The 42,855-nt window shown below is 51.5% G+C and carries 40 protein-coding genes, 1 tRNA gene, 1 pseudogene and 1 other annotated feature; of the genes and pseudogenes, 10 read left to right on the top strand and 32 right to left on the bottom strand.

The window, feature by feature from the left end:
* The 4 genes from rsxC to C7A19_RS09760 form a co-directional block, all read right to left on the bottom strand.
* Window positions 1-1,895 (bottom strand): electron transport complex subunit RsxC (gene rsxC / locus C7A19_RS09775; protein WP_116644799.1); only part of this gene is annotated, 1,895 nt, incomplete at its 3' end.
* Complete coding sequence (gene rsxB / locus C7A19_RS09770) at window positions 1,895-2,470, bottom strand: electron transport complex subunit RsxB (protein ID WP_116644798.1); 576 nt, start codon at window positions 2,468-2,470, stop codon at window positions 1,895-1,897. The genes rsxC and rsxB, both read right to left, overlap by 1 nt.
* A complete protein-coding gene (gene rsxA, locus C7A19_RS09765) occupies window positions 2,467-3,051 on the bottom strand; it encodes an electron transport complex subunit RsxA (protein ID WP_046075315.1) in 585 nt (194 codons plus the stop codon). Before rsxA ends, rsxB begins: the two co-directional genes overlap by 4 nt.
* Before the next feature lie 232 nt (window positions 3,052-3,283).
* A tRNA-Asn gene (locus C7A19_RS09760) sits at window positions 3,284-3,359 on the bottom strand.
* 776 nt (window positions 3,360-4,135) lie between these two features.
* Here C7A19_RS09760 and uvrB point away from each other — a divergent pair.
* The 3 genes from uvrB to C7A19_RS09745 all read left to right on the top strand — a co-directional run bounded on the left by uvrB (window position 4,136) and on the right by C7A19_RS09745 (window position 8,293).
* The gene (gene uvrB, locus C7A19_RS09755; RefSeq protein WP_116644797.1) at window positions 4,136-6,163 is read left to right on the top strand and encodes an excinuclease ABC subunit UvrB; all 2,028 of its coding nucleotides are present in this window, start codon (window positions 4,136-4,138) and stop codon (window positions 6,161-6,163) included.
* A 308-nt stretch (window positions 6,164-6,471) separates the two neighbouring features.
* Window positions 6,472-7,920: a quorum-sensing sigma-54 dependent transcriptional regulator LuxO gene (luxO, locus tag C7A19_RS09750; protein ID WP_235607579.1), complete on the top strand. Its 1,449-nt coding sequence runs from the start codon at window positions 6,472-6,474 to the stop codon at window positions 7,918-7,920.
* 13 nt (window positions 7,921-7,933) lie between these two features.
* Window positions 7,934-8,293, top strand: a complete 360-nt coding sequence (locus C7A19_RS09745) for an Hpt domain-containing protein (protein ID WP_069361189.1) — start codon at window positions 7,934-7,936, stop codon at window positions 8,291-8,293.
* On the opposite strand, the gene yvcK is transcribed toward C7A19_RS09745, so the two are convergent.
* Together yvcK and C7A19_RS09735 are read right to left on the bottom strand one after the other, a co-directional pair.
* Window positions 8,225-9,157: a uridine diphosphate-N-acetylglucosamine-binding protein YvcK gene (yvcK, locus tag C7A19_RS09740; RefSeq protein ID WP_116644796.1), complete on the bottom strand. Its 933-nt coding sequence runs from the start codon at window positions 9,155-9,157 to the stop codon at window positions 8,225-8,227. The genes C7A19_RS09745 and yvcK overlap by 69 nt on opposite strands.
* Window positions 9,158-9,361: 204 nt before the next feature.
* Window positions 9,362-9,934, bottom strand: a complete 573-nt coding sequence (locus tag C7A19_RS09735) for an LON peptidase substrate-binding domain-containing protein (RefSeq protein WP_077521160.1) — start codon at window positions 9,932-9,934, stop codon at window positions 9,362-9,364.
* An 815-nt stretch (window positions 9,935-10,749) separates the two neighbouring features.
* Here C7A19_RS09735 and C7A19_RS15540 point away from each other — a divergent pair.
* The 5 genes from C7A19_RS15540 (at window position 10,750) to C7A19_RS09715 (ending at window position 17,498) form a co-directional block, all read left to right on the top strand.
* The gene (locus tag C7A19_RS15540; protein ID WP_155522562.1) at window positions 10,750-10,914 is read left to right on the top strand and encodes a hypothetical protein; all 165 of its coding nucleotides are present in this window, start codon (window positions 10,750-10,752) and stop codon (window positions 10,912-10,914) included.
* Between the two features lie 688 nt (window positions 10,915-11,602).
* Complete coding sequence (locus C7A19_RS09730) at window positions 11,603-13,279, top strand: ABC transporter substrate-binding protein (RefSeq protein WP_116644795.1); 1,677 nt, start codon at window positions 11,603-11,605, stop codon at window positions 13,277-13,279.
* Window positions 13,280-13,397: 118 nt separating this feature from the next.
* The gene (gene oppB, locus C7A19_RS09725; protein WP_069361193.1) at window positions 13,398-14,318 is read left to right on the top strand and encodes an oligopeptide ABC transporter permease OppB; all 921 of its coding nucleotides are present in this window, start codon (window positions 13,398-13,400) and stop codon (window positions 14,316-14,318) included.
* A 10-nt stretch (window positions 14,319-14,328) separates the two neighbouring features.
* Window positions 14,329-15,240, top strand: a complete 912-nt coding sequence (oppC, locus tag C7A19_RS09720) for an oligopeptide ABC transporter permease OppC (RefSeq protein ID WP_077673752.1) — start codon at window positions 14,329-14,331, stop codon at window positions 15,238-15,240.
* A gap of 146 nt (window positions 15,241-15,386) precedes the next feature.
* Window positions 15,387-17,498 (top strand): methyl-accepting chemotaxis protein, encoded by a 2,112-nt coding sequence (locus tag C7A19_RS09715; RefSeq protein ID WP_116644794.1) that lies wholly within the window; start codon window positions 15,387-15,389, stop codon window positions 17,496-17,498.
* 16 nt (window positions 17,499-17,514) lie between these two features.
* Here C7A19_RS09715 and C7A19_RS09710 read toward each other — a convergent pair whose 3' ends face one another.
* The 5 genes and pseudogenes from C7A19_RS09710 to C7A19_RS09690 all read right to left on the bottom strand — a co-directional run.
* Window positions 17,515-18,663, bottom strand: a complete 1,149-nt coding sequence (locus C7A19_RS09710; RefSeq protein ID WP_116644793.1) for a cupin domain-containing protein — start codon at window positions 18,661-18,663, stop codon at window positions 17,515-17,517.
* Between the two features lie 111 nt (window positions 18,664-18,774).
* Window positions 18,775-20,142 (bottom strand): adenylosuccinate lyase, encoded by a 1,368-nt coding sequence (gene purB / locus C7A19_RS09705; protein WP_116644792.1) that lies wholly within the window; start codon window positions 20,140-20,142, stop codon window positions 18,775-18,777.
* Between the two features lie 25 nt (window positions 20,143-20,167).
* The gene (gene hflD, locus C7A19_RS09700) at window positions 20,168-20,812 is read right to left on the bottom strand and encodes a high frequency lysogenization protein HflD (RefSeq protein ID WP_069361197.1); all 645 of its coding nucleotides are present in this window, start codon (window positions 20,810-20,812) and stop codon (window positions 20,168-20,170) included.
* A 13-nt stretch (window positions 20,813-20,825) separates the two neighbouring features.
* Window positions 20,826-21,935, bottom strand: coding sequence for a tRNA 2-thiouridine(34) synthase MnmA (gene mnmA, locus C7A19_RS09695; protein ID WP_116644801.1), 1,110 nt, complete (start codon window positions 21,933-21,935; stop codon window positions 20,826-20,828).
* A 469-nt stretch (window positions 21,936-22,404) separates the two neighbouring features.
* Window positions 22,405-23,034 (bottom strand): annotated as a pseudogene (locus C7A19_RS09690) (pseudouridine synthase); the annotation flags it as partial.
* A gap of 139 nt (window positions 23,035-23,173) precedes the next feature.
* Here C7A19_RS09690 and icd point away from each other — a divergent pair.
* Window positions 23,174-24,424, top strand: coding sequence for an NADP-dependent isocitrate dehydrogenase (gene icd / locus C7A19_RS09685; protein ID WP_069361198.1), 1,251 nt, complete (start codon window positions 23,174-23,176; stop codon window positions 24,422-24,424).
* Between the two features lie 66 nt (window positions 24,425-24,490).
* Here the strand turns inward: icd and pseI are convergent, their stop codons facing one another.
* The 21 genes from pseI to C7A19_RS09580 all read right to left on the bottom strand — a co-directional run bounded on the left by pseI (window position 24,491) and on the right by C7A19_RS09580 (window position 41,073).
* The gene (gene pseI, locus C7A19_RS09680; RefSeq protein WP_116644790.1) at window positions 24,491-25,543 is read right to left on the bottom strand and encodes a pseudaminic acid synthase; all 1,053 of its coding nucleotides are present in this window, start codon (window positions 25,541-25,543) and stop codon (window positions 24,491-24,493) included.
* Window positions 25,527-26,105, bottom strand: a complete 579-nt coding sequence (pseH, locus tag C7A19_RS09675; RefSeq protein ID WP_116644789.1) for a UDP-4-amino-4,6-dideoxy-N-acetyl-beta-L-altrosamine N-acetyltransferase — start codon at window positions 26,103-26,105, stop codon at window positions 25,527-25,529. Before pseH ends, pseI begins: the two co-directional genes overlap by 17 nt.
* Window positions 26,096-27,190, bottom strand: coding sequence for a UDP-2,4-diacetamido-2,4,6-trideoxy-beta-L-altropyranose hydrolase (gene pseG, locus C7A19_RS09670; protein WP_116644788.1), 1,095 nt, complete (start codon window positions 27,188-27,190; stop codon window positions 26,096-26,098). The genes pseH and pseG overlap by 10 nt, the downstream gene beginning before the upstream one ends.
* Window positions 27,187-27,891 carry a pseudaminic acid cytidylyltransferase gene (pseF, locus tag C7A19_RS09665; protein WP_096629386.1) on the bottom strand — a complete coding sequence of 235 codons (705 nt, stop codon included), beginning with the start codon at window positions 27,889-27,891 and terminating at the stop codon, window positions 27,187-27,189. The genes pseG and pseF overlap by 4 nt, the downstream gene beginning before the upstream one ends.
* 3 nt (window positions 27,892-27,894) lie before the next feature.
* Window positions 27,895-29,040, bottom strand: coding sequence for a UDP-4-amino-4,6-dideoxy-N-acetyl-beta-L-altrosamine transaminase (pseC, locus tag C7A19_RS09660; protein WP_116644800.1), 1,146 nt, complete (start codon window positions 29,038-29,040; stop codon window positions 27,895-27,897).
* A gap of 12 nt (window positions 29,041-29,052) precedes the next feature.
* Complete coding sequence (pseB, locus tag C7A19_RS09655) at window positions 29,053-30,048, bottom strand: UDP-N-acetylglucosamine 4,6-dehydratase (inverting) (RefSeq protein ID WP_116644787.1); 996 nt, start codon at window positions 30,046-30,048, stop codon at window positions 29,053-29,055.
* An 88-nt stretch (window positions 30,049-30,136) separates the two neighbouring features.
* A complete protein-coding gene (locus C7A19_RS09650) occupies window positions 30,137-30,451 on the bottom strand; it encodes a HigA family addiction module antitoxin (protein WP_116644786.1) in 315 nt (104 codons plus the stop codon).
* A gap of 13 nt (window positions 30,452-30,464) precedes the next feature.
* Window positions 30,465-30,746, bottom strand: a complete 282-nt coding sequence (locus C7A19_RS09645; RefSeq protein ID WP_116644785.1) for a type II toxin-antitoxin system RelE/ParE family toxin — start codon at window positions 30,744-30,746, stop codon at window positions 30,465-30,467.
* A 147-nt stretch (window positions 30,747-30,893) separates the two neighbouring features.
* Window positions 30,894-31,517, bottom strand: coding sequence for a bifunctional phosphoribosyl-AMP cyclohydrolase/phosphoribosyl-ATP diphosphatase HisIE (hisIE, locus tag C7A19_RS09640; RefSeq protein WP_077460403.1), 624 nt, complete (start codon window positions 31,515-31,517; stop codon window positions 30,894-30,896).
* The gene (gene hisF, locus C7A19_RS09635) at window positions 31,514-32,287 is read right to left on the bottom strand and encodes an imidazole glycerol phosphate synthase subunit HisF (protein WP_077638825.1); all 774 of its coding nucleotides are present in this window, start codon (window positions 32,285-32,287) and stop codon (window positions 31,514-31,516) included. The genes hisIE and hisF overlap by 4 nt, the downstream gene beginning before the upstream one ends.
* Window positions 32,269-33,006 (bottom strand): 1-(5-phosphoribosyl)-5-[(5-phosphoribosylamino)methylideneamino]imidazole-4-carboxamide isomerase, encoded by a 738-nt coding sequence (hisA, locus tag C7A19_RS09630; protein WP_116644784.1) that lies wholly within the window; start codon window positions 33,004-33,006, stop codon window positions 32,269-32,271. The genes hisF and hisA overlap by 19 nt, the downstream gene beginning before the upstream one ends.
* 6 nt (window positions 33,007-33,012) lie before the next feature.
* The gene (gene hisH / locus C7A19_RS09625) at window positions 33,013-33,612 is read right to left on the bottom strand and encodes an imidazole glycerol phosphate synthase subunit HisH (protein WP_077459185.1); all 600 of its coding nucleotides are present in this window, start codon (window positions 33,610-33,612) and stop codon (window positions 33,013-33,015) included.
* Entirely contained in the window at window positions 33,612-34,679 is a 1,068-nt protein-coding gene (hisB, locus tag C7A19_RS09620; protein ID WP_069361212.1) for a bifunctional histidinol-phosphatase/imidazoleglycerol-phosphate dehydratase HisB, read from the bottom strand. The genes hisH and hisB overlap by 1 nt, the downstream gene beginning before the upstream one ends.
* A gap of 11 nt (window positions 34,680-34,690) precedes the next feature.
* Window positions 34,691-35,743: a histidinol-phosphate transaminase gene (gene hisC, locus C7A19_RS09615; protein ID WP_106407285.1), complete on the bottom strand. Its 1,053-nt coding sequence runs from the start codon at window positions 35,741-35,743 to the stop codon at window positions 34,691-34,693.
* A 2-nt stretch (window positions 35,744-35,745) separates the two neighbouring features.
* Window positions 35,746-37,062: a histidinol dehydrogenase gene (gene hisD / locus C7A19_RS09610; protein ID WP_116644783.1), complete on the bottom strand. Its 1,317-nt coding sequence runs from the start codon at window positions 37,060-37,062 to the stop codon at window positions 35,746-35,748.
* 6 nt (window positions 37,063-37,068) lie between these two features.
* Window positions 37,069-37,965 (bottom strand): ATP phosphoribosyltransferase, encoded by an 897-nt coding sequence (hisG, locus tag C7A19_RS09605; protein ID WP_069361215.1) that lies wholly within the window; start codon window positions 37,963-37,965, stop codon window positions 37,069-37,071.
* Window positions 37,966-37,999: 34 nt separating this feature from the next.
* Window positions 38,000-38,138 (bottom strand) — a sequence feature (His leader region).
* 165 nt (window positions 38,139-38,303) lie between these two features.
* Window positions 38,304-38,507, bottom strand: coding sequence for a hypothetical protein (locus C7A19_RS09600; protein ID WP_077459190.1), 204 nt, complete (start codon window positions 38,505-38,507; stop codon window positions 38,304-38,306).
* 94 nt (window positions 38,508-38,601) lie between these two features.
* Window positions 38,602-39,078 carry a YchJ family metal-binding protein gene (locus tag C7A19_RS09595; protein WP_116644782.1) on the bottom strand — a complete coding sequence of 159 codons (477 nt, stop codon included), beginning with the start codon at window positions 39,076-39,078 and terminating at the stop codon, window positions 38,602-38,604.
* Between the two features lie 32 nt (window positions 39,079-39,110).
* The gene (gene lpxH, locus C7A19_RS09590; RefSeq protein WP_077521214.1) at window positions 39,111-39,842 is read right to left on the bottom strand and encodes a UDP-2,3-diacylglucosamine diphosphatase; all 732 of its coding nucleotides are present in this window, start codon (window positions 39,840-39,842) and stop codon (window positions 39,111-39,113) included.
* Window positions 39,843-39,908: 66 nt separating this feature from the next.
* Window positions 39,909-40,406 carry a peptidylprolyl isomerase gene (locus C7A19_RS09585; protein ID WP_069361219.1) on the bottom strand — a complete coding sequence of 166 codons (498 nt, stop codon included), beginning with the start codon at window positions 40,404-40,406 and terminating at the stop codon, window positions 39,909-39,911.
* A gap of 142 nt (window positions 40,407-40,548) precedes the next feature.
* Entirely contained in the window at window positions 40,549-41,073 is a 525-nt protein-coding gene (locus C7A19_RS09580; protein ID WP_077459193.1) for a MarR family transcriptional regulator, read from the bottom strand.
* Between the two features lie 286 nt (window positions 41,074-41,359).
* Between C7A19_RS09580 and cysS the strand changes: the two genes are divergently transcribed.
* The gene (cysS, locus tag C7A19_RS09575) at window positions 41,360-42,760 is read left to right on the top strand and encodes a cysteine--tRNA ligase (RefSeq protein ID WP_116644781.1); all 1,401 of its coding nucleotides are present in this window, start codon (window positions 41,360-41,362) and stop codon (window positions 42,758-42,760) included.
* The last annotated feature ends 95 nt before the right edge of the window (window positions 42,761-42,855 follow it).

Genomic DNA, 42,855 nt, shown 5'->3' with positions numbered 1-42,855 from the left:
TCTGCAGCGTCGGATGGCGTATCGGCAGCTGTCTTTGGTTGTGGCTTGGTGTCGCCTTGCTGAGCCGCTTTGCGCGCTTTGGCGCGGGCAACCGCGGCGGCGACGGCGTCCTTCTTGCCGTCTTGGCTATCGGTGTTGGGGGTTGCCTGTGAATCGGTGGCCTCTGAGGCTTTTTGCGCCTCTTTGGCCGCCTTACGTTCACGTGCTTGCCGTTTGCGCTCCTCACGCAACTTCATCATTTCACTGTTGTCTGGCTCATCACTGCCTGCTTGCGCCGCTTCGGCCTGTTTCGCTTTCGCTCGGGCGATTGCCGCCGCCACGGCAGGCTTGACATCGCTCGATGCCGACTGAGCGGCTTTTTTCGCCTTCACCCGCTCCACTGCAGCGTTAAGCGCATCATCGGAGCCCGTGTTTTGTTGCGCGGCTTTTTTGCGACGCTCCGCGGCTTTGCGATGTTTTTCTTCTCGCTCCTGCTTTTCACGTTCCATGCGCGCTTTTTTGGCTTCAAAGCGCTGACGCGCGCGCTCCGCGGCTTCTTTTTCCGCTTCAATTTCACGAATTTCCGCTTTGGCCTGGCGATAGTATTGCACCAGCGGGATTTCACTGGGACACACATAGGCACAAGCGCCGCATTCAATACAATCGAAGAGATCATAGTCTTGGCACTTGTCGTAGTCCTGATCTTTGGCATACCACTGCAATTGCTGAGGTAAAAGGTGAGCGGGACAAACATCGGCACAGGCACTGCAACGAATGCAGGCCATTTCTTGCTTGGCAGGCGCTATTTCCTTGCGCGTTGGCACCAGCACACAGTTAGTGGTTTTGGTTACCGGCACTTGTGCGTGTGGGACGGTAAAGCCCATCATCGGGCCACCAATGATCACCCGTGGCTGTTTTTTCTCTGCCTTATAGCCATGGTGTTCCAACAGCTCGCCAATTGGCGTGCCGAGAAGCGCCCACCGGTTTTGCTGGGTTTTGAGCGTTTTCCCGGTCAAGGTGACCACACGCTTAATCAGCGGCTCGCCATCTAACACGGCACGTTTGATCGCATAGATGGTCCCGATGTTTTGCATAAGCACGCCAATACTAGCGGGAAAGGCTTTGGCAGGGACTTCTTTCCCGGTAATGATTTGAATCAGTTGCTTTTCACCGCCAGATGGATACTTGGTAGGGACTACCTGGATGAGTATGTCCTCATCGACGGCTTTCACCGCAGCTTTAAGCGCCGCGATAGCCTCTGGTTTATTATCTTCAATACCAATCACGGTCAGCTTAGGCTTAACAATATGATTAAGAATCTGTATCCCTGCGACGATTTCATCGGCGCAATCTTGCATCAGCCGATCGTCGGCGGTGATATAAGGCTCACATTCTGCGGCGTTGATGATAAGGACTTCTGTTCTGGCCAAGCCACTTTGCAGCTTTCTTGCGGTTGGAAAGCCTGCGCCTCCCATTCCAGCAATGCCCATAGACCGGATATGATCGATCAATTGCTCGGGCGGCTGAGTTTGATAGGCTGGTAGGGCAGGCTTAGGTCTCCACGTATCTTTGCCATCGGGCTGAATGACCACGCAACGGTCGGACAAGCCTGAGGGATGCGCAATGGTTCTATCTTCGATAGCAATCACGGTGCCTGATGTCGGCGCATGTACCGGCACACATTGTTGAATATCTGTCTCAGTGAGGGCTTGTCCCGCGAATACCTGATCGCCCTGGCTCACGCATAGTTTGCCCTTACTGCCAATATGCTGTTTGAGCGGTATAACAAGCTCGGTAGGGAGAATCTTTTCTAAAATGGCCCCCTGATTCGATTGGGTTTTATGCTCAGGTGGGTGAATGCCACCATGGAAATCCCAGATCTGGCCATGTTTTATTTGTTCGATAAGGCTGTCCATCAGGCGCGTGCTCTCTGACTCTCAGTAACATCTACAACGGGAATTTGTTCAAGCTTCCATTTCCAGGTTTCGGGGGTGTCCTGAACGGGGATCATTTCAATACAGTCTGTCGGACAGGGGGCGACACATAAATCACACCCAGTGCAATCTTGCTCGATCACGGTATGCATCGCTTTGGTGCTGCCCACAATGGCATCGACCGGACAGGCCTGAATGCATTTAGTGCAGCCAATGCAATCTTCTTCATGAATGAAGGCAACGGTTTTGATACTTTTTTCTTCATCGTGGGCAAGTTCGGTCGCTTCGACACCCATCAAATCAGCCAAGTTTTCAATGGTTTGCTGACCACCTGGTGGACATTTGTTAATCTCGTCACCGTTGGCAATGGCTTCCGCATAGGGACGACAGCCAGGGTAACCGCACTGGCCACATTGCGTTTGCGGCAGAATGGCATCAATTTGATCGACAATCGGATCCGCCTCCACCTTGAAGCGAATTGAGGCGAAACCTAGAATTGCACCGAATATGGCGGCAAGCGCGGCAAGCACCATCACCGCTATCACTATTCCACTCATGATAAAGTCACCAGTCCTGTAAAGCCCATAAAGGCGAGCGACATTAATCCTGCAGTAATCATCGCCACGGACGCGCCTTTAAAAGGTGCCGGAACGTCAGCGGCCGCAATGCGCTCACGCATTGCAGCGAATAAAACCAGCACCAACGAGAAACCACACGCCGCACCAAAGCCATAAATAATCGACTCGATAAAACTGTGCTGTTGCTTAACGTTGAGTAGTGCGACGCCTAACACGGCGCAGTTGGAGGTGATCAAGGGCAAAAATACACCCAATAGCCGGTGCAGTGTTGGGCTGGTTTTATGCACCACCATCTCCGTGAACTGCACCACCACCGCAATCACTAAGATAAAGCTCAGTGTACGCAGGTATCCGAGATCAAGTGGGATCAGAATATAGGTTTCAACCAGATACGAGCTCACTGATGCCAAGGTCAACACAAAGGTTGTGGCAAGCCCCATCCCAATTGCTGTTTCCAGTTTTTTTGATACGCCCATGAATGGACACAAGCCCAAAAACTCCACCAGTACGAAGTTATTGACCAATACCGTGCCCACCAGTAGCAACAAATACTCAGCCATGCTGTTTAATCATTTAATGTTTTTGTGATCTGTCTATTATCGACCTTTGAAGCGGCTATAACAACCGCCATTGCGCAGGGTTTTTGCTTGGCTCGCTGTAAGCTGTTAGTGACGCTTTCCGCGCGTACCTTATTCTAAGGGTAGTGGCAGTGTAGCGTGTTCGATCACGGTAAGAGTGTATGATGAGATCACGGAAAAGTAAGATAGGTCAAAGAGAAGAGAGACATAGAATTGGCTCCCCCTGCGGGATTCGAACCTGCGACATACGGATTAACAGTCCGCCGTTCTACCAACTGAACTAAGGGGGAATTGCCTTGAGAACGGGGCGAATGTTAGCGATCGCCTCGAAAGGTGTCAACTGATGAAAAGCAATAAAATCTATCTTTTCAATCGACTGCTGAAAAGCTAGCCAGCGACGATGATAAAAACACCATAGTGGCGATTGATTAAGCATAGCGGCTAATTTTATCTTGACTTTTTATACGGCCGATTATGAAAGGGCTCTCAGCGTTTACCCACAGATTCTGTGGATAACCATGTGTGTGGATCCTGATCAACTCACGCGATGACTGATTTTCTGCCAGCTTGACGCAGCCATAGTCGGTATGAGTATAAATGTAAGGTGTTGATTTTTATTGATTGTAATTTTTTTTGACGCAATCAGTTTGAAAAAAAAAGATCATGGGTTATGCACAGGTCGCTATTTGTTCAATCCTTGAGTGTCGGGGATAAAAAAGTGATAAGAGAGGATATTCAGTAGAAATACGCGCGAAAACGCATGATTTAGAGGCTTTATCATTATTGCACTATATGCTTTAGCACTTGATTTGCTTCGTGCTCTATTCGTTTAGTGCTGTGTCTTCGCTTAGACAAGCTGGCTGCAATGACTGCATGCCAAAAGAGGAAAGACAGGTTACCTAGGAGCCATAGTGAGGTCAAGCATTCAATGAGAAAAAGATCGCAATGATTATCTTGCGAGTAATGAACCGCAGTCGTTGACTCCGTAGGGCGAGTCAGGACAATAGGCTTTTCGCGTTAGCGCCCCAATCTAGACACAGTGGTCAGCCCCTAACAGGATAGTTTCATGAGTAAAACATTTACACTGCACTCTGCTTTTAAACCATCAGGGGATCAGCCTGAGGCCATTCATCGCCTGTGTGAAGGATTAGAGGCCGGTCTTGCCCATCAAACGCTGCTGGGGGTAACAGGCTCGGGGAAAACCTTCACCATGGCCAATGTCATTGCTGAGCTTAATCGTCCGACGATGGTATTGGCCCCCAATAAAACCTTGGCGGCGCAGCTCTACGGAGAGATGCGCGAGTTTTTCCCTGATAATGCGGTGGAGTATTTCGTCTCTTACTACGATTATTATCAACCAGAGGCGTATGTCCCTTCGACGGACACCTTTATAGAGAAAGATGCATCGATTAATGATCATGTTGAGCAGATGCGCTTGTCGGCGACAAAAGCGTTGATGGAACGCCGTGATGTGGTGATTGTGGCGTCGGTCTCTGCCATTTATGGGTTGGGCGACCCCGATTCATATTTAAAAATGATGCTTCACATCCGTCGTGGTGACTTTTTAGACCAGCGCACCATCTTACAACGCCTCGCTGAATTGCAGTACACCCGCAATGATTTGGCTTTTGAGCGCGGAACGTTTCGCGTTCGCGGAGAAGTCATCGATATCTTCCCGGCCGAGTCAGACAAAGATGCCATACGGGTAGAGCTGTTTGACGACGAGGTGGAAACCATTAGTGTGTTTGATCCCTTAACCGGGCAGGTGAGTGTCAAAGATATGCCTCGTTGCACCATCTACCCTAAAACGCACTATGTGACACCGCGCGAGCGGATCCTCGAAGCGGTCGAGCAGATAAAAGTGGAGTTAGCGGACCGTAAAAAAACACTGCTTGAGCACAATAAACTGCTGGAAGAGCAGCGGATCACTCAGCGAACGCAGTTTGATATAGAGATGATGAACGAGTTGGGCTATTGCTCGGGTATCGAAAACTACTCGCGTTATTTGAGTGGCCGCGCAGAAGGAGAACCACCACCGACCTTGTTTGATTATTTACCCGCCGATGGACTGTTGATCATCGACGAGTCGCACGTCACGGTGTCGCAAATTGGTGCTATGTACAAGGGCGATCGCTCGCGTAAAGAGACCTTGGTGGACTATGGATTTCGGCTGCCTTCAGCGTTGGATAACCGACCGCTAAAATTTGATGAGTTCGAGGCACTGGCACCACAAACCGTGTATGTCTCTGCCACGCCGGGTAACTATGAAGCTGAAAAATCGGGCTCGGATATCATTGATCAAGTCGTGCGTCCAACGGGGCTTATCGACCCTGAAATAGAAGTACGTCCGGTGGCCACCCAAGTTGATGATTTGCTCTCCGAAGTACGCGCCCGTCGTGAGCGAGACGAGCGCGTACTCGTCACGACTCTGACTAAGCGCATGGCTGAAGACTTAACCGAATATATGCAAGAACATGACGTCCGCGTGCGGTATCTGCACTCCGATATTGATACGGTGGAGCGTATGGAAATCATTCGAGACTTGCGCCTCGGTGAGTTTGATGTGTTAGTTGGGATCAACTTGCTGCGAGAAGGGTTAGATATGCCCGAAGTGTCATTGGTGGCGATTTTGGACGCGGATAAAGAAGGCTTTTTACGCTCTGAACGTTCATTGATTCAAACCATTGGCCGCGCAGCACGTAACCTTCACGGCAAAGCGATTTTGTATGGCGATTCGATGACCAAATCGATGAAACGCGCGATTGATGAAACGGAGCGACGCCGGGCTAAGCAAATTGCGCATAATGAGGCGCATGGCATTACGCCTCAGAAACTGAACAAGAAAGTGATGGACGTGATGGAGATAGGTACGGGTAAACGGAGTAAACCTGCGAAACCAGCAGCCAAATCGCTGCGTGCCGTTGCCGAGCCTGATGCGGATTATGCGTTGAAGTCACCACAACAAATTGATGCTGAAATCAAAAAATTGGAAAGTCAGATGTTTGAGGCCGCGCAGAACCTTGAGTTTGAAACCGCGGCACAATTGCGAGATCAGTTACAAGCACTGCGTGAGCAGTTTATTGTTAATAGTTAATGGGGTGAACAATCACCGCTTGAAAGTAAAAAAAAAGCCAACCTAAACGACAGGTTGGCTACAGTGTTTCAGTGAGTGAAAACTCACAAACAACGTCAGTTGGCTAGGTGACCCCTGAGGGTCACTGGAATAGATGCATTTGGCGTGCCAAAAATAAAAGATAGCCATTACATCGACAAAACGTGTGGTTTTAACGGACTCGTCCCGCTACAATGGTTGCAAAATTGCATAATGCAACGCATTTCGCATACGCTCGTGCAACTGAGTGAGTTAACGCTACACGCCGCGATGCGATTCTTGGAGGATACATGCCAGCACTATCACCCAGTAAACGAATATTGATGGTGGAAGATACAGCGTCGGTGGCGGCGTTATATAAATCCTACCTTAACCCCTTAGATGTGGATGTCACCATTGTAGGGACGGGGCAGGATGCGATGGCTTTTTTCGAGCAAGAAGGCGACCAGTTAGCACTGATGATTTTAGATTTACGCCTGCCAGATATGTCGGGCATCGATGTGCTTGCCAAAGTGCGTGCGGTCGCGCCCGATTTACCCGTGATTATCATGACCGCTCACGGTTCGATTGATGCCGCTGTCGATGCGATGCGTCATGGTGCCAATGACTTTTTGATCAAGCCTTGTGAAGCCGATCAGTTGCGTGTCACGGTCAACAAGTCGCTCAAACCCAAGCCGAGTCATCCGGGGAAAGCGACTAAACAGGAAAGTGAATACCACGGGTTCATTGGCCGTAGCTTGCCGATGCAGGCGGTCTACCGTGTGATCGAATCGGCCGCACCCAGTAAAGCCACGGTGTTTATTACCGGTGAAAGCGGGACCGGTAAAGAGGTGTGCGCAGAAGCGATTCATGCTGCCAGTACACGAAGTAACAAGCCGATTATTGCACTAAATTGCGCGGCGATTCCGAAAGATTTGATTGAAAGTGAGTTATTTGGCCATGTGAAAGGAGCCTTTACGGGCGCTGCGTCCGAGCGTGAAGGGGCTGCAGAAATGGCCAATGGTGGCACCTTGTTTTTGGATGAAATTTGCGAAATGGATATGGATTTGCAATCCAAACTGCTACGTTTCATTCAAACGGGGAGTTTTCAAAAGGTTGGCTCTTCGCAAGTGAAGTCAGTGGATGTTCGATTTGTCTGTGCCACCAACCGCGATCCCTGGCTCCAAGTACAGCAGGGGAAATTCCGGGAAGATCTCTACTACCGCTTGCACGTCATTCCACTCGAGTTGCCACCTTTAAGAGAGCGTGGAGACGACGTCATCGCCATTGCCAATGCGTTGCTTGCTTTGTTTTCCGCGGAAGAAGGCAAAGATTTTTGTCGTTTTAGTGACGAAGTGACCACGCAACTCCTTCGCTACGATTGGCCAGGCAATGTTCGGCAGCTGCAAAACGTGATTCGTAACATTGTGGTGTTGCATAACGGCGAAGAAGTCAGCAAAGAAATGCTACCATCGCCAGTCGCTCGCGTTTCTGGTGTTGAAATTGCATCTACAGGGGATAACACGCGATCGGAAACGGCGAACAGCGCACTAGCGACGCACGAGCCCGTCAAACCAGCATCACCAGTGGTGATGAAAGCCGATATAGAACCACTATGGAAAACGGAAAAACGGGCGATTGAAGTCGCGATCGATGTGTGTAATGGCAATATCCCGCAAGCAGCGGGGTTACTTGAAGTTAGCCCTTCAACCTTGTATCGAAAGCTACAAGCTTGGCAAAAATCTGCGGCGCATGAATGATAGGAATGGATGTATGGCCACCACAGTAAATACTGACACATTACGTCGACTGAAATCAGAAGTAGGCGAGGATACGGTGACGGCTTTGCTCACTGTTTTTAGCGATGAGCTATCGCAATACCATTCTCAATTGTCTGGTTCTCCGTCGATCGAGCAAGTGCGTGAGATCAGCCATGCGATAAAAAGCAGTGCAGCCAGTTTTGGTGCGGATGATCTGGCCGAGATGGCGCGTGAGTGTGAATCACGGGTCAAGCAAGGCCAACAAGAGTGGATGACACACCATTTAGATGAGCTAACCGAAATGCTACGAGGAACGGCTTCTACCTACCGAGAAATGGCCGTCGAGCAGAGTTTCATCAATAGCTTGACGTAGTTTATCCCTGTCATGACGCCAATGATGATTTGAAGAGGCCAAGCTGGCCTCTTTTTGTTGGTAACGCGTGGCGAGCTGCGGCGCGTGTTGTTCTCCGATCACAACATCGATTTCTTTCCCGCCCATCGTGCGCTCGCACCAGGAAAGCATCGTCGCTAAAGGCATCTCGCCCGCTGGCCCGATTTCCTTGCCGAGGTTCCTAATAAACACCAGCTTGGCCTGAGCATGTTTTAACGCACGGCCGAGTTCAGGGACCAATAGTGGCGGCATCACACTGGTCAAAAAGCTGCCAGGGCCGAGTAAAATCAAGTCAGCGTGCTCGATAGCCTCAATCGCTTCGCGGGTCGCGGGGACGGTTGGGGACAAAAAGAGACGCGTCGGTGGCGCGCTTAGCTCATCAATGTGTGTTTCCCCCGACACTGTTTCGCCCTCTGGCGTTAACGCGGCAAGCTCAGAAGGGTGCTCAGACATCGGCAGTAAATTGGGGCGGATATCTAGCAGATCGCGAATAAGTTGGATGGCTTCCAGCGGACGGACTGAGAGGTTATCCAGCGCCGTCAGGATCAGGTTACCTAAATTATGCCCGTTCAGCTCACCTTTCCCTTTGAAGCGATATTCAAACAGCATGGAGCCGACCGAGGGCTCGGTAATTAGTTGGTTGAGGCAGTTACGAATGTCGCCCCAGGCTATCCCTCCTTGGCATGCGCGAATACGACCCGTTGACCCGCCGTTATCGGTTGTGGTGACAATGCCTGTTACCTGCTCGCCATAGTCCCCCAATGCCGATAAGACGCGTCCCAGACCATGTCCGCCCCCAATCGCGACGATACGTTGTGAATGCTGATCTGAAACTTGTTGGGTCATTGCTTGGTTTCCTGAGAAAAAATCAATGCGCCTAGTTTACCTGAAGCTCGAGCGACAAGGTATTGACCGCAGCAGTAAAGTGTGAACAAGTTAGGAAAGTAGGATGAAGGGTGAAAGCAAAAAAAGAGGTAACGCGTCGCGTTACCTCGCCCAATCAAGCAAATGAATAATTAGGGCAAATAGCAAGGCAGCAATAAAAACGGTTTAATGGGGATCTTGCATCATACTCAACAGATAATCCCGTGTGGCGACACAGGAGCTGTTCGCCATTAACTGTTGTTTTTCCCCGGTGGGGAGCGGCAGCAGCTCTAACCAGCGCTGGCATAACCACGCCAAATTGGAGAACTCGGTCTCTCGGTGCATTTGTTGTAGTTCAGGATAGCGCTCAAACATCGACTGTAAGCGCTCCACGAGAGGCTCGCTTTGTTTGTCGACGTGGCAATCAGGCCACCGAGGCAACGCGTTTACCGAGGCAAACAAGATGTGGTTGTGCTGCTGGTTAAACGCATGAATCGCAAAGCGTGCGGTTCCCCGTGCCGTGATCACTAAGCAGCCATCTTCTTGGCTTCGGGTATAGTCCTCAATTTCAATAAAGGTACCAATATCCACGTGAGAGCGCTGAGCTTGTGTTTCCGCCATACACACCCCGATAGGCAGTCCATGCTTTAACGCGAATACGAGTGTGTCTAAAGAGTCGCCTGTTGGAATGCGGAGAGGCATCCGCCCCCCTGGCAAGATGTGACGATCATTAAACAAAATTGGTGTGGATTGTCCCATGTGACACCCCCTGACAAGCAATGGCGTTGGTCTAGTAATTTAGATATTGCAAAAGGGGTGCCTACTTTTTGAAACGCCCTTATACCAGCGGTTCGGCATGGTGACGCCGCAGTTACGTAGCGTTTGAGAGAGAAAAGTCGCAATTTGCAATGCAAATCCGCTCGCGATACCGCATTACGCAAACGCTAACTTGCCCGCGTTGTGGCGGCTTGTGAGTAGGGGGCTGCTCTGACTCGTCGTCAGCATCGCGGTATAAAGACAAAAAAATAGCCTCGACGTGGAGGCTATTAAAGGGGTGTTTTAACATCAACACCGCGTTAGCGGTTAACCTGTGGTTTTTTTCCTTTATTTGGGTTGTAACCATGGCGAACGCGAGCGCATAAAGGGCGCGAGGTTGAGCTTTGTGGTCTCATAGTCTTGCTTTTTACTCTCTTGTCGGAAGAAAAATCAGGTTGATGATCGGGAACAACTCATCAACAACATAATGATGGGGGATATGGCGTCGAATAACAACATTGTTTGCTTAAAAAAGCATCAATATTGGTATTTCGTCTAAACAGCCGCTTATTATCAGCAAATGTTATTAAACTAAAGCAAGAGCGGGCCGATATACGCTCTGGTCCCGGGCTGCGACGTCAAGGTGCTGTAGGGGCGATACTGTCTGGTATGCCTTTTCGGCCATATTTTGCTTTATTGACGATGAAGGTGTAGCGTAAAAATTGCACAAGCGGTTTGTACTGGCGCAACAGCCGATCACACTCGGTCGGTGTTGTGCGAGTGACTGTGCCAAATACTGATGAGTTCAGGAGGACACAATGAAACACAAGCGCTATAGCAACAAGAAAATGAAAGAAATGCTCAACGAGGTCATGCCAGAAATGGAAAAAGCACGCGAGGACAACCGTGCTCTGCACGATGAAGCCAATGATCGCTCATCCGATAGTGGCCCCGTTTTTAGTCCCGACGATGCTAAAAAATAGTGGTTTACAGGACAAAGCCAGCCTCGAAGCTGGCTTTGTTGCGACATGATCACCGCTCGAGCCTACCGTAGCAGCCGTTTCTACCTTCTCCCTCCATTTTATATCCTCGCTCGACCCTCGTGCCTATTCGCGATGAGCGTTTGCACTGACAAGCACCATTACCGCTGATCCAAGCCAGATTTTGTGACCGTGATAGCTGTCTGACATCACGTGCATGTGTTTCTGTTGAGTTTTTCCGACAAATAACGTTTAGTAACGGCTTTACAATTAAGTAACATTTGACGCATATTGGCAGTCAAAGTCACTGAGATTGCGAAGATAGAAAGAGGCTTGTGTGTTCTTTTGACTGCAAGCTAGTTCAGCATTAGTGCCAATGCCCCCAGATTCAGTATAAATAGCAATTTGTTCCGTATTTTGTTTCTTGTGGTGAATAAAGCGCTAACGCGGCCTCGTCTTACCAGCTTAAAATTCCTTTATGTGACTTTTGAGTAGTGAAAGATGAGTTTTTAATCTCATTCTATGGCAAAATACTTCAGATTTATGGCAAAACACAGCGTTGCTTGGTAATGTTTTGCCTCTAATCGCGCAGTGAGGCGTAGCACAGCTTTTTAGATTGTGCAAAACGGATTCTCCCGCCAAGCGGCGTCGATTGTCATGGATGCAATAGCGATTGTTATGGAGTTACACGATGAAGCTAAACACGATCACCCGAACCCTCTTTATGGGCGCTGGCCTTTCTCTGGCGCTAGCAGGATGCAGCGAACCAGAGCAAAAACAGACCTCTCAATCTAACCCTGAAACCAAACAACAAGCCGAGTCCGCGACAGGCGAACCGCAACTGGCGGCAGAGCAAGAACTCGTGCGTGGCAACGGTGCCGAAGTGGCGTCGTTAGATCCGCATAAAACCCAAGGTGTGCCAGAATCGCACGTTATTCGTGACCTGTTAGAAGGCCTGGTTAACCAAGATGCAGATGGCAATGTCATTCCAGGCGTCGCTTTACGCTGGGAAAACAAAGATAACAAGGTGTTTACCTTTTATCTGCGGGAAGACGCCAAATGGTCTAACGGTGATCCTGTGACCGCGCAAGATTTTGAATACAGCTTTAAGCGTGTGGCTGATCCAATGACCGCATCACCGTATTCTTGGTATCTTGGCTACACCCACATGGAAAATGCCAAAGCCATCATTAAGGGGGAGAAAGACAAAGACACATTGGGCGTTGAAGCGCTAGATGATCATACCCTTCAGGTGACGTTAGATACCGCCGTGCCTTACCTGGTTAAAATGATGGGCCACACCACCATGAAGCCGGTGCATAAAGAAACGGTAGAAGAATATGGCGATCAGTGGACCAAGCCTGAAAACTTCGTCGGTAATGGTGCGTATGTGGTCGACGAATGGGTGATTAACGAGCGTCTTGTATTAACACGCAACGACCAATATTGGGATAATGAAAACACCACGCTCGATAAAGTGACCTATTTGCCGATTGAAAACCAAGTATCGGAAATGAACCGTTACTTGGCCGGTGAGATTGATATGACTAATGAGATCCCCAACGAGCATTTCCGTCGTCTTAAAAAGGAACATCCTGAGGATCTTTCAATCGTCGGCAACCTGTGTAGCTATTACTACATCTTCAATACCAAGCGTGAACCTTTTAATGACGTGCGTGTACGTAAGGCGCTGTCTTACGCGATTGACCGTAACGTGATCACTGATGCCTTGCTGGGTCAGGGACAAAAGCCGGCGTACTTCTTGACGCCTGAAATCACTGCTGGATTTGATCCTGAGCTGCCTGCGTACGCGAAGATGAGCCAAGAAGAGCGTGACGCGGAAGCGAAGCGTCTGCTCAAAGAAGCTGGATTCGGTGAAAATAATCCGCTTGATTTCTCACTGCTGTATAACACCAGTGAAAACCACAAAAAGCTGGCCGTCGCCATTGGTCAAATGTGGAAAGACAAGCTGGGTGTGGATGTTGCACTCAATAACCAAGAGTGGAAAACCTACCTCAACACCAAAGATGAGGGGAACTTTGATGTGGCGCGTGCCGGTTGGTGTGGCGATTACAACGAAGCCTCTACTTTCCTTAGCTTGATGCGTAGCTCTAACTCGTCAGGTGGTGTGCACTATGATAGCCAAGCCTACGATGCGATCATGGAAAACGCCATGACCACCACAGACGACGCCAAACGCACACAACTGTACTTGGATGCAGAAGCCCAAATGGCAAAAGACATGCCGATTGCGCCTATTTACCAATATGTAAAAGCGCGTCTGCTTAGTCCACAAGTCGGTGGCTTCCCTGCCAATAACGCTGAAGAAAAGATCTACTCAAAAGATCTTTACATCAAGGCGGAGTAACGCCTGATTCACAGCTGATAAGGGAGCATGCAACATGCAGCTCCCTTGGCTGGTTGTCGCTATTTAGGTATCGCCTAGGTAGCGGACGCTGTGAGGCTCAAAACGAAACGGTACAGTTATGTTGAAATTTATCGCCAAGCGCCTTTTGGAAGCTATTCCAACCTTGTTGGTCTTAATTACTATCTCTTTTTTCTTGATGCGGTTTGCACCAGGCAACCCTTTTTCAAGCGAACGTCCATTGCCCCCTGCCGTAATGGAAAACATTAATGCCAAATACGGCCTCGATAAGCCGGTGTTTGAGCAGTACACCACCTATTTGGGGAATATCCTAAAAGGCGATTTTGGTCCCTCATTCAAGTATGTGGACTACTCGGTGAACGAGTTGATCGCGGGCTCGCTCCCCGTGTCAGCGCAGATTGGTGCTGTCGCATTTATTTTTACCCTCTTATTCGGCGTGAGCATTGGCACCATTGCCGCGCTTAAGCAGAACACCTGGATTGATTACACCATTATGTCCACGGCCATGTTGGGCGTAGTGATGCCATCCTTTGTGCTCGCGCCCGTGCTGATTTATATCTTCGCCATTAATCTTGGTTGGCTCCCTGCGGGTGGCTGGCAAGGCGGGGGCTGGCAATTTATGGTGTTGCCGATGATTGGCATGTCCTTGCTGTACGTGGCCACATTTGCGCGTGTCACTCGTGGCAGCATGATTGAAACCCTAAACAGTAACTTTATCCGCACCGCGCGTGCCAAAGGGCTCAGTTACCCTAAAATTATTGTTAAACATGCGCTCAAGCCTGCGATGCTACCGGTTGTCTCCTACATGGGGCCCGCGTTTGTGGGCATTATTACTGGGTCGGTGGTAATTGAAACCATTTTCGGCTTGCCGGGTATCGGTAAGCTATTTGTGAACGCCGCGTTTAACCGTGATTATTCATTAGTGCTTGGCTGTACCATTTTGATCGGTACACTGACCATTCTTTTCAACGCGATCGTCGATATCCTGCTTGCGTATATCGATCCTAAGATTCGTTACTAGGGGTGACATGATGCTGACGAAAAAAGAAAACATTGACGCCCTCGAAAGCTTTGCTGAAGAAGTCGATGTCAAGGGGCGTAGCCTTTGGCAGGATGCAGCGATTCGTTTTAAGCGTAACCGTGCTGCGATGGCGAGCTTGGTGATTCTTGTATTGATTGGTTTGAGCGTGATCCTTGGCCCCTACATCAGTGCTTATGCCTATGACGCGACCGATTGGTATGCGATTCATGCCGCGCCTTCATTGGGCTTAGAGGGCCATTGGTTTGGTACCGATGCGTTAGGCCGAGATCTCTTTACTCGCACCATGATGGGCGGGCGTATATCGATCATGGTTGGTGTCATGGGGGCCTTTGTCGCCGTCCTGATTGGTACCTTATACGGGGCAACCTCTGGCTTTATTGGCGGCCGCACCGATGCGGTGATGATGCGTCTGGTGGAGATCCTCCAGTCGATTCCGTTTATGTTCTTTGTGATTGTACTGGTCACCTTCTTTGGCCGTAATATCGTGCTGATCTTCGTGGCCATTGGCTGTATTGCCTGGTTAGATATGGCACGTATTGTGCGCGGTCAAACCCTGAGCTTGCGGAGTAAAGAGTTTGTCGAAGCCGCTCACGTGTCAGGGGTCAGTACCCGTCATATCATTACTCGCCATATCGTGCCAAACGTACTCGGGATTGTTGCGGTTTACTCGACTTTATTGGTGCCGAACATGATCTTGTTTGAATCTTTCTTGAGTTTCTTGGGGTTAGGTGTGCAAGAGCCAATGACCAGTTGGGGCGCCTTACTACAAGAAGGCTCGCAAACGATGGAAATTGCGATTTGGCAGCTGCTGTTCCCTGCCGCCTTTATGGTGATGACATTGTTCTGTTTTAACTATGTCGGCGATGGGCTTCGTGATGCCTTGGATCCAAAAGACAGATAAGCGACGTTTTTTGCCATCGTAAAAAACGCAATAATATGAAAAGCGCAGGTTTATTTCCTGCGCTTTTTTGTTACTGTTAAATGCGTGTTTCAAGGATGAGAATCGATAGCAATGTTGGCTGTCGATAGAGTGACAAAGGAGCTGTCATGCGATCCCTCTCAATTCAATGGAAGGTCACCCTCGTGGCCAGTTTGTGCGTTGCTGTGACCGCGGTAACCTTATTAACCTTCTCGACTTACGTAAATAACCAATTTCAGCAAACGGTCGGTCAAGCGAGCACTCAAACGCTGCGCAGTGCTGCTCAACGTCTTGCGACCAGTCAAGCCCACGTTCAAGCGACCCATGTTCAGCGTTCTTTAGATGAAGCGGTGTACCGCGCGCAAATGCTGGCGCAAAGTGTGGTGTACCTACAGTATAACGCTGAGCAAAACTTTACCGACAGTGGTGAACTTCGCGGTTCAATCAATGAGCTGGTGCGGCGCTCCGTGGAGAACTTTGATACGGTGCAAGCTGCGTTCGTGGTGTTTAAGCCCAATGCGCTCGATCAAGAAGATGACTTTTATCAGCTCGATACAGAACGGGGCGCCAATGCTGCAGGGCGCTTTGCCAGCCGCTGGCAAAAGCGGGACGGCGAGCTGCAAGGTACCGTGCTCAGTGAGAAACAAATTAACAACGGCGATAAAAATGACAACGGGCAAGCAGCGAATCATTGGTACCAATGCCCATTGAGCCAAGGCGCCGCTTGTGTATCTGCACCCAAACAAGCGGGCAGCAGTATGAGTGTCACCATTTCCTCACCGCTGATGCGTGATGGACAAGTACTGGGGGTGCTAGGCATTGATATTGCGCTTGGCGGCTTACAGTCAGTGATCTCAGAGGCGGATAAAGCCCTATTTGACGGTGCTGGCAATGTCAGTGTACTAAGCCAAGGTGGGCGAGTAGTCGCGTCGGATAACTCGCAAGCAACGGGAGGGAAGGTCGATGATTTGCCGTCGGCGCCCGGTAACATGGGTGGGTGGCTGACCGAAGGTCAACCACAGACCGTGTGGCAAAAAAGCCAGTTGATGACCTATGTGCCGATTGCTTTGCCAGGCACCACGTGGGGAGCCCTTATCACCTTGCCGGAAGATGTCTTACTCTTTGAGGCAAACCAATTAAGCCAACAAATTACCGCGCAACGCAGTCAAGCCGCGTGGACAGAACGTAGCTTAGGGGTTGTGGCAACCCTGCTTGCCTTGGTGATCGCCGGATTCGCGGCGCGCCAAATCGTTAAACCCCTGAAGCTACTGGCAGAACGTTTGGCAGAGATTGCCGACGGCGATGGCGATCTCACGCAACGTATCCAGCTTAAAAATCGTGATGAAATCGGGGTACTGGCGGGGCGCTTTAACCGCTTCCTCGATAAGCTGCAGCCTATTATGGCGAATGTGATTAATAGCGTTGAAGAAGCGGAACATACGGCCAAAGAAGCTGCCCGTGTGGCCGCGCAAACTCGAGATGGTAGCCGTGAACAAGTATCAAGCTTGGATGCAGTGGCGACGGCGTCAGAAGAGATGACGCAAACCGCCTCCCAGGTTGCCAGCCATACTGAGTCAGCGCTGACTGCAGCCAACACGGTCAACACCGCCACAGAGAGCGGTGAAAAAATCGTGACTGGTTCATCGCAAGCCATGGCGCGTTTGGTGGAGACGCTGAATGGGGCGACCCATGATGCGCAAGCCTTACAAAAGAGTAGTCAGGACATTACTGAAATCTTAACCGTGATTGATACCATGTCTGAGCAAACTAATTTGCTGGCGTTAAATGCGGCGATAGAAGCGGCGCGTGCGGGTGAGCAAGGGCGCGGGTTTGCGGTAGTCGCTGACGAAGTGCGTGAACTGTCACAGCGTACTAACCAGTCAATCACCCAGATCCGTACCGTGATTGATTCGTTGCAGTCCGGCGCACAATCAGTGGTAGCGGCGATTCATGATGGAAATCAGTTAGCGGATGATACCGCTGAAAAGGTGCAAGAAACCGTCACCAGCTTGGACCAAATTCGTACTGCGATGCAGGATATGATGGGGCTTAACAGTGAAATTAGCGCGGCGGCGGAACAACAAAGCGCGGTGTCAGGCGACGTGACGCAAAACGTGACCCATATTCGTGAGCGCAGTGATGAACTCTTATCGCATGCCGAATCGGCGGCGAGTATTGCCAGTCAACTGGAAGCGCTGGCTGGCCGTCAGCGTGCGCTAACGGCCCAGTTTAAAGTCTAACCTTGGTGAGCCGCGGTTACTCTGGCGCTTCCTCTAGAGGATACCAGTAGCCGCGGTTTACCCACAGCGTGAGCACCGGCCAAAACAGACTATTGTCAGCGGCTTTACCGAGCGTTTCCCAATCGATAAAACGTTGATTGCACAGCTTAGGGGTTAGTGACTCACAGCCTTCCGGTAAGTCAAAGCTCTCACCGAGCATAAAAACCATCTCTGGCTGATCGGCGTGATAGAACGCACGCAAGCCACTGAGTTTTTCTAAGCAAAGTCCATCTTGCATGGCGGCTTTGAGACTGTCTGGTTGCCACTGAGGATCGGGGCTCAGCAAATCGAGTTCATGCCGAGCTTGAGAGAGAAACTCGCCAATCCAGCGCTTTTTACGGGTCTCGTCGTGCATTAATGCCATCATCATTTCGTCCATCTGGGCGAGATGCTGTGGATCCAATGCCGCAGGCGCGTCTGGTTGGGCTGACATGGCAGGCCAATGGAAATGATTATCGCCGGCTTCGTCAACAATCACTTGGTCGGCATAACTGCTCAGTAGCTCGCGGGCTTTTGGTGAGCGATAGCCAATTGAGTAGCTGAGTGAAGGCTCAAGGGTATCGCCTTCGTGTGGAAAGCCTGGCGGGATATAAAGAATATCGCCTGGCTCTAGCACCACATCGATGATGGCATCAAAGCCGGTGATCTGCTTGAGCCCGGTGTCTAAGTTGGCTTCTTGGTAATCACCTTTTGGCCCAACGCGCCAACGGCGGCGGCCTTGGCCTTGCACGATAAACACATCATACTGGTCAATGTGTGGCCCGACGCCGCCCTGAGGCTGGGAATAACACACCATCACATCATCAAATAGCCACTGCGGTAGCGAGGTAAATGCATCAGCCAGTTCACGGACGCCTGGGTGCCAATGGTTAGCGGCTTGTACCACCAGTTGCGCATGGGTCTCTGGGAAATCATCGAAGTGCTCGAAAGGGCCGTTTGCGACTTGCCACTTGCCATCGGCTTGAGTCACCAGGCGCGAGTCAATGTCCTCTTCCATCGCGAGTCCTGCGACTTCTTCAGGCTCAATGGGGTCGTTAAAATCGACTAACCCTTGGCGGATAACGGTTGGGCTTTGATGCCAATGTGCGGCCATAAATTCGGCGAGCGAGAACTGAAACTGATACATAACGACTTAGTTTACGAAATTTGCGGCAGTATAACGTGACGAGCAGGGTGGTGCGAGTGGGATAAAAAACGGCCTCCAATATGGAGGCCGCGAGTATTGGAAGTATTGTGCTTATAGTTTGTCCGTGAGCTTGACCGCATCGCCAATATAATTGGCGGGTGTCATTTGCTTGAGGCGCGCTTTCTCGTGCTCAGGCAAATCAAGACTATCAACAAAGGTACGCATTCCTTCGCCATCAACCCGTTTGCCACGTGTCAGCTCTTTGAGCTTCTCGTAGGGCTTTTCTATCCCATACCGACGCATCACGGTTTGAATAGGCTCGGCAAGGACTTCCCAGTTTTGATCCAATTCCGCTTCGAGTGCGGCTTGGTTCACTTCCAGCTTGCTGATCCCTTTCAGAGTCGACGCATAAGCAATTAGGGTGTAGCCCACACCCACACCGAGGTTACGTAATACGGTGGAGTCAGTCAGATCACGCTGCCAACGAGAAATCGGCAACTTTTGCCCTAGGTGAGAGAAAATGGCATTGGCTAGGCCGAGGTTACCTTCCGAGTTTTCAAAGTCAATCGGGTTCACTTTATGTGGCATGGTCGATGAACCAATTTCGCCCGCAACGGTTTTTTGCTTAAAGTGACCCAGTGCAATATAGCCCCAGATATCACGGTCAAAATCGATCAAAATGGTGTTAAAACGCGACACGGCATCAAAAAGCTCGGCAATATAGTCATGCGGCTCAATTTGGGTGGTGTACGGGTTCCAGTCAATACCTAATGAGATCACAAAGGCTTCGCTGTAGGCATGCCAATCGATCTCAGGATAGGCCGACAAGTGCGCATTGTAGTTACCCACAGCGCCGTTGATTTTACCCAGGATCTCACTGCTTTTAACCTGCTTGATTTGGCGCGCCATGCGGTACGCCACGTTTGCCATCTCTTTACCCATGGTCGATGGAGACGCAGGCTGACCATGGGTGCGTGAAAGCATGGGCACATCGCGGAACTGCTGAGACAGGTCTTTGACGGCGTCCGCCAGACGTTGCATTTCTGGCACGATCACGGTGTCACGTGCTTCTTTGAGCATCAATGCATGCGACAGGTTATTAATGTCTTCAGAGGTGCAGGCAAAGTGAATGAACTCGCTCACGGCATGAAGTTCTGCGTTATCGGCAATCTTTTCTTTTAGAAAATACTCAACCGCTTTGACATCATGATTGGTGGTGCGCTCAATCTCTTTGATACGCGCGGCATCTTGTTCGTCAAACTCAGCAGCAATGCGGTCGAGTTGGGCATTGGCGTCATCGCTAAAAACGGGCACTTCAGCAATGCTGTCTGTGGCTGCCAGTTTTTGCAGCCAACGGATTTCTACGATGGTGCGGTATTTAAGCAATCCAAATTCACTAAAAATCGATCGCAACGCAATCGTTTTCGTACCGTATCGGCCATCGACCGGTGAAACAGCAGTCAGCGCTGACAGTTCCATTTTTTGTCTCCTGAGTTCAATCTGATTAGCTTCGGGCTAGAATGAGTTTGGCCTGCTCAACCATTTGTTTGCGACCAAAGATAAGATGCCGGCGTTTGCCGCCTACTTGACGCCATAGGACAGCACTGCGGATACCGGAAAGCAAGATGGCACGCACGCGATGTTGCACGCCAGTTTGCTGTAAATGTTGTGGATCACCAGATACTTGAATGCGCGGCCCAAGTGGGCTGATCACGTCGAGATAAATGCTGGCAAGGTTGCTGATCATTTGCTCATCGAGCAAATCAAAATGGCTCACTTGGCGCTCGATCGTTTCAATGCGATCGCCCAGTTGTGCCATGGCATCACGGCGGCTGGACAGCTTGCGCTCCAACGCCAACAAATTAATCAGGTAGCGCATGGTTTCGCTACCATTGCGGCTATTATCGAGTTGGCCAATGAGGGTCTCTAAACCAAGGTGAAGGCCTGATTCACCGCCACCGGTGACATTCCCTACTTCTCCACGAAATACGTCTAGGGTAGAAGAGGGATTGGTGATGATAATGCTGCTCAGGCTCGTATTTAATGCGTCTTGGTCACAATACCCATTGCGAGATACGTCCTGCACCAATTTTGCTGCCTGACAAATGCTGGCAAACGCCAGGGTGCGATCATAAATCGTCTCTGCCACTGATCACGGCTCCTTAAATACGTTGCTCGATAATGCCACCGCCTAGGCACACATCGCCATCGTAAAAGACAGCGGATTGCCCCGGAGTTACCGCAATTTGCGGCTCGTCGAAGATAACTTTCACTGTATCATCATCAACGGGCGTGATAGTACACGATATATCGTGTTGACGGTATCGGGTTTTTACCGTGCAATGGCGGGTCTCAGTCACAATCTCGCGATCGACCCAGTGTAATTGCGCTGCGATGAGTCCTTCTGAATAGAGTCGAGGATGATCATGGCCTTGACCGACGAGCAATACATTACGCGCAACGTCCTTCTCGACCACATACCAAGGCGCTTCGCTACCGTTGCCACCTTTAAGACCGCCAATGCCTAAGCCTTTGCGCTGACCCAAAGTGTGGTACATCAACCCTTGGTGTTCACCAATCACGTCGCCCTCAGTGGTTTCGATAGGGCCGGGCTGTGCGGGTAAATACTGTGATAAAAAGTCAGTGAACTTACGCTCGCCGATAAAGCAAATGCCGGTTGAATCTTTTTTCTTCGCCGTCACCAAACCTTGCTCTTCCGCGATTTGGCGTACCTGCGGTTTTTCTAAATCGCCCACAGGGAACAGGCTGCGTGCCACTTGATCATGGCTAAGCGTGTACAAGAAATAGCTTTGATCTTTGTTATTGTCTAAGCCGCGCAGCATTTGCGCTTTTTCGCCGCTTTCAGGGAAGGTGCGACGGACATAATGTCCCATGGCAATATAATCGGCATCCAGCACTTCGTCGGCAAACTCGAGAAACGCCTTAAATTTGATTTCTTTATTGCAGAGAATATCAGGGTTGGGCGTGCGACCCGCTTTGTATTCGGTCAAAAAGTGCTCGAAGACGTTGTCCCAGTACTCAGCGGCAAAGTTAATGGTGTGTAGCTCGATGCCAAGCTTATCACACACATCTTGCGCATCGGCCAAGTCTTCTGCAGCAGAGCAATACTCCTCGTTGTCATCCTCTTCCCAGTTTTTCATAAACAGGCCTTCTACCTGATAACCCTGTTGTTTCAACAAGTAGGCAGAAACGGAGGAATCAACACCGCCGGACATTCCGACAATCACTTTTTTGCTGCTGTTATCTGACATGGTGATCACAAATGCTGCTATCAATAAACGGACGCTGAGTTTAACAGAATCAAATCGCCGGATACAGATGTGATAGGGCTCACACGTTAACCGTTATCCAAAGTGAGTAGATGGGTGGGGAGGTGGTCGCGTGGCCTGTGACCGAGGCGGCATATGTTAATACTATTAGTAGCAATGAGGGTTAATACTTGGGATTGGATGCCGCGCAAAGACTTGTGAACCCCTTAGGTTTATCGACCGATTCCCGCACGCAGACACGCCGTATACCCATCCCTGGGGGCTCCGCCGCGCCATCCTTGGCGCGGAGGGTCTGTGTGCGCAAATCGATCGATGGTGTGTTCAGGTACTCCTAGTACTCATTGCGTTTCTTCGACGGTGCGCGCTTGGACGAGCGAGTGCGTCGGCGTGGTGCTTTCCCTTTTGGTCCTTTGGGTTTAGGGGTGAACTGCTCGAAGCCTTTCGGGGGCGCAACCTCACGCCACTGGCCCGGTTGCAAATCATCCAGCTGCCATGGGCCGAGTTGGGCGCGAATCAAGCGCAATGTCGGGTGGCCGATGTGCGCGGTCATCCGGCGTACTTGCCGATTTCGCCCCTCTTGTAGCACCACCTCTAACCAAGTGGTGGGAGTGTTAGCGCGATAACGCACCGGAGGGTGACGTTCCCATACGATGGGCGGGGCGATCTTGGCGACATCGGCGGGCAGCGTCAGACCATCTTTCAGTTCGACACCGTCACAGAGCGCCTGAATCGCCTCATCGCTGGGCTCGCCTTCGACTTGTACCCAATAGGTTTTAGGAGACTTGGATGAAGGTTGGGTGAGTCTGGCTTGCAAGGCACCATTATTGGTGAGCACCAGTAAGCCCTCGCTGTCTTTGTCGAGCCGACCGGCCGGGTACACGTCTTTCACCGAGACAATGTCGGCCAATGTACTGTCACCGGGCTCGCCACTAAACTGGGTCAACATGTTATAAGGTTTGTTAACAAGTATCACTTTGGTGGCGACGGTGGCCGCTCGGGGGGCCTTTCCACCTTTGGCCGATGGAGCTTGGGTGTTTGAAACAGCCTTTGACGCTGGCTGGAGGCGGGCTTTATATGGCATGAGGGCTGTCAAATAGATTAAACGGCAAATGAGACTTCCGTATTATACACGTAATAATCTGTTTGGCGTGTTGTATGAATTCGAGTATCCTCAACTCGCATCTTACACAAAGATAACAAATGGACGCTAGGAGATTAAAATGGAAAGTAAAGTAGTTGTACCGGCGGAAGGTCAGAAGATCACACTCGACGGCACAAAACTGGTAGTCCCTAACCACCCTGTGATCCCTTACATTGAAGGGGATGGCATCGGGATGGATGTTAGCCCTGCAATGATCAAAGTTGTTGATGCAGCTGTTGCTAAAGCCTATAACGGTGAGCGTAAGATTTCATGGATGGAAATCTATACTGGTGAGAAGTCAACCAAGGTATATGGTGACGATCAGTGGCTGCCAGCTGAAACTCTCGACTTTATTCGCGAATACAAAGTGGCTATCAAAGGGCCACTGACGACCCCAGTGGGCGGTGGTATTCGCTCATTGAACGTGGCGCTTCGTCAAGAGCTCGACCTTTATATCTGTGCGCGTCCGGTACGTTACTTCACTGGCGTTCCTAGCCCACTGAAAAAGCCAGAAGACACGGACATGGTGATCTTCCGCGAAAACTCAGAAGACATCTACGCGGGTGTTGAGTTTAAGGCAGGCACGGCCGAAGCGGATAAAGTGATCAAGTTCCTGCGTGAAGAAATGGGTGCCAACAAAATCCGTTTCCCTGAGCAGTGTGGTGTAGGCATTAAGCCAATCTCAGAAGAAGGCACCAAGCGTCTGGTTCGCGCCGCTATCGAGTACACCATCGATAACGACCGTGACTCGCTGACTATCGTCCACAAAGGTAACATCATGAAGTTTACCGAAGGGGCGTTTAAAGATTGGGCATACGAAGTAGCCAATAAAGAGTTTGGTGCCGAGTTGCTTGATGGCGGTCCGTGGATGACGATGAAAAATCCAAAAACCGGTAAAGAGATCATCATCAAAGATTCCATCGCGGATGCCTTCTTGCAGCAAATTCTGCTGCGTCCTGCGGAATATGATGTGATTGCCACCATGAACTTGAATGGTGATTACGTATCTGATGCCTTGGCCGCACAGGTTGGTGGTATTGGTATCGCCCCAGGTGCCAACATTGGTGACGGCGTGGCGCTGTTTGAAGCGACCCATGGCACGGCACCAAAATACGCCGGTCAAGACAAGGTGAACCCAGGCTCACTCATTCTTTCAGCTGAAATGATGCTGCGTCATATGGGCTGGTTTGAAGCGGCTGACTTGGTGATCAAGTCAATGGAGAACACCATCGCTAACAAAACAGTGACGTATGACTTCGAGCGCCAAATGGAAGGGGCAAGCCTGCGTAAGTGCTCTGAGTTTGCTGACGAGATGGTCAAGCAGATGTAATCACTGATTCTCAGTGAGAAACGAAACCCGGCTCAGTCGCCGGGTTTTTTTATGGATATGCTCCAGCTAGTCTTCGATATCCTCCCACGACAACGCGGAGCCTTTGGTTAACGCGCGTGTTGTGCGCTTTCCGATCACAGCATCATAGTGTTTCGGTGCCAAACCAAAGCCAGGGCGAATACTGCGCACATTATCGGGCGTCAGTGGCTCACCGGGCGCGATATCCTCACAGACGTACAAAGAGCGCCTAAATTGACGGTTGCTCGACTCGGCCTCTCGTGTGGTTAGGGCGCTTTGTCCTAACGCTTGCCACGCCGCGTGGGTTTGCTCACAAAGCGCACTGAGTGCAGGTGGCGTAAGCGAGAAAGCGGCATCCGGGCCTCCCGAATCTTCAGAGAGCATCACATGTTTTTCAATCACGCACGCGCCGAGTGCGACGGCTGCGATCGCGGCGGTGTTGGTCAGCGAATGATCGGATAAGCCCGCCAAGGTTTGATAGCGTGTGGCTAAGGTTGGAATGGTTCGCAGATGGCTTTGTTCAATCGGCGCAGGGTAGGCGCTGATACAATGAAGCAACACCAGCTCACGACAGCCGTTATCAAGGGCCGTCGCCACCGCCTCGGCAATCTCTGTCTCGTCAGCCATGCCGGTTGAGATGATCATCGGTTTACCGGTTTGCGCGGCATAGCGAATCAAGGGCAAATCAATCGCCTCGAACGAGGCTATTTTATAGGCAGGAGCGTTAAGATCTTCGAGCAAATCAATCGCTGAGCAATCAAAAGGAGAGGAGAATAAGGTGATGCCTTCTTTTCTCGCGTGATCAAATAACGGCTTGTGCCACTCAAACGGGGTTTGTGCCCAGCGATATAGCTGGTGGAGACTATAACCATCCCATAGTCCGCCTTTGATCTGAAACTCATCGTGGTCGCAATCAAGGGTAATGGTATCGGCGGTATAGCTTTGCATTTTGACGGCATCGGCACCGCAGGCTTTGGCCATGGAAAGGGTTTGTTTGGCAAGCTCAAGACTACCATTATGGTTCGCCGACATTTCGGCAATGATATAGGGAGGATGCTGGGGGCCGATCAAACGGCCTGCAATCTTAATGTCGTTGTTCATAAACCGCATCGATATTCAGTTTGGTTTGAAGGACACTGGCACCTTGCTGCCACTCATCAGCGGACAAAGACAGGCACACAATCTCGACGGTTGTTCCCTCAGGCAGGGAAAAGGTGCGTTGCCGACTTTGCGGCGTTTCACGAAAGCCAAAGCGTTGATGTAGCCGAACCACTCCCTGATTATGACTGAGCACTTCACAGTTCAACTGGGTCACGCCCAAGGTCTCAAACGCTAAGCTTAATGCGCCAAACTCCATAAGCGCGCCGCTGCCACGCGGTGCATCCGGAGCAGCATAAAAAGCCCAGGTCGCACTAGTACTATTCTCGCTATCGAGGTCAAGATTGACCACGCCAAGTGGCTTGTCCGGTTGGCCGTCTACGCGCTTGTAAACGATATAAAAATAACGGTGCGTGCTGGCGAGCATATGGCTGAACCATGCCTTGTGCTCATCATGGCTAATTTCATGCTGGGTGTACATAAACTGGCGGACATTGGGACGATTGCGCCAATGCCATAAAGTGTCACTGTCCGCGTGACTCACCGCTTTAAAAATCAGTTGCATAAGTCATGCTCCAAGGCCGCGACCACGCGCTCTGCGCCTTTTCCATCAGTGATCGCTGGCAGGGTAGGAAGCTGATGCCAGTTTGCCGCAAGGTGCTGCAGTGCAGACGCGTAATCTTGCCAGCGGGTATGCTCACCACGTCCTAAGTATTGATAGCCCGGCTGTCCGGCGAGATACTCGGCCATGGCGTGTTGGTTTTCCGCCACACACACCAAGGTGCTCGGGATCCCCAAGCAGCTGCGCTCAATGGCGGTCACACCGGCCGCCCCAAACGCGTAGCGTGCCCGTGCCATCTGGGCATCAAAGTCCGACAGTGCTTCCACCACACTAACCCCATCGGGGACAGGCGCTTTACACAATGCTTCGCGGTCTGGGTTACGCCGTCCGGTGACAATTAATAGCGAGAAAGGCAGCCTCTCGAGGTTCTGCCCTTCTTCTAGGTGTTGAACGGCTTCTAGGTGTTTCACCGCGTCCACGAGCTTGACGCTTTCACCGGTCGGATCCGTGCCGGAGAAAAAGGCGATCACCTTGTTTTCTCGCGGCGGCGGAGACTGATGTAAGGCGGCAAATGCTGGACGCAATAGTGCATAGTCAGGCCCCAACAAGCATCGGATCTGTGGATTTAAAAGCTGTGACGCGTAGCGCGTAGTCAGATCAGGCCAAGGATTTTGGTCGAGCAAGAACGCGCAATCGTGGGGCCGATTGGCGAGATCATCGACCACCATCACCGGACAGCCCAATTGGGTGTGAATCGATTGTTCCCAGCGGGCATCTAAGGCGTAATGATCCACCACCATTAAATCCACCGGCTGGTTAGCCACGCATGCGCTTGTCTCGTCGGCATCTTGCCACTGGCTCACACCCAGCCAGTCGGTGTTGCTAAGCGAGTTTTTGGGAGCAGGCAACACCGCCACCGTTAAGCCTTGTTCATGGCTGACCGCTATTAAATTTCCGGGTAAATCGCGACATACCAAGGTTATCTGATGGCCAGATGCTTGTAGCATGCTAGCCAACACGTGCATGCGGCTGACGTGCCCGGTGCCTATCGCTTGGGAGGCATCGACTCGAATGGCAATATGGCTCATAGCAAGGCCTGTTGCTCCAACAGTTGATACATTAGCTCAGCGCGTAGCCAGTCGTCCGGCTCATCAATGTCTTGCACGCGGTAATGAGGGATCAACACGGCTTTCGAGTGGGGGGCAAAAACCGGCTCCCGCGCTAAAAACGCACTTGGCGTGCCCCAGTAAAACATTCCCGCATCGTGGTACGCCGGTTGTAAGTCTTGTGAACGGGTGGTGAAGTGCTCGGGCCACAACATGCTGACACTGCCATCGGCATCGACATGAATACTGCGCTGAATTGGAAAGGCGTAGCGGGTGGCGGCAAAACTGTATTTGACGGTGTCGCCGTTCAGTAACGCTAAGCCTTGGCGCAAGTCATCCGTGGTGACAAAGGGAGTGGTCGCATACAGGCAGCATACCGCGTGTAAAGGCGTGTGCTGTGGCGACTGGTTCAGCCACTGGATCGCATGTTCAAGCACATCCAAGGTCGTGGCGTGATCACCGGCAATCTCGGCGGGACGTACAAAAGGCACTTCAGCTCCGGCATCGCGTGCCACACTGGCAATGTCGTCGCAATCGGTGGAAACCAAGACGCGATCGAATAACCCACTTTGACGTGCTGTCGCAATGGCATAAGTGATAATGGGCGCACCGTTAAACAGTTTGAGGTTCTTGCCCGGAATGCGTTTGCTGCCACCTCGGGCGGGAATAATACATACATTCATCGGTCACGCGTCCTCAATGGCTTTTTGTAGCGCAGCAATCACTGTATCTTGCTGTTGCTCGGTTAAATCGGGGTAAAGCGGCAAAGTGAGCGCGCCCGCGTAATACTGTTCGGCAAGCGGGAAGTCTCCGGGCTGGAAGCCCTGTGCCAGATAGTAAGGTTGCGTATGCACGGGAATATAGTGCACGTTCACGCCAATGCCTTGCGCACGCATTGCTTCAAAAACCGCGCGGCGTGTATCGGCGTGCTCAAGCTCAATCAAATACAAATGCCATGCCGACTCAGGGTCTAAAACGGGCCGCTTGACGGGCAAATCCGCCAGCGCTTGATGGTAACGCTCGGCGAGTGCAAACCGTCTGGCGATAAAGGAACCAAGTTGGGTTAATTGTGAACGGCCAAGCGCGGCATGAATATCCGAGAGGCGATAGTTCATCCCCAATGCATGCTGCTCATAACCCCAAGGCGGTAAGCTAGCGTGGCTATCTTCTGCGTCACGGGTGATCCCGTGGCTACGCAACTGACGCAGTGCTTTCGCCAATATGACACTTTGGGTGGTGGCAACCCCAGCCTCTCCCGCGGTAACCACTTTGACAGGATGAAAACTAAACACGCTAATATCGCTGTACTGGCATGCACCCACCGCCGCTTCTTGATAGTGGGCGCCCATCGCATGTGACGCATCCTCAATAATGGCCACCTGATAACGCTTAGCGAGCGCGGCAATCTCGGCCATTGGCGCACTGGCACCGGCCATATGCACCACCACCAGCACTTTGGGCAAGGTGTGAGTAGCGGCCGCTTGCGCTAGCTTTTTCGCGAGCTGCTTGGGGCATAGGTTACGTGTGTTCGGGTCGATATCGACAAAGTCCACCTCGGCACCACAGTATCGACCACAATTGGCTGACGCGACAAAGGTAATGGGCGAGGTCCATAAACGATCGCCTGGGCCTAGTTCTAGGGCCAGACAAGCCAGATGCAGGGCAGATGTCGCGCTATTGACGGCGACCGCATGCGCCGCCCCGGTGAGTTCGGCGACGGCGGCTTCAAAAGCCGGAACTTGCGGGCCTTGCGTCAGATAATCACTTTTTAGCACCTCAAGCACAGCGGCATAGTCTTGCTCACTAAGATGCTGCTTTCCGTATGGGATCAACGCCATACTCCTTTACTGCTCGGTGTCGAGTTGCAAAATGGCCTCGACGGTTAACACATCTGGGTTAGTGCCTGATTGATACTCAAAGCCCTCTGGCACGGGCTGTCCTTTCTCACCCAACGCATTTTCTCGATAGTCATCATCGGCATCGTAGAACTTTATGGTGGGACAAATCACGTAATGATCGGCAAATTCGAGCGTCAGATGCGCATCGTCAGCCGGACACATCACTTCATGCATTTTTTCTCCGGGGCGAATGCCTATCACCTTAACGGACGTGTTCGGGGCATAGGCGCTGGCGAGATCCGTCAGGCGAACCGATGGGATCTTAGGAACAAATATTTCCCCGCCATACATGCGTGAAAAGTTTTTCAGCACAAAATCCACCCCTTGCTGCAAGGTAATCCAAAAACGGGTCATTTCAGGATGGGTAATGGGCAAATGATCCGCGCCTTCCGCTGCCTTTTTCTTAAACAAAGGCACCACAGAGCCGCGCGAGCCGACCACATTGCCATAGCGCACCACCGAAAAGCGTGTCTTTTGGCCCCCGGTCATATTGTTAGCGGCGACAAACAATTTATCTGAACACAGTTTGGTGGCGCCATAGAGATTATTGGGGCTGGCGGCTTTATCGGTCGAGAGCGCAATCACCTTTTCCACTCCGTTGGCAATCGCGGCACGAATCACATTCTCTGCACCGTGAATGTTGGTCTTGATACACTCCATCGGGTTGTATTCGGCGGCAGGTACCTGCTTGAGTGCAGCAGCATGAATCACATAGTCAATGCCTTGCATCGCTTGCATTAAACGATCGCCATCACGCACATCGCCAATAAAATAGCGCATGCAAGGGGCGTTAAAGGTTTGCTGCATTTCATATTGCTTGAGCTCATCGCGAGAGAGCACCACGAGGCGGCGTGGTTGATAGCGTTCAAGCAGGGTGCGGACGTACTTTTTACCAAAAGAACCAGTACCGCCGGTGATCAGAATGGATTTGCCGTTAAACATAGGACGCCTTGTCACTAACTGTCGGGAATACAGGCAGTTTAACTGATCTGAGCAGGATTTGGCGATCTGCTACGGCCATGACGCGCGATTAAGCGACATCAAGCGGTTTTATTTTTGCTACCTCGTGTTTAATTGATTGCGACGCCTCCCAAAGATCAACGGCCCTTTGCGCATTGAGCCAAAACTCAGGCGAGTTACCAAACAGACGAGCGAGACGAAGCGCCAGCTCCGGGCTCACGGCTTTACGCTCATCCAATACGGCAATCATCGATTGACGAGAGACACCCAAAGCATCAGCCAATTGTTCTACACTCAAGCCGTAATCGGGCAGAAAGTCTTCGCGCAACATGGCTCCAGGATGCGTCGGTTGGCGTTGCATTCCAGCTGTGTTGAAAATCGTCATCACTGTTACCTCATTAGTGGTAGTCGCAAACCTCGACGTCATACGCGTCACCGTCTTCAAAGCGAAAGCAAATGCGCCACTGTTTGTTTATCGCTATTGCATGTTGCCCTTGTCTGTTTCCTGACAAAGCGTGAAGGCGATTACCGGGTGGCACCGTGAGATCATCGAGCTGTGTGGCGAGATCGATATACTCCAACTTTCTTGCCGCACGTACCGCCAGCTCGGTAGGGAACCTCTTTGATGTTCCCTTTGAGTATAGTGCCTGCGTTCGTTTATCTGCGAATGATTTGATCATGCATCAAACGTATTTTGGCATGGGATGAGCGTCAATCAAAGGCGTGTATTATCTCTTAAATTGCGAGTGAGATAACTTGCGTCACACAAAGTGCCGCAGTTGTGCGGCGCTTTGAAGGGACCATGGTTAGGTTAACGCGCGTGGGCGTTAGCCTTGATGGCGAGAGGCGAGGACTTCGGTCACTTGATGGAGGCTAAGCTCTTGGTCTTGCAGTAATACCAACAGGTGATAAAGCAAGTCGGCGCTTTCGTTTAATAGCTCGGCTTTATCGCCTGCCGTGGCAGCGAGGGCGACTTCGACGCCTTCTTCCCCCACTTTTTGCGCGATACGCTTGGTGCCTTTGGCAAATAGACTTGCGGTGTAAGATTCATCAGGCGCGGCGTCTTTGCGGCTGGCAAGTACTTGCTCTAGGCTCGATAAAAAGCCGGGGCCGGTGTGTGGCGGTTTATTGTCACTGTCAAAGCAGGTGGTCGTGCCGAGGTGACAGGTGGGTCCATGCGGCGTCGCCGTGACCAACAAGGTGTCTTGATCGCAATCGAGTGCAATGTGCTCAAGGCTTAACACATGACCGGAGCTTTCGCCTTTTACCCAAAGGCGTGATTTACTGCGTGACCAAAAGGTGACGCGACCGGTTTCGAGCGTCGCGTTCAGTGCATCGGCATTCATGTAGCCCAGCATTAACACTTGGCCGCTATCGCTGTGTTGGATAATCGCAGGCACCAAGCCGGCGTTTTTCTCCCAATCGATACGTTCTACCCATGCTGCCGTCATACTCTTACCTCGATCCCTTGTTGTTTTAATGTTTGTTTTAATTCGCTTATCGCGATGATTTGCTTGTGAAACACCGAGGCGGCCAGCGCGCCATCGACATTCGCTTGTAAAAAGGCGTCGGCGAAATGCGAAATTTCCCCCGCACCGCCGGAGGCAATCAGAGGCACCTGACAGCGCTCTCTCACCATGTTGAGTTGGGTTAAGTCATAGCCTTGGCGCACGCCATCGCGGTTCATCATATTGAGTACGATTTCGCCCGCGCCTCGCTGTTGGACTTCCTCAACCCAGGCAGCGGTTTGCCAAGGCGTGGCCTGAGTACGGCTTTCATCGCCGGTAAACTGATAGACCTGATAGTGCCCGGTCGCCTCATCGAAGAAGGAATCAATCCCGACCACCACGCACTGCACGCCAAATTTATTGGCCAGTCGCGTGATCAGACTCGGGTCGGCCAAGGCGGGTGAATTAATGGATATCTTATCCGCGCCGAATTCCAAGATTTGCTGAGCATCGGCTTCGGATTTAATCCCACCGGCGACGCAAAACGGAATATCAATTACTTCCGCAACGCGACTGACCCAGCTTTTATCGACCACCCGGCTGTCACTGGAGGCGGTGATGTCATAAAACACCAACTCGTCAGCACCTTCTTCGGCGTAGCGTTTGGCGAGCGGGACGATATCGCCGATGATTTCGTGATTGCGAAATTGCACGCCTTTCACCACTTGTCCGTCGCGGACGTCCAAACAAGGAATTATCCGTTTTGCCAGCATGCGATCGCCTCCTCTGCGCTAAAGTTGCCTTCCAGTAGGGCGCGGCCGACGATCACGCCTGCGACGCCAGTGTTGCGTAAGGCGCGAATGTCTTCGAGACTGCCAATGCCGCCTGATGATTGAAACGCAATGCTCGGATAGCGCTGACACAAGTCGCGATAGAGCGCCACATTGCTGCCTTGCAAGGTGCCATCGCGGGAGATATCAGTGCACAGCACATGCTTGAGCCCGACGGACAAATAATCGTCGAGGAGCGCTTCAATGGTGACGCCGGAGTCTTGTTGCCAGCCGGACACCGCCACGCGTCGCGTCCCGTCGCTGTCGATATGAATGTCGAGTGCCAATACAATGCGGTCAGGGCCGTAGGTTTGCATCCAGCCTTTGACCAAATCGGGCGATTTGACCGCGGTGGAGCCGATCACTACGCGCTGCGCGCCGGTGTTCAGCAGCTCAATCACGTCCATTTCGGTGCGCACGCCACCGCCAATTTGGATGTTGGCAGGCGTTGATTGCAAAATCTCGGTGATTAAATCGACCTGACGCGCGGTGGGATCTTTAGCGCCGGTTAAATCCACGAGGTGCAACCAATCCGCGCCTGCTTGATGGTAACGCGCAAACTGCTCACGCGGGTCAAAACTGTAGTCGGTTTTTTGCTGATAATCTCCTTGATAAAGGCGCACCACTTGGCCGTCTATCAAGTCGAGTGCTGGTATAATCATCCTTGCTTACATCTCCAAAAAATTCTGAATCAAACGCGCGCCCACTTTGCCCGAGCGCTCAGGGTGAAACTGAACCCCATAGTAGTTGCCTTGATTGATGGCCGCACTGAACGCATGGCCATAATGACATTGTGCCAAGGTGTAATCACCGACCGGCATCGCGTAACTATGGACAAAGTAAAAGTGGCTACCCGCGGGAATGCCATCGAATAAGGGATGGTCATTAACGGTGGCGACCCGGTTCCACCCCATGTGAGGGAGAGGCTGCCCTGCGGTATCCATCAGCTTGGTGGGGGCGGGGATGTGACCGAGGCACTCGACCGGGCTATCGCCTTCATCGGAGTGCGTCCCCAACATTTGCATACCAAGACATATTCCCAGCAGCGGTTGCTCCACTTGCTTAACCAAATCCACCAAGCCGCGTTCGGTGAGGTTCTTCATCGCTTCACTGGCCGTGCCGACACCGGGCAAAAAGAGCTTATCCGCCCCAAGTACCACGTCCGGATCGCGGCTTAGTGTGGCTTGATACCCCAAACGCTCGACAGCAAAGCGCACCGAGGACACATTGGCGCAGCCGGTATCGATAATGACAGTCTGTTTGCGCATTACAGCACTCCTTTACTGCTTGGCAGGGCGTCGCCTTCGACCTTGATGGCTTGACGCAAGGTGCGGCCAAAGGCTTTAAATAAGCTTTCCACCAAGTGGTGGGTATTTTCGCCTGACACGGTTAGGTGCAGGGTACAGGCCAAGGTGTCGGTCAATGAGCGGAAGAAGTGTCCTACCATTTCGGTCGACATGTCGCCCACTTGTGGCTGCGGGAAGCTGGCCTCAAATTTCAAATAGGGGCGTCCAGATAAATCCAATGCACATTGCGCCAAGCATTCATCCATCGGCAGGCTAAACCCAAAACGGCCAATACCGCGTTTATCTCCCAGCGCCCGTTTGAGTGCGTCGCCCAACGCCAGGGCGGTATCTTCAATAGTGTGGTGGTCGTCGATGTGCAAATCGCCTTTGACGCAAACGTTGAGCTGAAAGCCGCCGTGGGTGGCGATTTGGTCTAACATGTGGTCAAAAAAGCCCAATCCGGTTTCAATGCGACTGCCGCCACTCTTATCCAGGTTAACATCCACCTGAATGTCGGTTTCTTTGGTGGCGCGGGTGACGCTGGCCAATCGCGGCTGCTGAGTGAGGCGCTCGACAATCTGTGGCCAGCCCATCACGTCGCGTTGATATTTGATCCCTTGTAGCGCCATATTGTTCGCTAAAGTGATATCGGTGTCGCGATCGCCAATCACCGCTGATTGGGCGAAATCAATTCGGCCTTGCTGTAGGTAGTCTTTCACCAAGCCTAGTTTGGGTTTGCGACAGCTACAGTCATCGCTATCAAAGTGCGGGCAAATCAGTACGTCTTCAAAATGGACCCCTTGTGAGCGAAACAGGGCCATCATCATGTTGTGTGGCGCATCAAAGTCCGCTTGCGGGAAGCTCTCGGTTCCCAGACCATCTTGATTGCTCACCATCACCAAGGTGTAACCCGCCGCTTGCAGGCTAAGTAGTGCGGGGATAACGCCCGGCTCAAGGGCTAATTTATCCAGACGATCCACTTGATAGTCTTCAGGCGGCTCCACAATCAAGGTGCCATCACGGTCAATAAATAAAATCTTGTCTTTCACAGTGGTTGTCCTTATTCACTGAGTTGCTGGCGGATAAAGGCCAGCACTTTTTCACATTCGTCACGGTTACCAATGCTGATGCGCAAGCTGTTGGCCACGGCGGTTTGGCGCACTATCATGCCGGCACGCCCTAAACGTGCGAACACCGCGTCAGCGTCATCTAGGGTGATGAGCAGATAATTGCCAAAACCTGGATGCACCTCGACGCCTGGCAGCATACTGAGGCCGGCTTGCAAATAGGCACGGTTGGCGGTTAAGTCCAAAACCTGATATTTCATTCGCGCTAAACCGGCCTCGGAGAGCGCTTGCTCGGCAATGTCTGCGACGGGCACCGGTACGGGATAAGGTGGGATCACCTTGAGCATCAAGTTAATAATCGCAGGACTGGCGAGGGTAAAGCCGCAACGCAGTCCCGCCAGAGCGAACGCTTTTGATAGGGTGCGCAAAATGGCCAGATTATCAAAGCGTGCGAGCAAGTCGGTGCAGGTCGCTTCTGGACTAAATTCAATATAGGCCTCATCTAGCACCACAATCGCGCGACCTTGGGTACGGGTGAGTAGCGCCTCAATGTCGTCACGGTTAATGAGATTGCCAGTCGGATTATTAGGACTACACACGAAGATAAGCTTGATGCTGGCATCTGCCTCCAAGGCGGTATCAATCCCTGCCATGTCTAACTGCCAGTCGGCGGTGAGAGGGACTTGGGTGGTGGCGATCCCTTGGTTTTCGGCACTGACCGCATACATGCCATAGGTAGGTGGACAGATCAGCACGCTATCTTGGTTTGGCTCGCAAAAGGCACGCAGCAACAAATCAATCCCTTCATCGGCGCCGCGGGTGGTGATGACTTGGTTGGTTGCTACGCCGGCATAGTCTGCATAGGCATTAATCAATGAGGCAGGCTGGCAGCAGGAGTAGCGATTGAGCCCTTGGCCGCTTACGGTGTAAGCATTGTCAAAGGGCGACTCGTTGGCATTGAGCCAGATATCCCCGCTACCACCGATGCGGCGGGCTGACTGATAAGGCGTGAGCGCTTGTACTTGCTCACGGGCGAGTTTTTCGATGCTCATGCTAACGAGTCCTCTGAGTCTTGGGTTTGTTGTAGTTTAGTCAGACGAATATCGACCGCTTGGCGGTGTGCATCCAAGCCTTCTGCTTCGGCAATGCGCATCACTGTCGGGCCCAGTGTTTGTAACCCCGTGTCGCTAAGCTCTTGCACCGTCATCCGCTTGGTAAAGTCGGCCAGTCCAAGGCTGCTGTAGGTACGCGTATAGCCATAAGTGGGGAGCACGTGATTGGTGCCAGAGGCGTAATCACCCACAGACTCGGGCGAGTAGGCCCCTAAGAAAATCGAGCCGGCATTATCCAACAGGGGCAATAAATCCCTTGGTTGTTGGGTTTGCACAATCAAGTGCTCCGGCCCATAGCGGTTAGAAATCGACACGCACTGAGTGAGGGTGTCGGCAATGATAATCACACTGCTACCCAGCGCTTGTTTAGCAATCTCCGCGCGGCTTAGCGTGGTTAATTGCTGCTGCACCGCATCCGCCACTTTCTCCGCCATTTCCGGGGCGGGGGTCACCAGCACCACTTGCGAATCGGGGCCGTGCTCCGCTTGGCTGAGTAAATCGGCGGCCACAAAGTCTGGATCCGCGCCGGCATCAGCAATCACTAACACTTCCGAGGGGCCAGCGGGCATATCCATGGCTGCACCATTGGCGGCGAGACTTACCTGACGTTTGGCTTCGGTGACATAGGCATTGCCCGGGCCAAAAATTTTATCCACCTTGGTCACACTTTGAGTGCCAAAAGCCATCGCCGCTACCGCTTGTGCGCCGCCAAGGGTATAAATTTCATCAATCTCACACAGTTTGGCACAGTATAAAATCTCATCGGCCACCGGCGGTGGGGTACACAGCACCACTTTGCGGCAGCCGGCAATTTGTGCGGGGACGCCCAACATCAATACGGTAGAAGGCAAAGGCGCGCTACCGCCAGGAATATACAGCCCCACGCGGTTAATCGGGCGAGTGATGGACTCGCACACCACCCCCGGCATGGTTTCGACTTTCAACGGTTGCGCTTTTTGCGCGCGGTGAAAGGTGCTGATGTTGTCGTAGGCTTGGCGTAAGGCGAGTTTGATATCTTCTCCCAAGCGCGCTTCAGCCTCGGCCAAGGTCGCTTTGTCGAGCTTGATGCTATCAAGTTCGACACCATCGAACTTTTGGGTCAATGCTTTTAAGCTTTCATCTCCCCGCTCACGGACATCGGCGATAATCTCCGCGACGCTCGCTTGGGTTTGTGCGCCGGTTGTGATCGCAGGGCGGCGCATTAAGCCTTCTTTTTGTGACTCTCCGAGTGATTTCCAGACCACAGTACGCATGACTATTTACTCCATCATCTTTTCAATCGGCAGGACCAAAATTGAGCTCGCACCCAACTGCTTCAGTTTTTCCATGGTTTCCCAGAACAGATTCTCGGTGCTCACAAGGTGCACGGCGACACGGCTCTTCTCGTGTGCCAAGGGCAAGATGGTGGGATCTTCCGCGCCGGGGAGTAGCTCGACCACTTGCTCTAAGGTCTCGCTGGGTGCGTGGAGCATGATGTATTTGGACTCTTTGGCTTGGATGACCCCTTGCATGCGGGTGAGCAAGCGTTCAATCAATGCGGTTTTCTCTTCACTGAAGCTGCCTTCGCGCTGAATTAATACCGCTTTAGAGCGGAAAATCACCTCGGCCTCTTTCAAGCCGTTGGCTTCTAGGGTGGCACCGGTTGAGACCAAATCACAAATCGCATCGGCGAGTCCTGCTCGTGGCGCAACTTCGACGGAGCCATTGAGCATACAGGTGCTAAAACTCACACCTTGCTTATCCATGTAGGCTTTAAGAATGTTGGGGTAGGTGGTGGCAATGCGTTGGTTGGCCAGATCTTGTGGGCCGTTATAGCTTTGGTCTTTATCGAGGGCTATAGAGAGACGGCAGCCGCCAAAGTCGAGGCGGCGCAGCAGTTGGTACTGGCTGGGCTCGCCCAGCTTGATGCGCTCAAGGCGTACTTCTTCTAACTCGTTTTCGCCAATCACCCCTAAATCAACTACGCCGTCCATGATAAGGCCCGGGATATCATCGTCACGGACCAGCAGCAGATCGATGGGCATGTTTTCGGCGTGAACCACTAAACGCTCACCGGTGTAATTGATTTTTACCCCGCAGCGTTTAAGCAACTCTTGGCATTCTTTGGCCAGGCGGCCCTTTTTTTGGATGGCGATACGTAAGCGTTGTGTTTGCATATGTGCTTCCTTGTCTAAAAATGAAAAGCTAAAAAAGAAAAAACCCTCGGAAGACGGTGCTCCCGAGGGTCTGAATCTGTTAGCTGGCTAATGACCGACGGAAGCGCTTTTTACTCGTCTTCCAGTCGAAACCATTCCTCCCGAAAGACTAGTCAGGATGATGGTGGTGATGCATTGTCATTAGCGCTGAAGTCATTTGTGTCGTCCGTCGTTACGTTGAACTTTATTTAACTGCTTTTGACATTATCAAAATCAGCTTAGATTGCAACCAATGATCCGCGATTTTTTCCACGCGTTTTTATCTGTGGTGGCGATAGCCTAGCGGCTGGGCGATGAACTTATACATAAATATCTAGCTCACCGTCTTTTTTTCTTTTGTTTTCCTCATGCTCTTTCTGAGCGTGATGTTGAGGATCATTAGGGTCATCTAAGCGGCGCTGCTTGCGCTCCTCAATATGAGCTTGTTTTCGAATCGCCCATACTTTGGTGGGCGGCGCATGCGGTGTGCGATAAACGGGACTGAGATTGCCGAGCCAATTCATGATTCATCCTCCTCTGGTCTTACTAACAGTATCGACTAAGGAAAAGAATTCTTGATTGTTTTTTAACCAGCTTTTGGTCAGAGGCTGAAAGAAACTAGCCGCAACACTTTTTAAATTTACGCCCGCTGCCACACGGACAGGGATCATTGCGCCCTGCTTTGACATGACCGGGGAAGACACCATCGATATATCGCCACTGACGCTGTCCATCGATCGCTTCTTTGACAAAACGAGAGCGCTCGTACAGGCACTGAGGCTCACCGTCGGCAATAAAGTGAGCTTTGAAGGTGACAAAGCCAAGTTCACCTTGCTGCAACACCTCGCTATCGAGCACCTCGAGTGACTGCCACTGATGTTGGGTCATGGTGGCAACGTCTTCACGAAACGATTCGGCGCCACATTCACTGTGGTAGGTCGCAACAATAAAATCTACCAAGCCTTTGGGATGTGCGCTGTAGCGAGCGCGCATTAATTGCTCTGGATGAGACGCATTGGCGGGGTTTTGATGAATGGGCGCGCAGCAGGCTTGATAGGCTTGGTTGCTGCAACAAGGGCATAGATCAGTCTGCATAACTATCTCTTAACGATGAGCTAAATAGCTTATTAATTGGCGAAGTCGCGGCTTTGTAACTCGCAGCCTTGTTGGCGACACACCAGTACAGAGCCGTGTTGATACCAGTCGCCTAACACAATGCGTTGGTACGCGGTGCCGTGTTGGTGCCACTGATGAATATGAGGGCGGTGAGTATGGCCGTGAATCATGTTAACCACTCCCGCTTTATCTAACTGGCGCTGCACTTCTTGTGGTGTGACATCCATGATGGTTGACGACTTTTGCTGGTTGGCATTGGCACTGCCCGCGCGCATTTTGGCCGCAATCTTGCGGCGCCATGTTAGCGGCAAGCACAAAAAGAGTCGCTGTAACCAGCGCTGGTGGACTTTGCGGCGAAACGCCTGATAATCAACATCCTCTAGACACAAGGTATCCCCGTGCAAGATAAGGGTAGGGGTGCCATATAAATCGATGCACTCAAGCTCGTTTAATAGCGTCACGCCGGTTTCTTTGGCAAAGCGTTGACCAATCAAAAAGTCGCGATTGCCATGAATAAAATACACCGGCACGCCTTGCTCAGTCACTGCAGAAAAGGCGGCTTTGATTTGTTGGTGGAACGGGCTGTGGTCGTCATCGCCAATCCACACCTCAAATAAATCCCCCAACACATAAAGTGCGTCGGCGTTTATCGCCTCTTTGTGCATAAAACGCTCAAAGCAGTCGGTAATATCTGGCCGCGTTGGGCTTAAATGGAGATCGGCAATAAAGAGGGTATGTGACATGCGTTGGCTTTATGGTGGTGATAAAAGAAAGGGTAGCCTTGGCTACCCTTGCTCGATAGTGTCATCTTAGTCTTCGATAGTCACGCTATTGATCAACACTTCTTCGACCGGCACGTCCTGATGCACATAACCCCAGTTACCGGTGGCAACGCCTTTGATCTTGTTGACCACGTCCATGCCCTCAACCACTTCGGCAAACACACAGTAGCCCCAGCCATCTGGTGTCTTGGCTTTGTGATCCAAGAACAGGTTGTCATTGACGTTGATAAAGAATTGCGAGCTTGCTGAGTGCGGCTCCATAGTACGCGCCATCGACAAGCGACCGGTCAAGTTGCTTAGGCCGTTATCTGCTTCGTTTTTAATCGGCGCACGCGTTGCTTTTTCTTCCATGCCAGAGGCCATGCCACCGCCTTGGACCATAAAGCCGTCAATCACGCGATGGAACAGGGTTCCATTATAAAAGCCGTCACGGCAGTATTGTAAAAAGTTCTCGACCGTGGCCGGTGCTTCGTCTGCAAACATGCGAAGTTTGATGTCACCGAACGTGGTATGAAGAGTCACCATGATGTAATCCTGTCATTGGCTTGGCTAAAAAGGATCACAGATTTTAGCCGAAAGTACTCGCTGATCAAGAAAAGATCCCCTGGATGTGGAATTAATCATCATCCCTGTACGCTTCACTGGCCTCTAAGCGGCATCGCAGTGATTAAGATGCAGGCTCAACATGCGCGAGCAACTTTTTAAGCAACACGGCGAGTTCCGCTTGCTCGTCGGCGGTGAGGCCCGCCAAGAGCTGGTGTAAATTGTTGGTGTGATCGGTCACTGCATCATCAATTAAATCCATGCCCGCGTCTGTCAATGACACATACACGCCACGGCGGTCGTTGGGATCCGGGCTCCGAGATACCAAGCCTTTTTGTTCGAGGCGATCAATACGGTTAGTCATCGCGCCCGAGGTTAGCATCAGGGCATCGAGCAGCTGGTTGGGGGTTAACGTATAGGGCGAGCCTGCACGTCGTAGGGAGGCCAACACATCAAACTCGCCAGGGTTGAGGTTATATTGACCAAAGACTTGTTGTAGTTTGGGGTTAATATTGCCCAAAACCCGCGCGAGTCGGCCGGTGATCGCCATCGGACTGGGGTCGATATCCGGGCGCTCGTCGTGCCATTGGCGTAAAATGAGGTCAACTTTGTCCTCTTGGGGAGCGGAAGGGGTTGCGTTATCAGTCATTATTTTGCCACTTCGGTTAGTCTCAATAAGATCGGTGAGTGCCAATCAGTCAGAGGGCCAGTTTGCCTAATAAATACTTATCGATAAAGATTCTTCACTGAAAAATAATTCAAAGGTATCGATTAGCTCAAGCGATAAGGGGAGTTTCAACGCTAAGTTGTGAGCCTAGTCTGAATGTTTCACCGGGTGTCGCGGGCGTGAGAGGCTTGCGTCAAGCCAGTAGAAAAGGTGTAATAGCTGCTTCACCTTACTCATTGTCACTATTGTAACGAGTCATCAAATAATTATGTCGACGCAAACCCCCCCGTTAAAGATCCACAACTCACTGACGCGAGATAAAGCTGTCTTTCAACCCATCACGCCGGGAAAAATCGGCATGTATGTGTGTGGGGTGACAATTTACGATCTCTGTCATATTGGTCACGGGCGTACCTTTGTTTCGTTTGACATGATTGCGCGCTACTTGCGCTACTTGGGCTTTGATTTAACCTTTGTCCGTAACATCACGGATATCGATGACAAAATCATCAAGCGTGCAGCGGAAAATGGCGAGAGCTGTGATGCATTGACCGAGCGTTTGATCGGTGAAATGTATCAAGATTTTGACGCCTTAAACATGGCGCGTCCGGACATCGAGCCACGCGCGACCGACTACATTGACGAAATCATCGCACTGGTAGAAAAGCTAATTGAGCGTGGCTTTGCGTATGTCGCGGATAATGGCGATGTGATGTTTGAAGTGGCCAAGTTTGACGATTACGGCAAGCTATCGAAGCAAGATCTCGATCAGCTGCAAGCAGGCGCCCGCGTTGACGTTGAGACAGCCAAGCGCAGTCCTCTCGATTTTGTGGTGTGGAAAATGTCGAAACCTGGCGAGCCGACCTGGGAGTCGCCTTGGGGGCCAGGCCGCCCTGGCTGGCACATTGAGTGCTCGGCAATGAATTCCGCGATCTTGGGCGAGCATTTTGATATTCATGGTGGTGGCTCTGATTTGCAGTTCCCGCACCATGAGAATGAAATAGCCCAATCTTGCTGCGCTCATGACACCCCATATGTTAACACCTGGATGCATAGCGGCATGGTGATGGTTGATCGTGAAAAGATGTCCAAATCCTTGGGTAACTTTTTCACCATCCGTGACGTGCTAGCACACTATGATGCAGAAACCGTGCGTTATTTCCTGCTTTCAGGTCACTATCGCAGCCAGTTGAACTACAGCGATGAAAACCTCAACCAAGCCCGTTCAGCACTTGAGCGTCTATACACCTCGCTTCGCGGTTTAGACACTCAGGCCGCACCTGCCGGTGGCGATGAATACGTGGCACGCTTTGAAGCGGCGATGAACGATGACTTTAACACCCCAGAAGCCTATTCGGTGCTATTCGATATGGCTCGTGAGATTAACCGTTTACGTAGCGATGATTTGGCAGCGGCATCCGCACTGGGTGCGCAAATGCGTAAGTTAGCGTCGATTCTTGGTTTACTCGAGCAAGATGCGGATAGCTTCCTGCAAGGTGATGCAGGGGCTGATGATGACGTGGCTGAGATTGAGGCGCTCATTCAAAAACGGAATGATGCTCGCAAAACCAAAGACTTTGCCACCGCCGATGCCGCGCGTGATGCGCTCACCGCGATGGGTATTGTGCTGGAAGACGGCCCGCAAGGCACCACTTGGCGCCGTAAGTAAGCGACTGTTATTTGCCATTGAGTCACTAAAAACGGAGCCGACCCGCTCCGTTTTTTGTTTGCCCAGCGAAGCTGGCAAACCCGTCAGGTTGAAAG

It is taken from the genome of Salinivibrio sp. HTSP (assembly GCF_003390965.1).
GTDB lineage: Bacteria > Pseudomonadota > Gammaproteobacteria > Enterobacterales > Vibrionaceae > Salinivibrio > Salinivibrio kushneri.
This window is presented reverse-complemented; position numbering and strand designations above follow the sequence as displayed.

Coding starts and splice junctions, on each gene's coding strand:
- rsxB (WP_116644798.1), bottom strand. CDS start 2,470: ATGAGTGGAATAGTGATAGCGGTGATGGTGCTTGCCGCGCTTGCCGCC.
- rsxA (WP_046075315.1), bottom strand. CDS start 3,051: ATGGCTGAGTATTTGTTGCTACTGGTGGGCACGGTATTGGTCAATAAC.
- uvrB (WP_116644797.1), top strand. CDS start 4,136: ATGAGTAAAACATTTACACTGCACTCTGCTTTTAAACCATCAGGGGAT.
- luxO (WP_235607579.1), top strand. CDS start 6,472: ATGCCAGCACTATCACCCAGTAAACGAATATTGATGGTGGAAGATACA.
- C7A19_RS09745 (WP_069361189.1), top strand. CDS start 7,934: ATGGCCACCACAGTAAATACTGACACATTACGTCGACTGAAATCAGAA.
- yvcK (WP_116644796.1), bottom strand. CDS start 9,157: ATGACCCAACAAGTTTCAGATCAGCATTCACAACGTATCGTCGCGATT.
- C7A19_RS09735 (WP_077521160.1), bottom strand. CDS start 9,934: ATGGGACAATCCACACCAATTTTGTTTAATGATCGTCACATCTTGCCA.
- C7A19_RS15540 (WP_155522562.1), top strand. CDS start 10,750: ATGAAACACAAGCGCTATAGCAACAAGAAAATGAAAGAAATGCTCAAC.
- C7A19_RS09730 (WP_116644795.1), top strand. CDS start 11,603: ATGAAGCTAAACACGATCACCCGAACCCTCTTTATGGGCGCTGGCCTT.
- oppB (WP_069361193.1), top strand. CDS start 13,398: ATGTTGAAATTTATCGCCAAGCGCCTTTTGGAAGCTATTCCAACCTTG.
- oppC (WP_077673752.1), top strand. CDS start 14,329: ATGCTGACGAAAAAAGAAAACATTGACGCCCTCGAAAGCTTTGCTGAA.
- C7A19_RS09715 (WP_116644794.1), top strand. CDS start 15,387: ATGCGATCCCTCTCAATTCAATGGAAGGTCACCCTCGTGGCCAGTTTG.
- C7A19_RS09710 (WP_116644793.1), bottom strand. CDS start 18,663: ATGTATCAGTTTCAGTTCTCGCTCGCCGAATTTATGGCCGCACATTGG.
- purB (WP_116644792.1), bottom strand. CDS start 20,142: ATGGAACTGTCAGCGCTGACTGCTGTTTCACCGGTCGATGGCCGATAC.
- mnmA (WP_116644801.1), bottom strand. CDS start 21,935: ATGTCAGATAACAGCAGCAAAAAAGTGATTGTCGGAATGTCCGGCGGT.
- icd (WP_069361198.1), top strand. CDS start 23,174: ATGGAAAGTAAAGTAGTTGTACCGGCGGAAGGTCAGAAGATCACACTC.
- pseI (WP_116644790.1), bottom strand. CDS start 25,543: ATGAACAACGACATTAAGATTGCAGGCCGTTTGATCGGCCCCCAGCAT.
- pseH (WP_116644789.1), bottom strand. CDS start 26,105: ATGCAACTGATTTTTAAAGCGGTGAGTCACGCGGACAGTGACACTTTA.
- pseG (WP_116644788.1), bottom strand. CDS start 27,190: ATGAGCCATATTGCCATTCGAGTCGATGCCTCCCAAGCGATAGGCACC.
- pseF (WP_096629386.1), bottom strand. CDS start 27,891: ATGAATGTATGTATTATTCCCGCCCGAGGTGGCAGCAAACGCATTCCG.
- pseB (WP_116644787.1), bottom strand. CDS start 30,048: ATGTTTAACGGCAAATCCATTCTGATCACCGGCGGTACTGGTTCTTTT.
- C7A19_RS09650 (WP_116644786.1), bottom strand. CDS start 30,451: ATGACGATTTTCAACACAGCTGGAATGCAACGCCAACCGACGCATCCT.
- C7A19_RS09645 (WP_116644785.1), bottom strand. CDS start 30,746: ATGATCAAATCATTCGCAGATAAACGAACGCAGGCACTATACTCAAAG.
- hisIE (WP_077460403.1), bottom strand. CDS start 31,517: ATGACGGCAGCATGGGTAGAACGTATCGATTGGGAGAAAAACGCCGGC.
- hisF (WP_077638825.1), bottom strand. CDS start 32,287: ATGCTGGCAAAACGGATAATTCCTTGTTTGGACGTCCGCGACGGACAA.
- hisA (WP_116644784.1), bottom strand. CDS start 33,006: ATGATTATACCAGCACTCGACTTGATAGACGGCCAAGTGGTGCGCCTT.
- hisH (WP_077459185.1), bottom strand. CDS start 33,612: ATGCGCAAACAGACTGTCATTATCGATACCGGCTGCGCCAATGTGTCC.
- hisD (WP_116644783.1), bottom strand. CDS start 37,062: ATGCGTACTGTGGTCTGGAAATCACTCGGAGAGTCACAAAAAGAAGGC.
- hisG (WP_069361215.1), bottom strand. CDS start 37,965: ATGCAAACACAACGCTTACGTATCGCCATCCAAAAAAAGGGCCGCCTG.
- C7A19_RS09600 (WP_077459190.1), bottom strand. CDS start 38,507: ATGAATTGGCTCGGCAATCTCAGTCCCGTTTATCGCACACCGCATGCG.
- C7A19_RS09595 (WP_116644782.1), bottom strand. CDS start 39,078: ATGCAGACTGATCTATGCCCTTGTTGCAGCAACCAAGCCTATCAAGCC.
- lpxH (WP_077521214.1), bottom strand. CDS start 39,842: ATGTCACATACCCTCTTTATTGCCGATCTCCATTTAAGCCCAACGCGG.
- C7A19_RS09585 (WP_069361219.1), bottom strand. CDS start 40,406: ATGGTGACTCTTCATACCACGTTCGGTGACATCAAACTTCGCATGTTT.
- C7A19_RS09580 (WP_077459193.1), bottom strand. CDS start 41,073: ATGACTGATAACGCAACCCCTTCCGCTCCCCAAGAGGACAAAGTTGAC.
- cysS (WP_116644781.1), top strand. CDS start 41,360: ATGTCGACGCAAACCCCCCCGTTAAAGATCCACAACTCACTGACGCGA.